This window comes from Micromonospora sp. NPDC049679 (assembly GCF_040659735.1).
Lineage (GTDB): Bacteria > Actinomycetota > Actinomycetes > Mycobacteriales > Micromonosporaceae > Micromonospora_I.
On the sequence record NZ_JBFANZ010000025.1, the window covers coordinates 1 to 56,187 of the forward strand.

Annotated in this window: 56 protein-coding genes and 1 pseudogene; 20 read left to right on the top strand and 37 right to left on the bottom strand. The window is 71.5% G+C overall.

The features are described 5' to 3' along the window. Window positions 1–688 (bottom strand): annotated as a pseudogene (locus tag AB0J06_RS17450) (zinc-binding alcohol dehydrogenase); the annotation flags it as partial. A 139-nt stretch (window positions 689–827) separates the two neighbouring features. Between AB0J06_RS17450 and AB0J06_RS17455 the strand changes: the two are divergent. Next, on the top strand, window positions 828–2,252 hold the full coding sequence (locus tag AB0J06_RS17455; RefSeq protein ID WP_357429616.1) for a lysine 2,3-aminomutase: 1,425 nt from the start codon (window positions 828–830) through the stop codon (window positions 2,250–2,252). A 68-nt stretch (window positions 2,253–2,320) separates the two neighbouring features. On the opposite strand, the gene AB0J06_RS17460 is transcribed toward AB0J06_RS17455, so the two are convergent. Further along, window positions 2,321–2,515, bottom strand: a complete 195-nt coding sequence (locus AB0J06_RS17460) for a CsbD family protein (protein ID WP_357429618.1) — start codon at window positions 2,513–2,515, stop codon at window positions 2,321–2,323. A 348-nt stretch (window positions 2,516–2,863) separates the two neighbouring features. Between AB0J06_RS17460 and AB0J06_RS17465 the strand changes: the two genes are divergently transcribed. Beyond that, the gene (locus AB0J06_RS17465; protein ID WP_357429620.1) at window positions 2,864–3,430 is read left to right on the top strand and encodes a histidine phosphatase family protein; all 567 of its coding nucleotides are present in this window, start codon (window positions 2,864–2,866) and stop codon (window positions 3,428–3,430) included. On the opposite strand, the gene AB0J06_RS17470 is transcribed toward AB0J06_RS17465, so the two are convergent. From AB0J06_RS17470 to AB0J06_RS17485, 4 genes are all read right to left on the bottom strand, one after another. After that, a complete protein-coding gene (locus tag AB0J06_RS17470; RefSeq protein WP_357429622.1) occupies window positions 3,405–3,866 on the bottom strand; it encodes an Lrp/AsnC family transcriptional regulator in 462 nt (153 codons plus the stop codon). The genes AB0J06_RS17465 and AB0J06_RS17470 overlap by 26 nt on opposite strands. Before the next feature lie 33 nt (window positions 3,867–3,899). After that, entirely contained in the window at window positions 3,900–5,042 is a 1,143-nt protein-coding gene (locus AB0J06_RS17475; RefSeq protein WP_357429624.1) for an acyl-CoA dehydrogenase family protein, read from the bottom strand. Further along, on the bottom strand, window positions 5,039–6,157 hold the full coding sequence (locus AB0J06_RS17480) for a Xaa-Pro peptidase family protein (RefSeq protein WP_357429626.1): 1,119 nt from the start codon (window positions 6,155–6,157) through the stop codon (window positions 5,039–5,041). The genes AB0J06_RS17475 and AB0J06_RS17480 overlap by 4 nt, the downstream gene beginning before the upstream one ends. Window positions 6,158–6,238: 81 nt before the next feature. Further along, a complete protein-coding gene (locus tag AB0J06_RS17485) occupies window positions 6,239–7,330 on the bottom strand; it encodes a DUF4037 domain-containing protein (RefSeq protein WP_357429628.1) in 1,092 nt (363 codons plus the stop codon). A 98-nt stretch (window positions 7,331–7,428) separates the two neighbouring features. On the opposite strand from AB0J06_RS17485, the gene AB0J06_RS17490 reads away from it, so the two are divergent. Then, window positions 7,429–8,352, top strand: a complete 924-nt coding sequence (locus AB0J06_RS17490; RefSeq protein ID WP_357429630.1) for a 5'-3' exonuclease — start codon at window positions 7,429–7,431, stop codon at window positions 8,350–8,352. 85 nt (window positions 8,353–8,437) lie between these two features. On the opposite strand, the gene AB0J06_RS17495 is transcribed toward AB0J06_RS17490, so the two are convergent. Continuing rightward, window positions 8,438–11,329 (bottom strand): DEAD/DEAH box helicase, encoded by a 2,892-nt coding sequence (locus tag AB0J06_RS17495; RefSeq protein ID WP_357429632.1) that lies wholly within the window; start codon window positions 11,327–11,329, stop codon window positions 8,438–8,440. Between the two features lie 110 nt (window positions 11,330–11,439). Between AB0J06_RS17495 and AB0J06_RS17500 the strand changes: the two genes are divergently transcribed. Together AB0J06_RS17500 and AB0J06_RS17505 are read left to right on the top strand one after the other, a co-directional pair. Continuing rightward, entirely contained in the window at window positions 11,440–12,192 is a 753-nt protein-coding gene (locus tag AB0J06_RS17500; protein WP_357429775.1) for an HAD-IA family hydrolase, read from the top strand. A gap of 13 nt (window positions 12,193–12,205) precedes the next feature. Continuing rightward, window positions 12,206–12,799: a pentapeptide repeat-containing protein gene (locus AB0J06_RS17505; protein WP_357429634.1), complete on the top strand. Its 594-nt coding sequence runs from the start codon at window positions 12,206–12,208 to the stop codon at window positions 12,797–12,799. A 9-nt stretch (window positions 12,800–12,808) separates the two neighbouring features. Here AB0J06_RS17505 and AB0J06_RS17510 read toward each other — a convergent pair whose 3' ends face one another. The 6 genes from AB0J06_RS17510 to AB0J06_RS17535 form a co-directional block, all read right to left on the bottom strand. Continuing rightward, window positions 12,809–13,693 carry a diacylglycerol kinase family protein gene (locus tag AB0J06_RS17510; protein ID WP_357429777.1) on the bottom strand — a complete coding sequence of 295 codons (885 nt, stop codon included), beginning with the start codon at window positions 13,691–13,693 and terminating at the stop codon, window positions 12,809–12,811. Window positions 13,694–13,818: 125 nt separating this feature from the next. Then, on the bottom strand, window positions 13,819–14,754 hold the full coding sequence (gene tatC, locus AB0J06_RS17515; protein ID WP_357429636.1) for a twin-arginine translocase subunit TatC: 936 nt from the start codon (window positions 14,752–14,754) through the stop codon (window positions 13,819–13,821). A gap of 18 nt (window positions 14,755–14,772) precedes the next feature. Further along, the gene (gene tatA, locus AB0J06_RS17520) at window positions 14,773–15,063 is read right to left on the bottom strand and encodes a Sec-independent protein translocase subunit TatA (RefSeq protein ID WP_357429639.1); all 291 of its coding nucleotides are present in this window, start codon (window positions 15,061–15,063) and stop codon (window positions 14,773–14,775) included. A gap of 178 nt (window positions 15,064–15,241) precedes the next feature. Then, window positions 15,242–15,487: a hypothetical protein gene (locus AB0J06_RS17525; RefSeq protein ID WP_357429779.1), complete on the bottom strand. Its 246-nt coding sequence runs from the start codon at window positions 15,485–15,487 to the stop codon at window positions 15,242–15,244. A gap of 13 nt (window positions 15,488–15,500) precedes the next feature. Further along, window positions 15,501–16,526, bottom strand: coding sequence for a YafY family protein (locus AB0J06_RS17530; RefSeq protein WP_357429641.1), 1,026 nt, complete (start codon window positions 16,524–16,526; stop codon window positions 15,501–15,503). Continuing rightward, entirely contained in the window at window positions 16,523–17,521 is a 999-nt protein-coding gene (locus AB0J06_RS17535) for a WYL domain-containing protein (protein ID WP_357429643.1), read from the bottom strand. The genes AB0J06_RS17530 and AB0J06_RS17535 overlap by 4 nt, the downstream gene beginning before the upstream one ends. Window positions 17,522–17,622: 101 nt before the next feature. Between AB0J06_RS17535 and AB0J06_RS17540 the strand changes: the two genes are divergently transcribed. Both AB0J06_RS17540 and AB0J06_RS17545 read left to right on the top strand, forming a co-directional pair. Further along, entirely contained in the window at window positions 17,623–18,576 is a 954-nt protein-coding gene (locus AB0J06_RS17540; RefSeq protein WP_357429645.1) for a cation diffusion facilitator family transporter, read from the top strand. Between the two features lie 52 nt (window positions 18,577–18,628). Then, the gene (locus AB0J06_RS17545; protein ID WP_357429647.1) at window positions 18,629–19,711 is read left to right on the top strand and encodes a DUF3866 family protein; all 1,083 of its coding nucleotides are present in this window, start codon (window positions 18,629–18,631) and stop codon (window positions 19,709–19,711) included. A gap of 44 nt (window positions 19,712–19,755) precedes the next feature. Here the strand turns inward: AB0J06_RS17545 and AB0J06_RS17550 are convergent, their stop codons facing one another. The 4 genes from AB0J06_RS17550 to rfbA form a co-directional block, all read right to left on the bottom strand. Beyond that, window positions 19,756–19,959 (bottom strand): hypothetical protein, encoded by a 204-nt coding sequence (locus AB0J06_RS17550; RefSeq protein WP_357429649.1) that lies wholly within the window; start codon window positions 19,957–19,959, stop codon window positions 19,756–19,758. 23 nt (window positions 19,960–19,982) lie between these two features. Next, window positions 19,983–21,341: a Pup--protein ligase gene (gene pafA, locus AB0J06_RS17555; RefSeq protein WP_357429651.1), complete on the bottom strand. Its 1,359-nt coding sequence runs from the start codon at window positions 21,339–21,341 to the stop codon at window positions 19,983–19,985. 68 nt (window positions 21,342–21,409) lie between these two features. Then, window positions 21,410–22,033, bottom strand: coding sequence for a dTDP-4-dehydrorhamnose 3,5-epimerase (rfbC, locus tag AB0J06_RS17560; RefSeq protein ID WP_357429653.1), 624 nt, complete (start codon window positions 22,031–22,033; stop codon window positions 21,410–21,412). Then, the gene (rfbA, locus tag AB0J06_RS17565) at window positions 22,030–22,926 is read right to left on the bottom strand and encodes a glucose-1-phosphate thymidylyltransferase RfbA (protein ID WP_357429655.1); all 897 of its coding nucleotides are present in this window, start codon (window positions 22,924–22,926) and stop codon (window positions 22,030–22,032) included. Before rfbA ends, rfbC begins: the two co-directional genes overlap by 4 nt. A gap of 89 nt (window positions 22,927–23,015) precedes the next feature. On the opposite strand from rfbA, the gene rfbB reads away from it, so the two are divergent. The 3 genes from rfbB to AB0J06_RS17580 are packed head-to-tail and all read left to right on the top strand — an operon-like array spanning window position 23,016 to window position 25,988. Next, window positions 23,016–24,032, top strand: coding sequence for a dTDP-glucose 4,6-dehydratase (gene rfbB, locus AB0J06_RS17570; RefSeq protein ID WP_357429657.1), 1,017 nt, complete (start codon window positions 23,016–23,018; stop codon window positions 24,030–24,032). Beyond that, window positions 24,029–24,907, top strand: coding sequence for a dTDP-4-dehydrorhamnose reductase (rfbD, locus tag AB0J06_RS17575; protein WP_357429660.1), 879 nt, complete (start codon window positions 24,029–24,031; stop codon window positions 24,905–24,907). Before rfbB ends, rfbD begins: the two co-directional genes overlap by 4 nt. Window positions 24,908–24,944: 37 nt before the next feature. Further along, entirely contained in the window at window positions 24,945–25,988 is a 1,044-nt protein-coding gene (locus AB0J06_RS17580) for a glycosyltransferase family 2 protein (RefSeq protein ID WP_357429662.1), read from the top strand. Between the two features lie 196 nt (window positions 25,989–26,184). Here AB0J06_RS17580 and prcA read toward each other — a convergent pair whose 3' ends face one another. The 8 genes from prcA to AB0J06_RS17620 form a co-directional block, all read right to left on the bottom strand. Then, entirely contained in the window at window positions 26,185–27,021 is an 837-nt protein-coding gene (prcA, locus tag AB0J06_RS17585) for a proteasome subunit alpha (RefSeq protein WP_357429664.1), read from the bottom strand. A 54-nt stretch (window positions 27,022–27,075) separates the two neighbouring features. Then, complete coding sequence (gene prcB, locus AB0J06_RS17590) at window positions 27,076–27,915, bottom strand: proteasome subunit beta (RefSeq protein WP_357429666.1); 840 nt, start codon at window positions 27,913–27,915, stop codon at window positions 27,076–27,078. A 163-nt stretch (window positions 27,916–28,078) separates the two neighbouring features. After that, window positions 28,079–28,294 carry a ubiquitin-like protein Pup gene (locus tag AB0J06_RS17595; protein ID WP_357429668.1) on the bottom strand — a complete coding sequence of 72 codons (216 nt, stop codon included), beginning with the start codon at window positions 28,292–28,294 and terminating at the stop codon, window positions 28,079–28,081. 159 nt (window positions 28,295–28,453) lie between these two features. Next, the gene (locus AB0J06_RS17600; RefSeq protein ID WP_357429670.1) at window positions 28,454–29,749 is read right to left on the bottom strand and encodes an acyltransferase; all 1,296 of its coding nucleotides are present in this window, start codon (window positions 29,747–29,749) and stop codon (window positions 28,454–28,456) included. Between the two features lie 40 nt (window positions 29,750–29,789). After that, complete coding sequence (dop, locus tag AB0J06_RS17605; RefSeq protein WP_357429672.1) at window positions 29,790–31,307, bottom strand: depupylase/deamidase Dop; 1,518 nt, start codon at window positions 31,305–31,307, stop codon at window positions 29,790–29,792. A gap of 97 nt (window positions 31,308–31,404) precedes the next feature. Further along, window positions 31,405–32,172, bottom strand: coding sequence for a glycosyltransferase family 2 protein (locus AB0J06_RS17610; RefSeq protein WP_357429674.1), 768 nt, complete (start codon window positions 32,170–32,172; stop codon window positions 31,405–31,407). Further along, window positions 32,169–32,516 (bottom strand): DUF2304 domain-containing protein, encoded by a 348-nt coding sequence (locus tag AB0J06_RS17615; protein ID WP_357429676.1) that lies wholly within the window; start codon window positions 32,514–32,516, stop codon window positions 32,169–32,171. The genes AB0J06_RS17610 and AB0J06_RS17615 overlap by 4 nt, the downstream gene beginning before the upstream one ends. Window positions 32,517–32,565: 49 nt before the next feature. Further along, entirely contained in the window at window positions 32,566–34,125 is a 1,560-nt protein-coding gene (locus AB0J06_RS17620; protein ID WP_357429678.1) for a DUF2142 domain-containing protein, read from the bottom strand. A gap of 85 nt (window positions 34,126–34,210) precedes the next feature. Here AB0J06_RS17620 and AB0J06_RS17625 point away from each other — a divergent pair, with 85 nt between their 5' ends. Next, on the top strand, window positions 34,211–34,678 hold the full coding sequence (locus AB0J06_RS17625) for a GtrA family protein (protein WP_357429680.1): 468 nt from the start codon (window positions 34,211–34,213) through the stop codon (window positions 34,676–34,678). 24 nt (window positions 34,679–34,702) lie between these two features. On the opposite strand, the gene AB0J06_RS17630 is transcribed toward AB0J06_RS17625, so the two are convergent. Both AB0J06_RS17630 and arc read right to left on the bottom strand, forming a co-directional pair. Beyond that, window positions 34,703–34,846, bottom strand: coding sequence for a hypothetical protein (locus AB0J06_RS17630; RefSeq protein ID WP_357429682.1), 144 nt, complete (start codon window positions 34,844–34,846; stop codon window positions 34,703–34,705). Window positions 34,847–34,892: 46 nt separating this feature from the next. Next, the gene (arc, locus tag AB0J06_RS17635; protein WP_357429684.1) at window positions 34,893–36,674 is read right to left on the bottom strand and encodes a proteasome ATPase; all 1,782 of its coding nucleotides are present in this window, start codon (window positions 36,672–36,674) and stop codon (window positions 34,893–34,895) included. A gap of 174 nt (window positions 36,675–36,848) precedes the next feature. Here arc and AB0J06_RS17640 point away from each other — a divergent pair, with 174 nt between their 5' ends. Then, window positions 36,849–37,142: a ferredoxin gene (locus AB0J06_RS17640; protein WP_357429686.1), complete on the top strand. Its 294-nt coding sequence runs from the start codon at window positions 36,849–36,851 to the stop codon at window positions 37,140–37,142. 6 nt (window positions 37,143–37,148) lie between these two features. Here AB0J06_RS17640 and AB0J06_RS17645 read toward each other — a convergent pair whose 3' ends face one another. From AB0J06_RS17645 to AB0J06_RS17655, 3 genes are read right to left on the bottom strand one after another with little or no spacing between them, the layout of a single operon-like run. Next, window positions 37,149–37,721, bottom strand: coding sequence for a hypothetical protein (locus tag AB0J06_RS17645; RefSeq protein ID WP_357429688.1), 573 nt, complete (start codon window positions 37,719–37,721; stop codon window positions 37,149–37,151). Window positions 37,722–37,743: 22 nt separating this feature from the next. Continuing rightward, the gene (locus AB0J06_RS17650; protein WP_357429690.1) at window positions 37,744–38,703 is read right to left on the bottom strand and encodes a tRNA (adenine-N1)-methyltransferase; all 960 of its coding nucleotides are present in this window, start codon (window positions 38,701–38,703) and stop codon (window positions 37,744–37,746) included. Beyond that, window positions 38,700–39,854 carry a site-2 protease family protein gene (locus AB0J06_RS17655; protein WP_357429692.1) on the bottom strand — a complete coding sequence of 385 codons (1,155 nt, stop codon included), beginning with the start codon at window positions 39,852–39,854 and terminating at the stop codon, window positions 38,700–38,702. Before AB0J06_RS17655 ends, AB0J06_RS17650 begins: the two co-directional genes overlap by 4 nt. 98 nt (window positions 39,855–39,952) lie before the next feature. On the opposite strand from AB0J06_RS17655, the gene AB0J06_RS17660 reads away from it, so the two are divergent. From AB0J06_RS17660 to AB0J06_RS17670, 3 genes are all read left to right on the top strand, one after another. Then, window positions 39,953–40,897: a PD-(D/E)XK nuclease family protein gene (locus AB0J06_RS17660; RefSeq protein ID WP_357429694.1), complete on the top strand. Its 945-nt coding sequence runs from the start codon at window positions 39,953–39,955 to the stop codon at window positions 40,895–40,897. 77 nt (window positions 40,898–40,974) lie between these two features. After that, entirely contained in the window at window positions 40,975–42,327 is a 1,353-nt protein-coding gene (locus AB0J06_RS17665) for a sensor histidine kinase (protein WP_357429696.1), read from the top strand. Continuing rightward, on the top strand, window positions 42,324–43,052 hold the full coding sequence (locus AB0J06_RS17670; RefSeq protein ID WP_357429698.1) for a response regulator transcription factor: 729 nt from the start codon (window positions 42,324–42,326) through the stop codon (window positions 43,050–43,052). Before AB0J06_RS17665 ends, AB0J06_RS17670 begins: the two co-directional genes overlap by 4 nt. A gap of 51 nt (window positions 43,053–43,103) precedes the next feature. On the opposite strand, the gene AB0J06_RS17675 is transcribed toward AB0J06_RS17670, so the two are convergent. Beyond that, window positions 43,104–44,144: an alpha/beta hydrolase gene (locus AB0J06_RS17675; RefSeq protein ID WP_357429700.1), complete on the bottom strand. Its 1,041-nt coding sequence runs from the start codon at window positions 44,142–44,144 to the stop codon at window positions 43,104–43,106. Between the two features lie 755 nt (window positions 44,145–44,899). Here AB0J06_RS17675 and AB0J06_RS17680 point away from each other — a divergent pair. Further along, window positions 44,900–45,667 carry an ABC transporter ATP-binding protein gene (locus AB0J06_RS17680; RefSeq protein ID WP_357429702.1) on the top strand — a complete coding sequence of 256 codons (768 nt, stop codon included), beginning with the start codon at window positions 44,900–44,902 and terminating at the stop codon, window positions 45,665–45,667. Then, a complete protein-coding gene (locus AB0J06_RS17685) occupies window positions 45,667–48,216 on the top strand; it encodes an FtsX-like permease family protein (protein WP_357429704.1) in 2,550 nt (849 codons plus the stop codon). Before AB0J06_RS17680 ends, AB0J06_RS17685 begins: the two co-directional genes overlap by 1 nt. A gap of 96 nt (window positions 48,217–48,312) precedes the next feature. On the opposite strand, the gene AB0J06_RS17690 is transcribed toward AB0J06_RS17685, so the two are convergent. From AB0J06_RS17690 to AB0J06_RS17705, 4 genes are all read right to left on the bottom strand, one after another. Further along, complete coding sequence (locus AB0J06_RS17690) at window positions 48,313–49,014, bottom strand: HAD family phosphatase (protein ID WP_357429706.1); 702 nt, start codon at window positions 49,012–49,014, stop codon at window positions 48,313–48,315. 166 nt (window positions 49,015–49,180) lie between these two features. Further along, on the bottom strand, window positions 49,181–49,960 hold the full coding sequence (locus AB0J06_RS17695) for a neutral zinc metallopeptidase (RefSeq protein ID WP_357429708.1): 780 nt from the start codon (window positions 49,958–49,960) through the stop codon (window positions 49,181–49,183). 82 nt (window positions 49,961–50,042) lie between these two features. After that, a complete protein-coding gene (locus tag AB0J06_RS17700) occupies window positions 50,043–50,171 on the bottom strand; it encodes a hypothetical protein (RefSeq protein WP_357429710.1) in 129 nt (42 codons plus the stop codon). A gap of 96 nt (window positions 50,172–50,267) precedes the next feature. Further along, complete coding sequence (locus tag AB0J06_RS17705) at window positions 50,268–50,675, bottom strand: DUF2267 domain-containing protein (RefSeq protein WP_357429712.1); 408 nt, start codon at window positions 50,673–50,675, stop codon at window positions 50,268–50,270. Between the two features lie 119 nt (window positions 50,676–50,794). Between AB0J06_RS17705 and AB0J06_RS17710 the strand changes: the two genes are divergently transcribed. Together AB0J06_RS17710 and AB0J06_RS17715 are read left to right on the top strand one after the other, a co-directional pair. Beyond that, entirely contained in the window at window positions 50,795–51,130 is a 336-nt protein-coding gene (locus tag AB0J06_RS17710) for a hypothetical protein (RefSeq protein WP_357429714.1), read from the top strand. A gap of 542 nt (window positions 51,131–51,672) precedes the next feature. Then, window positions 51,673–52,992 (top strand): GNAT family N-acetyltransferase, encoded by a 1,320-nt coding sequence (locus AB0J06_RS17715; RefSeq protein ID WP_357429717.1) that lies wholly within the window; start codon window positions 51,673–51,675, stop codon window positions 52,990–52,992. A 44-nt stretch (window positions 52,993–53,036) separates the two neighbouring features. On the opposite strand, the gene AB0J06_RS17720 is transcribed toward AB0J06_RS17715, so the two are convergent. Then, window positions 53,037–53,291 (bottom strand): hypothetical protein, encoded by a 255-nt coding sequence (locus tag AB0J06_RS17720; protein WP_357429719.1) that lies wholly within the window; start codon window positions 53,289–53,291, stop codon window positions 53,037–53,039. Between the two features lie 175 nt (window positions 53,292–53,466). On the opposite strand from AB0J06_RS17720, the gene AB0J06_RS17725 reads away from it, so the two are divergent. Next, complete coding sequence (locus AB0J06_RS17725) at window positions 53,467–53,868, top strand: DUF6401 family natural product biosynthesis protein (RefSeq protein ID WP_357429721.1); 402 nt, start codon at window positions 53,467–53,469, stop codon at window positions 53,866–53,868. A gap of 141 nt (window positions 53,869–54,009) precedes the next feature. Here AB0J06_RS17725 and pabB read toward each other — a convergent pair whose 3' ends face one another. Further along, window positions 54,010–56,145, bottom strand: coding sequence for an aminodeoxychorismate synthase component I (gene pabB, locus AB0J06_RS17730; RefSeq protein ID WP_357429723.1), 2,136 nt, complete (start codon window positions 56,143–56,145; stop codon window positions 54,010–54,012). Between the last annotated feature and the right edge of the window lie 42 nt (window positions 56,146–56,187).

Genomic DNA, 56,187 nt, shown 5'->3' on the forward strand with positions numbered 1-56,187 from the left:
CGGCCACCGCGAGGCGGTCGCGCACCGCCGGGGTCGGCACCACCCCGACCGTACGCACGGCGCCGGCCCGCCGCGCCGCGGCGAGCGACAGGGAACCGCTCTTGCCGGCGCCACCGATCACCGCCACGGTCACCGGCCGGCCGTAGCCCCGCACGACGCGCGCGGTCAGCGCCGGCGCCCCGCACACGTCGAGGACCGCGAGGGAGAGCTGCGGGTCCAGGTCGTCCGGGAGTACGGCGGCGATCGACCGGCCGAACAGGATCGCGTGCCCCGCGCACGGCACCTGCTCGCTGAGCCCGTCCCAGCCGGCCAGTCCGTCCGAGACTGCCAGCGGGGTCAGCGTCAGCGACACCAACGTCGCGACACGGTCCCCCGACTTCAGGCCCAGCGGGGACTCGGGACCGACCTCGTCAACGGTGCCGATCAGCATCCCGCCCGAGCCGGTCACCGGGTTGTGCATCTTGCCCCGGCTACGAATGATCTCCCGCACCTCGGCCCGGACCGCTGCGCCATCCCCGCCGTGCTTCTCCGCCAGCTGCCGGAAGCTCGCCGCGTCGAGGTTGAGCCGCTCGACGCGGATCCGCACCTCGTCGGGGCCGAGTTCGGGGCGGCTGTCCAGGCGCTGCGCGGCCTGCGGCAGCACGCCGGCCGGCTCGATGACGCGGTGCAGACCTACCGGCGATGTCATGCCCACCATCCCCTTCGCTTCCGGAGCCCGCCCGCGCCACACCTCGCGCGACGGGAAAACTTACGGCAGAGTAGTTTCTAGACGAAAGATTTTCCAGTAGCGTACCGATGATCGCTACCCGCCATACGCAGGAGACCTCGTGACGCAGACCGAGCCGGTTCCGGCCACCGCCGCGCCGCACCCCGCCCCCGCGTCGGCCGCGACCGCACGCTCCGCCGACCAGCCCTACGAATACCGCCGCCGCGAGCTCGTCGAGCCGGACTGGACGCGATTCCCCGGCTGGCGCGACGTGACCCGCGAGCAGTGGGAGTCCGCGCAGTGGCAGCGGGTCAACTGCGTGAAGAACCTCAAGCAGCTCCGCACCGTCCTCGGCGACCTCGTCGACGAGGTGTTCTACACCGACCTCGCCGCCGACCAGGCCGCGCTCGCCACCATGTCGATGCTGGTGCCGCCGCAGATGGTCAACACGATGGTGCCGTTCGCCCCGATGACCACCGAGGCGTTCTACGCCGACCCGGTCCGGCGCTACATGATCCCGGTCGCCTCCGACCGGCGCACCGACTGGCCCTCGCACCCGTACGCCACCCGCGACTCCCTGCACGAGCACGACATGTGGGTCGCCGAGGGGCTGACCCACCGCTACCCCACCAAGGTTCTCGCCGAGCTGCTCTCCACCTGCCCGCAGTACTGCGGGCACTGCACCCGCATGGACCTGGTCGGCAACTCCACCCCCGCGGTCGAGAAGCTCAAGCTCTCGCTCAAGCCGGTCGACCGCTACGACGCCCACATCACCTACCTGCGCGCCCACCCGGGCGTGCGCGACGTGGTCGTCTCCGGCGGAGACGTGGCCAACGTGCCGTGGCGCAACCTTGAGTCCTACCTGATGCGGCTGCTCGACATCGAGACGATCCGCGACATCCGGCTCGCCACGAAGGCGCTGATGGGCCTCCCCCAGCACTGGCTGCAGGGGGACGTCGTGGAAGGGCTCGAGCGGGTGGCGCGCACGGCGTCCCGCCGCGGCGTCAACCTCGCCATCCACACCCACGTCAACCACGCGCAGTCGCTGACGCCGCTGGTGGCGCGCGCGGCACAGACCGCGCTGGAGGTCGGCGTCCGGGACGTGCGCAACCAGGGCGTACTGATGCGCGGCGTCAACGCGACCGCGCCGGACCTGCTCGACCTCTGCTTCGCGCTGCAGGGCGAGGCCGGCATCCTGCCGTACTACTTCTACATGTGCGACATGATCCCCAACGCCGAGCACTGGCGGGTCCCGGTCTGGCACGCCCAGCAGTTGCAGCACGACATGATGGGCTACCTGCCCGGGTACGCGACCCCGCGGATCGTCTGTGACGTGCCGTTCGTCGGCAAGCGCTGGGTGCACATGCTCACCGAGTACGACCGGGAGCACGGCATCTCGTACTGGACCAAGAACTACCGCACCTCGATCGAGGCCGACGATGTCGAGGCGCTGGAGAGGCGCCACGCCTACTACGACCCGATCGACACGCTGCCGGAATCGGGACAGAAATGGTGGGCCAAGCAGGAGGCCGCCGACCTGGACTGACCAGTCACGAACGATTGAGGGCCCGCACCGAACTCGGTGCGGGCCCTCAATCGTTCGCTTTCGCGACGTCAGCCGGAGAAGGCGTCCTTGATGTCGCGCCCGGCGTCCTTGGCGTGCTCACCGGCCTGCTTGGCGCGCGCCTCGGCGGCCTCGACGGACCCTTCGGCCTGCAGTCGCTCGTTGTCGGTGGCGTCGCCGAGCTTCTCCTTGGCCTCGCCCTTGAGTTCCTCGGCCTTATTGGACAGCTTGTCGCTGAAGCTCATGAGCCAATCCTCCTGAACACGAATCGGATTTCGTCATCCCCAGTGGGGATTCCGTCTCGCCCGTAACACTTCCCACTCCCGCGGTCCCGAAACGTGCCCACCCCTGCCGGCTTCCGCTTCGTGTTCTCGCTGTCCGATGTGGTGCATGTGCGCCGTGGCGCACAATCCGTAGAGCATCCTAGGAAGGAAGAGTGGCTTCGGTCCTGCGCAGCTTGGGCGGGCGAGCCGCTGCGGGACAGGTTCGTCAACACCACTGCTCCGGTGACCGCAGTGCCGTGCGTCGTACAGCCTAGACCGTCCTAGGAGGCTAGCCCTGCTCGGACGGACACCGGATGGTTGACTGGACGAATGCCAGAAATCGTCCTGATCCGCCATGGGCAGACCGAGTGGAGCGCCACCGGGCGGCACACCTCGTACACCGACATCGACCTCACGTCGACCGGCGAACAGCAGGCACGGGAGGTGGGGAGCCGGCTCGCCGGACGAAGCTTCGCCGCCGTGCTCAGCAGCCCCCGGCGGCGGGCGCTGCGCACCGCCGAGCTCGCCGGCCTCCCGGTCACCGCGATCGACGACGACCTCGCGGAGTGGCACTACGGCGAGTACGAGGGGATCACCACGCCGCAGATCCGGGAGAACCGGCCGGACTGGGACCTGTGGCGCGACGGCTGTCCCGGCGGCGAGTCACCCGACCAGGTCGGTGACCGGCTCGACCGGGTGCTCGCCCGGGCGGTCGCGGACCTCCCCCGCGGCGACGTGGCGCTCGTCGCGCACGGTCACGCGCTGCGCGTCGCCGGCGCCCGGTGGATCGGGGAGCCGGCCGGGACGGGCGGACGGCTCCGCCTCGACACGGCGACCGTGTCCGTGCTCGGGTACGAGCACGCGCGCCCGGTCATCCTTCGGTGGAACTGCTGCTGACCTTCGGCGGTCGCCCCTCGTACGGCGTGGAGAGCACGACCGTGGTCCGGGTGGTGACGTTCGCGGCCGTACGGATCTCCTGCAGCAGCCGCTCCAGATCGGCCGGGCTCGCCACCCGGACCAGCAGCAGGTAGAAGTCCTCGCCGGCGACCGAATAGCACGAGTCGATCTCTGGTAGGTGCGCCAGCCGTTCGGGGGCGTCGTCGGGCTGCGACGGGTCGAACGGCCGGATCGCCACGAACGCGCTGAGCGGGAGGTCCAGCGCCTCATAGGCGACCCGCGCCGCGTACCCCTTGATCACCCCGCGCTGCTCGAGCCGGCGCACGCGCTGATGCACGGCGGAGACGGAGAGCCCGACCTTCTCGGCGAGGTCCGTGTAGGACAAACGCCCGTCGGCGGTGAGGGCGGCGATGATGGCGCGGTCGATCTCTTCCACGGCGTGAACCTACCCTCAGACGCGACGGCGTGGTCAGCCGCGTGCCAGGGAACGCGAGATGACCAGACGCTGGATCTGGTTGGTCCCCTCCACGATCTGCAGCACCTTCGCCTCGCGCATGTAGCGCTCCACCGGGTGGTCGGCGACGTAGCCGTATCCGCCGAGCACCTGCACCGCGTCGGTGGTCACCCGCATCGCCATGTCGGTGGCGAAGAGCTTCGCCTTCGCCGCCTCGATCGAGTAGGGGCGGCCGGCGTCGCGCAGCCGGGCCGCGGCGAGGGTCAGCGCCCGCGCCGCGGACACCTGCGTCGCCATGTCGGCGAGGAGGAAGCCCAGGCCCTGGAAGTCGACGATCGCGCGACGGAACTGCTCGCGCTCGCGGGCGTACGCCACCGCGTAGTCGAGCGCGGCCTGGGCGAGCCCGACCGCGCAGGCGGCGATGCCGAGGCGCCCGGAGTCCAGCGCGGACATCGCGATCCGGAACCCGATCCCCTCCTCCCCCACGATCCGCTCCGCCGGGACGCGGGCGTCGTCGAAGGCGATCTGCGCGACAGGCGAGGAGCGCAGCCCCATCGTCTTCTCCCGCGCCTGGGGGTTGATCCCCACCGTGGCGGAGTCGGCGAGCAGGCACGAGACGCCGGCCGGGCCGGATCCGCCGGTGCGGCAGAAGATGTTGTAGAAGTCGGCCTGGTGGGCGTGGGTGATCCAGGCCTTGGTGCCGTTGACCACATAGGAGTCGCCGTCGCGGACCGCCTTCGTGGTCAGCGCCGCCGCGTCCGAACCGCCCTGCGGCTCGGAGAGGCAGTAGGCGCCGAGCAGGTCGCCGCCGAGCATGTCCGGCAGCAGCTTGCGCAACTGCTCTGCGCCGTACGTGGCGACCGGGTAGCAGGCCAGGGTGTGCACGCTGACCGCCTCCGCCACGGCCAGCCACCGCGACGCGAGCACCTCGAGGACCTGCAGGTAGACCTCGTACGGCTGGGCGGAGCCGCCGACCTCCTCGGGGTAGGGCAGCCCGAGCAGCCCGGCGCGACCGAGCGTGCGCAGCACAGCGCGCGGAAATTCACCGCGCGCCTCGAAGCCCTCGACCTGCGGGGCGAGTTCCCGGTCGGCGAGCTCGGTGGCGAGTTCGAGGAGGTCGTACGCCTCGGCGGTGGGGAGAATGCGGTCGACGGTCATAGCGGGGCCAGCTCCGTGGGGGTGGTGTTGAGTCGTTCGACGCCGTCCGCGGTGCAGACGACGATGTCCTCGATGCGGGCGCCGTGCCGCCCGGCCAGGTAGATCCCGGGTTCGATCGAAAAGGCCATCCCGGGTTCGAGCGGCAGGGTGTTGCCGGTGACCACGTACGGCTCCTCGTGGGTGTCGAGCCCGATGCCGTGCCCGGTGCGGTGCAGGAACGCGGCACCGTACCCGGCGTCGGTGATCACATCGCGGGCGGCGGCGTCGACCGCTTCGGCGGTGACCCCGGGGCGCACCGCGGCGACCGCGGCCCGCTGGGCGGCGTGCAGGACCTCGTAGTAGGCGAGGAACTCCGGGTCCGGCGTGCCGCCGGCGACGTAGGTGCGTGTCGAGTCCGAGCAGTAGCCGGAGGGCATGGTGCCGCCGATGTCGACGACGACCGGGTCGCCGGCCTCGATGACGCGCCCGGAGGTCTCGTGATGCGGGCTCGCCGCGTTGGGGCCGGCGGCGACGATGACGAAGTCGACGACGGCGTGCCCGGTCTCCCGGATCGCGTTCGCGATGTCCGCGCCGACCTCGGCCTCGGTGCGCCCCGGGCGCAGCCACTGCGTCATCCGGGCGTGCACGGCGTCGATCGCGGCGCCGGCCTCGCGCAGCGCCGCCACCTCGGCCGGCGTCTTGCACATCCGCAGCTCGCGTAGCACGTCGCCGGCGAGGCGTTGGTTGACCTGGGGCAGCGTGGCCCGCAGCGCGAGGACCTGCTCGGCCCACATGTGGTTGTCGAGCCCGACCGCCACCACGGGCCCCTCAAGGGCCCGTAGCACGAGCGGGTACGGGTCGGTGCCGTCGGCGTGGTCGACGATGCGCAGCCCGGTGGCGGGCGCCGGTGACGCCTCCGCCGCGGCACGCTCCAGGGTCGGCACGATCAACGTGGGCGTGCCGTGCCGGGGCAGCACCAGACAGGTGAGGCGCTCCAGCGCGTGGGCGTGGTAGCCGGTCAGGTAGCGCAGGCCGGAGCCGGGGGTGATGAGCAGGGCGTCGAGGCCGGCGCGCGTCATGGCGCGCTGGGCCGCGGCGAGACGCTGCGGCGGGTAGAGCTCGGCGCGATCGGACACACCCCAAGCTTAACGTTCGTTTGGGTGGCGCGTCAGCCAGCTCGGCAGGCGCGGTCGTGAAGATCGACCACCTGCCGACCTTCAACCCGTAGCGGAGCCGGCGAGCGCGGCGGCCGCCACCGCCCGGGCCCGCGCCGTCCCGGTGAGCAGGTCGGTGCTGTCGACGTACTGGTCGACGGCACCGACCGGCGGGAGCTTGCGCAGCCACGGGTTGACGATCGCGGCGCGCAGGGCGGTGGCGAAGCGCGCCGCGTCGAGCACCATGAAGGGTCGCTTGTGGAAGGCACGCACGGTCGGGTCGACCGGGGCCGCCAGGCCCGTCTCATTGGTGCGGGTGGCCACCTCCTCGTAAGCCCGGCACAGCCGCTCTTCCCGCTGCCGCCAGTCGCTCGCGGCGAGCGCGCCGCGCAGGCTCCCCGCGACGGTGTCGATGCCCGGCAGCCGGGCGAACGCGCTGCCCAACCACTTGCTGTACGGCGGGTAGCGGCGTGCCAGCAGCAGACAGAGCCGCATCAGGTCCCGGCTGAGCCGGGCCGTTATCACCGCGCTGCCCAACTCGTCGCCGACCTCGCCGCACCGGCCCACGAAGTGCTCCTCCTGCGCGATCCGGGTCCACTGGCAGGCCAGCACGTACCGCCACACGTCGTCCGGGTACCACAGCAGCCGCTCCCGCGCCGCGGTCAACGTGCCGTCGAGCCCGTCGTGGAAGATCGCGCCCCCGGTGAACTCCGCCAGCCGCTGCGTCGGCGCGGAGAGCCAGTCGACGTCCGTGACCCGCCGCCGGGGATCGAAGCCCAGCGCGGACTCGAACCACGCACCGAGCTCGCTGACGGTGACGCCGTGCCGGTCGCCGGCCGCGGAGAGCACCCCCAGGCCGGTGGTGGCGTCCTCGGCGAACCGGGTCGGATGATCCAGGAACGTCGGCGGCAACTCCGCGGAGAACGCGCTCACGATCTGCGCGGCGAGCCCCGGCTCCGACCGGTCGAGGAAGAGCTGCACCCGTGGTCCCCAGTCGTGGTCGGTGGAGCGCGGCGTGTCGAAGCCGAGCAGTTCCGATCCGAAGTCGAGACGGGCGGCGGCGTACCGCAGCTGGGGGAAGCGGGCGGCGAGCAGCGGCGCGACGAGCTCGTCGTAGAAGCGACGGTTCAACTCCAGCCCCGGCACGAAACCCATGCCGGAAGCCTGCCGCACGCACGGCGATGATCACCACGGAAATCCGGGGGAACGCGCGGCGGATGGGCGGACGCGGCGCGCTGTGCGACGCTGTGTCCGTGACCGAACGACCCCCCCTGCTGCTGGTCGACGCGCCGAGCCTGTACTTCCGGGCCTTCTTCGGCATCCCGAAGGCAGCCGCCACCGCCCCCGACGGCAGCCCGGTGAACGCCGTGCGTGGCTTCCTCGACATGCTGGCCACCCTGATCCGCACCCGCCGCCCGGACCGGCTGGTCTGCGCGCTGGACTACGACTGGCGACCGCAGTGGCGGGTCGAGCTCCTCCCGTCCTACAAGGCGCACCGCCTCTCCCCGACCGGCGGCGAGGTCGTCCCCGACGAGCTGGTGCCGCAGGTTCCGCTCATCCTCGAGGTGCTCGACGCGCTCGGGATCACCGCCGTCGGCGCGGCGGGCTACGAAGCCGACGACGTCGTCGGCACGCTCGCCACGACGCAGCCGGGGCCGGTCGAGGTGGTCTCCGGCGACCGCGACCTCTTTCAGCTGGTCGACGACGCGAAGCCGGTACGGCTGCTCTACTGCGGCCGGGGTATAGCGAAGCTGCAGGACTGCGACGACGCGGCCGTGCAGGGCCTGTACGGGGTGCCGGCGGAGGCGTACGCCGACTTCGCGGCGCTGCGCGGCGACCCGAGCGACGGGCTCCCCGGTGTCGCGGGCGTCGGCGAGAAGACCGCCGCCCGGCTGATCGAGCGGTACGGCTCGCTGGCCGGCATCCTCGCGGCGCTCGACGAGCCGGGTTCGGGGTTCGCGCCCGGCCTGCGCGCCAAACTGCTCGCTGCCGGTGGCTACCTGGCGGTCGCACCGACCGTGGTGCGGGTCGCCCGTGACGTGCCGCTGGCCGAGCTGGACACCGCGCTCCCGCCGGCGCCGGCCGATCCGGACCGGCTGCTCGCGCTCGCGGAGAAGTGGAACCTGGCGGGCGCCACCCGACGGATCGTCGACGCGATGAGCGGCGTGCGGGGCTGACCCGGTGGATGATCCCCGTGAACGCCGGCCCGGTGGGTCGGCACGCCGCCGACCCGCCGGAGTCACCCCCTGATCACGCGGATCATCAGCCGGGGCGGACGGCCGCGCCGGGGCCGCTGACCGCGTTGTAGGCGAGCACACCGCGGTTGATCGTCGCCATCGCCTGCCGCGCCGTCGCCCGCAACTCGGTCGAGGCGCCGCCGGCGTCGGTCAGCTGCCCCAGCAGGTCCACCACCTGCCGCGCCCACCGGACGAAATCGCCCGCCGGCATGTCGCCGTCGAGGTTGTCGCCGCTGGCCAGCACCTTCGCCAACGACTCACCACGCGCCCATCGGTAGATCGGCCAGGCGAAGCCGAGATCCGGCTCGCGGGTGGACTCCAGACCCCGCGCCGCCTCGTCCGCCTCCAGCTCCGCCCAGGTTTTCAGCGTCGCGTCGACCGCGTCCGACACCCCGCCGCGCGGCAGCGAGGCCCGGTCATCGACGTCGCGCCGCGCCTCGTAGACCACCACCGACACCGCCGCGGCCAACTCGGCGGCGGAGAGCCCGTCCCACACCCCACGACGCACGCACTCGGCGACCAACAGGTCGGTCTCCGTCCAGATCCGGGAGAGCATCCGCCCCGCGTCGGTCACCTCACCCGCCGGGGAGAGATAGCCCCGCGCGGTGAGCAGGTCGCAGACCCGATCGAAGGTGCGGGCCAGCGACCCGGTCCGGCCGGCCACCCGTTCGCGCAGCTCATCGGTGTCGCGCTGCAGCCGCCAGCGCCGCTCGGCCCAGCGCGCGTGCTCCTCCCGGTCCGGGCAGGCATGGCAGGGGTGCCGGCGCAGCTCCGCCTTGAGCTGCGTGAGCCGGTCGTCCTCGCCGGTGCCCCGGGACCGCCCGCCCCGCCGGCCCTCATGCCGGTCGAGCCCCGTCCCGCTGACCGCCGCCGCCAGATCGCGACGGGCCGCCGGCGAGCGGTGGTTGAAGTGCTTCGGCACCCGCAGTCGGGCGAGCACTTCCGCCGGCGCCGTGAATTCGGCCGGGGTGATCCGGCCGGCCCAGCGATCCTGGGTGAGCACCAACGGCCGGGGTTCGCCGAAGCCGCCCGTACCGGGGTCGAGCACGACGGCGAGGCCGGCGCGGCGACCGGACGGGACGCGGATCACATCACCGACACGGAGCCGCTCGATCGAGGCGACCGCCGCGGCGCGCCGCTGACTCTGCCCCTGCCGGGCCAGCGCCCGTTCCCGGTCCGCGATCGCCACCCGCAACGCGAAGTACTCCTCGAAGTCGCCCAGATGGCACTCGGTCTCGGCGCCGTACGCCGCCATCGTCTCCTCGTTGCGCTGCACCTGCCGGGCCAGGCCGACCACCGACCGGTCGGCCTGGAACTGCGCGAACGACGACTCCAGCAGGGTCCGGGCGGCCGCCACGCCCACCGAGCCGGCCAGGTTCACCGCCATGTTGTACGACGGGCGGAAGCTGGAGCGCAGCGGATAGGTGCGGGTCGAGGCGAGGCCGGCGACGTGGCGTGGGTCGACCTCCGGCGACCAGACCACCACCGCGTGCCCCTCCACGTCGATACCCCGCCGGCCGGCACGCCCCGTGAGCTGGGTGTATTCGCCGGGCGTCAGGTCGACGTGCGCCTCGCCGTTGTATTTGACCAGCCGCTCCAGCACCACGCACCGGGCCGGCATGTTGATGCCGAGCGCCAGCGTCTCGGTGGCGAAGACCGCCTTGACCAGGCCGCGCACGAAGAGCTCCTCGACCACCTCCTTGAAGGCGGGGAGCATGCCGGCGTGATGGGCCGCGAGTCCGCGTTCGAGACCGTCGAGCCATTCGAAGTAGCCGAGCACCGACAGGTCCTCGCTGGGGATCGCGCTCATCCGCTCCTCGACGACACGGCGGATTTCGGCCCGCTCCTCCGGCCCGGTCAGCCGCAACCCGGCGGCCAGGCACTGCTGCACCGCGGCGGCGCAACCGGCCCGGCTGAAGATGAACAGGATCGCCGGGAGCAGCTGCTCCCGGTCGAGGCGCTCGACGATGTCGGCGCGGAGGGGCCCCCTCCAGCGCGGCCCCCGGCCACCGGCGCGCCCCCAGCCGGGGCCGTCGCCGCGGCCCCCGCTCATCTCGAGGCGGCGCAGCATCTCCCGGGTGTACCGCAGCAGTTCGGGGTGGACGTCGTGCTTGCGGGCGGCGTCCGCGTCGTGGAACAGGTCGAAGTTCCGCTTGCCGACCAGCATGTGCTGCCAGAGCGGCACCGGCCGGTGCTCGCTGACCACCACCTCCGTCTCGCCACGGACCGTGACCAGCCAGTCGGCGAACTCCTCGGCGTTCGAGACGGTCGCGGAGAGCGAGACCAGGGTGACCGAGGCGGGCAGGTGGATGATGACCTCCTCCCACACCGCGCCCCGGAACCGGTCGGCGAGATAGTGGACCTCGTCCATCACCACGTACGCCAGCCCGTCGAGGGTGGCCGAGCCCGCGTAGAGCATGTTGCGCAGCACCTCGGTGGTCATCACCACCACCCGGGCGTCGCCGTTGATCGCGTTGTCGCCGGTCAGCAGCCCGACCTGATCCGCGCCGTGCCGGGCGACGAGGTCGTGGTACTTCTGGTTCGACAGCGCCTTGATCGGCGTGGTGTAGAAGCACTTGCGGCGGCGGCCCCCGTCAGCGCTCGGACCCTCGGCGCCCGGAATTTCCGTGCTGGGAAATCCCGCCCCGGCCGTGGGACCCGGCCCACCGCCGACAAGACCCGGCCCGCCGGCACGCAGCGCCAGGTAGACCGCGAACTCGCCGACCACCGTCTTGCCGGCGCCGGTGGGCGCGCAGACCAGCACGCCGCTGCCGCGCTCCAACGCCTGGCACGCCTCACGTTGGAAGTCGTCGAGCTCGAACCCGAGGTCGAGGGCGAAGTCTTCAAGCGCGGGGAACGCGGTGGCCTGCGCCGCCCGGCGGCGCGCCGCGGCGTACCGCTCGGCAGGGCTCGACATAGCGCCAAGATTAGTCCGTACACCGGTCACGCACCCCCCGAGGCCGTTGACGACCCCCCGCCGGGAGGCTCGATAGGGTGCACGGCGTGCCGGAGCATGCCGAACCGCCCATCCCCCGTACGTCGCCCGGATCCGCGACCACCACCCGCCCGGCGCAGCCGCGCCGTCGGCTCGACGCGGTGCTCTTCGACTTTCACGGCACTCTGGCCCAGGTCGAGGAGCCGGTGACGTGGGTGCTCGCCGCGGCGGCCGAGTGCGGGGTGACGCTGGAGCGCCCCCGCGCGACCGTGCTCGCCGACCGGCTGCTCACCGCCGGCCGCGCGGGCGGGCCGCTCCCGGCGCGGGTGCCACCGCACCTGGCCGAGGTCTGGGCGGACCGCGACCTGTACGAACACGCCCACCGCGCGGCCTTCACGGGTCTCGCCGCGAGCGTCGACGCCGGCGTCGACGGGCTGGCCGACGCGCTCTACGAGCGGCTGCTGCGGCCGGAGGGCTGGCTGCCGTACACGGACACCGCCGCCACCCTGGAGTCGCTGCGCGCGGCCGGGCTGCGGGTGGCCGTGGTCAGCAACATCGGCTTCGACATCCGGCCGCTCTTCGCCGCGTGGGGGCTGACCGCGCTGGTCGACGCCTTCGTGCTCTCGTACGAGGTGGGGCGCTGCAAGCCCGACCCGGCGATCTTCCTGCGGGCGTGCGGGTTGCTCGGCGTGGACCCGGAGCGGGCGCTGATGGTCGGCGACACCCCGGCCGACGCGGGGGCGGTCCGGGCCGGGTGCGCGGCGCTGGTGTTGCCGGCCGCCGACGCCGGACGGGCCAACGGGCTCGCCGCCGTGCTCCACCTCGCCGGCGCCGACGAGGCGTGAGCGGCCGGAAACGATGACCGAGTTGATCGAGGACAGCTCCTTCCACAACGAGGACTGGTACGGCGAGGAGCTCATCGACCGCGCCTACACCCGGTGCAGCTTCCGCGACGTCGATCTGACCGAGGCGATCAGCCGGGGCACGGTGTTCACCGAGTGCACCTTCGGCAACGTCCGCCTCAACGCCTCCCGGCACGTCGACTCGGCGTTCCTGCGCTGCACCTTCACCCGCTGCAACCTCTTCGAGGCCGAGTTCACCGGCTGCAAGCTGACCGGCAGCACGTTCCACGAGTGCGCGCTCCGTCCCCTGCGCGTGATCGGCGGTGACTGGTCGTTCGTGGCGTTGTCCGGCGCGGATCTGCGGGGCGTCACCGTCCAGGGGGTCCGGATGCGGGAGGTGGACCTGACCGGCGCCAACCTGACGGAGGCGGTGGTCTCCGACGTGGACCTGTCCGGGGCGCAGTTGCACAGCGCGAGGTTCACCCGGTGCGACCTGCGCGGCAGCGACCTCACCGCGCTCGATCCGACCACGGTCGAGTTGACCGGGGCGGTCATCGCCGCCGCGCAGGCCGTCGTGATCGCGCAGGCGCTCGGCCTCGAGGTGCGCTGACCGACGCGCTCAGCCCAGCAGCCGCACCGCCCCCGGCACGGCGGTCACGGTCACCGGCAGCGACGTGGCCCGCTCCCCGTCGACGTACGCGGTGATCTCCCGGGCGTCCAACTCCACCGTCCGCGCCCGGAAGCTGCGCACCATCGGATGTTCGACGTGCGTGCCCTGGTAGACCTGCGGTTTTATCCGGGTCAGAGTGGCCCGGCTGACCGGCCCCGCGATCACGACGTCGAGCAGCCCGTCGGTCAGGTCGGCGGCGGGGCAGATGCGCATGCCGCCGCCGTAGCTGGCGCCGTTGCCGACGGCCACGAGCACCGCGTCGAGCTGGTGCTCCTCGCCGTCGAGACGCAGCGTGTAGCGGCGCGGCCGAAGCCGGGCCAGCTCGACCAGGATCGCGATGTCGTAGCGGCGCGGTCCGCGCGGCCAGCGCATCCGGTTGGCCCGCTCATTGACGATCGCGTCGAAGCCGGCGGCGAGCACCGCGCCGTACCAGCGTTGCGTGCCGTCCGCGCCGGTCATCCGGGCCAGATCGACGCGGCGGGTGCGGCCGGCGGCGAGGGCCGCCACGATCGCGTCGACCGCGGCGAGGGGTTCGGCGGGGAACCGGGTCTCGACGGCGAAGTCGTTGCCGGTGCCGGCCGGCACCGGGGCGAACGCCACGGGGGTGCCGGCGACGGCCTGCAGCGCCAGGTGGACGGTGCCGTCGCCGCCGACGGTCACGAGCGCGGCGGCGCCGTCGGCGACCGCGGCGTGGCAGGCGGCCTGAGCTTCGGCGGGGGTACGGGCGTCCAGCAACCGGACGGGACGGCCGGCGGTGCCGAGCCGCTCCAGGACGGTGGGGAGCAGCCCGCGGTGTCGTCCCCGACCGGCGGTCGGATTGGCGAGCACCACCACCGGCCCGTCGGGGAGCGTCCCGCCGAGGGCGGGTTGGCCGGCCGGGACGGGCCCGGCGTCGGAGAGATGATCGTGCACGGTCACGGCGAGCACCGTACCCCCTCGTCGCTCCGGCGCCGCGCCCGTCAGGTCATGTCGTCGTAGCTGCGTTCGATCGGCTTCGGCGGCGCCACCGGGGTGGCCGCCTCGATCCGCTCCCCCGTTTCGACCGGGTCCGGCGCGTAGTCGAGCTCCGACGCCTCGTCGTCGTCGATGCCGGCGTAGACCTCCTTGCCGCGCCCGCGCCGCCGGTCGTTGAGGAATGCGACCCCGACCGCGGCGAAGTAGAGCGCGCAGAGGCAGATCGCCAGCGCGGTCATGCCGAAGGGGTCGGGCGTCGGCGTGACGATCGCCGAGAAGGCGAAGAACACGAAGACCGCGACCCGCCACCAGCTGAGCAGCTTTTTCGCGCTCGCGATGCCGACGAAATTGAGCATCAGCACGACCAGCGGGAACTCGAACGCCACCCCGAAGAGCAGGATCAGGTTGGTGACGAACGAAATGTAGCGGGTGATTTCCAGCGTCGTGTTGATGTCACTGCCGGAGATCTGCAGCAGGAATTCCAGGCCCTTCTGCACCACGAAGAAGGCCAGGAAGGCGCCCATGGCGAACAGCGGAGCCGCGAGGGCGGTGAAGACATAGGCGTAGCGCCGCTCGTGCCGGTGCAGGCCGGGCGCGATGAACGCCCAGAGCTGATAGAGCCAGACCGGACCGGCGACGATGAGCCCCACCCACAGCGCGATCTTCAGATCGAGCAGGAACACGTCGGCGACACCGAGCTGAACGAAGTTGCACACGCCGGTCAACGGGTCCTTGGAGCCGGGCAGGTTGCAGTACGGCTGCTCCAGCAGGTTCCGTACGTCGTCCTTGAGCCAGAATCCGACGCCGAAGCCGACGAGAATGGCGAGGGAGGCGCGGAAGAGCCGGGTGCGCAGTTCACGGATGTGCTCGATCAGGGTCATCGAGCCGTCGGCGGCGCGCTCGAACTTGGTCGGACCGCGGCGGCCCAGTGCGAAGCCCACGGTGGTCGGGCCTCCGGATCAGTTGTCGCGCGTGCGCTGCACGGGGTCGGTCACCGGCGCCTGGTAACCCGGCTGGTGCACGCTGCTGGGCTGGATCACCGGGTCGGGCGTGTACGGCTCGCGACCGTGCTGCGCGTCCGCCTTCGCGGCCAGGTCCCTGTCGTCGTCGGCGAGGCTCTTCGTCTCCGCCTTGATGATCCGCAACGACCGGCCCAGCGAACGGGCCGCGTCGGGGAGCCGCTTCGCGCCGAAGAGCAGGATCAGCACGACCACGAGTACGGCGATGTGCCACGGCTTCAGGGCGCCCATGGGATGCTCCAGTTGATCGGTCGGTTCGGGGGGTGGTGACGTGCCCCATCGTACGTGCGTCGGCGGTCGACGCCACCTGCCAGGTCGACGTGCTTCTCACCCGGCGGGTGAAGTCTCGGCCACGAGCGGGTGACGCGTCAACGGACGTACGGCCTGATCTTCCGCCGGGCCGAGCGCGCTACTGCGCGCGTTTCGCCTTGATGCCGGCGATCCGCTCCTGTGCTGTCTCGGCGCGTTGCTGCAGCCCTTCCAGCCGCTCCTGGAGCTGGTCGGCGCGTTGCTGCAGCGCCTCGGCCTGCGTCTGGCGCTGCTGCAACGCCACGGCGGCCCGGTGCAGCAGGGGCAGGCGGGCGAGCACCGGCCGCGCCGCCAACGCCAGGATGATCAGCGCGAGCAGCACCACCGCGACCACGATCCACGTCATCACGGCGGTCAGCCTAACGGGTGGACGACGGTGTCGCCGGCTGCGGCACGGGTGGCACCGCGTACGCGTCGAGCGCTGCCGCCGCCTCGGCCCGGACGGCCTCGACAAGCTCGGCCGGGGACACGACGGTGACGTCGGGGCCGAGCCCGAGCGCGAAACGCCGCGCCCAGGCCAGGTCGGTGACGCGCATCGCGACGATCCACTCGTCGCCGGGGCCGGACCGCACGTCCTCGCACGGGTAGTACTCGGTGATCCACCGGCCGCCGCGCCCGACGCGCAGCGTCATCAGCGGGAGGTCGGGGGTGGGCTGGAAGACCCCGTCGCTGACGTCGTGCAGCTGCGCCTGGGGTGGGGCCACCGCGGGCTCGTCGAGTTCGGTGAGGGCGTCGATCCGGTCGGCCCGGAAGAGCCGCACCGCCTCGGCCCGCCGGCACCACGCCTCGAGGTAGGCCCGGCCCGCGACCATCAGCACCCGGAGCGGGTCGACGGTGCGCTCGGTGGTCTCGTCCCGGGCCGCCGTGTAGTAGGTGATGCGCAGGGCACGCCCCCGCTGCACGGCGCCGCGCAGCGTGTCGAGCCGGTCGCCGTCGCCGGGCATCCGCACGGCCACCGCCGCACCCACCAGGTCACCCGCCGCGCTCTCGATCTTGGCCAGCGCACGTTCGATCGCGTCCCGGTTGGCCATGCCCGGCGTCTCGGCCAGCATGCGCAACGCGACCACCAATGCCAGCGCCTCGTCGGGGGTGAGCCGCAGCGGCCGGTCGATCCCGGCGTCGTAGGTGATGGTGACGCGGTCGCCGTCGAAGGCCATGTCGATCAGGTCGCCGGGCCCGTAGCCGGGCAGCCCGCAGACCCAGAGCAGCTCCAGATCCTCGCGCAGCTGACGCTCGGTGACGCCGAGGTCGGCGGCAGCCTCGGCGACGTCGATGCCGGGACGCGCCAGCAGGTAGGGCACCAGGTTGAGCAGCCGACCGAGCCGGTCGGCGGAGGTGCGGGACGCGCCCGAGCGGGGCCCCGGGGTCCGGTCGGTGACGGTCATGTCAACACCTCCACGATCGCCGTCTCGTGCCCGGTGGCGATCTCCTTCAGCCGCTGGATCACGGCCTCGCGCACCTCGGGCGGGTCGAGCACGCGGATGTCCGCGCCGTAACCGACCAACGAGGCGGCCAGTCCGTCCGGATCGGCGTACCGCAGGATCAGCCGGTCGCCGTCCGGCTCTGAGCGGCACTCCTCGGCCCAGCGCCGCAGCCCGGCAGCGCGCCCGGGGCGGGCCAGCACGGTGGCGCGGCCGGTCCGTTCGACCGGCCCCGACCAGCGGGCGACGTGGCTGATCAGGTCGACCCCGGCGGGCGGTGGCGGGTAGGCGCCGGCACGCCCGGTGGCGCGAACGGCGCCGACGATGCGGGAGAGCCGGAAGCAGCGCACGGCCCCGCGGTCGAGGTCGTGGCCGACCACGTACCACCGGCCCCGCCAGCAGACCACTCCCCACGGCTGCAGCCGCCGGCTCGTCGGCGCGTCCCGCTCCGGAACGCGGTATTCGAAGGTGACGGTGCGTCGGTCGCGGGCGGCGGTGGTCAGCGGGGCGAAGGTCGGGTCGACGGTGACCACCGGCTCGACGCCCAGGGTGGCGTGCGGATCGACGTCGATGCCCGCGGCGCGCAGCTTGGCCAGCCCCGAGGAGGCGGCGGCGGCGAGCCCGGCGTGCCGCCAGAGCCGGGCCGCGATGCCGACGGCGGCGGCCTCGTCCGGTTCCAACGGGATGTCCGGCAACGCGTATTCGCGACGGGCGATCCGGTAGCCGGGCTCGGTGTCGAAGACGCTAGCGGTGCCGGTCTCCAGCGGCACGCCCAGCTCGCGCAGTTCGGCCTTGTCGCGCTCGAACTTGCGCTGGAATGCCTCGTGGTCGCGCGCGTCCTCCGGGTCGTGCTCGTAGCCGGGCACGGTCGCGGCGATCTGCGCGGCGGTCAGGAACCGCCGCGTCGACAACAGGCAGATCACCAGATTGACCAGGCGCTCCGTACGGGTCCGCGACACGCCTCGACGCTAGCAGTGTCGGCGGTCCAGCAACGTCCGCGGCACGGCCTGTGCACACCATCACGCCCGACCGCGCCGTCGCTATCCGGCAGAATCTGCCCGTGTCGGACAACGAACGCAACTCGGCCAGCGTCCGCACCGTCCTCGTCGCCGGCGGCGCCAATTTGGGCGTCGCGATCGCCAAGGCCGTCGCCGGCCTCGCCTCCGGCTCGGCCGCCATGCTCTCCGAGGCGGCGCACTCGGTCGCCGACACCACCACCGAGGTGCTGCTCTTCATCGCGCTACGGCGGGGCAGTCGGCCGGCCGATGACCGACACCCGTTCGGGTACGGCAAGGAAAGCTACGTCTGGGCGCTGATGGCGTCGGTCTTCCTGTTCGTGGGCGGGGCCGGCTTCTCGGTCGCGCGCGGAATCAGCACGATCCGGTCCGGTCAGCACACCGGGGACTACCTGGCGTCGTACCTCGTATTGGTGGCCGCCTTCGTGCTGGAGGGGACTTCGCTGATCCGCGCGGTCCGGCAGGTGCGGGGCGAGGCGCGGCGCTCGCGGACGACGCCGCGGCGTTTCCTGCGACTCACCGGCGACACGACCGTGCGGGCCGTGGTGATGGAGGACAGCGCGGCCCTCCCCGGCCTGCTGTTCGCCGCGGTGGGGCTCGCGCTCTCCCAGATCACCGGGAACGAACTCTGGGACGGGCTCGCCTCCATCACGATCGGCCTGCTGCTGCTCGTGGTCGCCACCCTGCTGGCCCGCACCAATATCTCGCTGCTGGTCGGGCGGGCGGTCCCGCGGCGGATCCACACGGAGATCCACGACGAGTTGGCCGGGGTGCCGACGGTCGAGCGCGTCGACACGCTGCTCACCATGCAACTCGGCCCGGACGACATCCTCGTCGCGGCCAAGCTCGACTTCGCGGACCACGCGAGCGCCGCGGAGGTGGAGGCCGCCGCCACCGAGGCGGAACGCCGGCTCACCGCCCGCTACCCCGCCATCCGGTACGTCTTCCTGGACCCCACGCGCGGCGGCGTACCGCCCCGGCGGGACAGCGCGCCGTGATCATGGCACCCGCGCTCCCGGGCCGGGACCGGTGAGCCGATAGCGTGCCGACATGGTGCGATGGCGAGCAGGCACGGTGACGGCGCTACGCCGGCGGTGGCACGGCGCGGTCGAGTTGGACGTGGCGGTCGACGACGGCGGGACGCTGCGCGCGCTGGCCTATCCGTCGCTGGTCGGCGAGCCCGAGCCGGGCGACCGGGTGCTGCTCAACGTCGGCGCGCTGGTGATGGGATTGGGCACGGGCGGCTACGCGCTGGTTGTCGCGCTGCCGGAGCGGTTGCCGGCCGATCCACCGGACGAGGGCACCACCCGCGACGCGGGCCACCTGGTGAAGGCCCGCTACACCCCGCTGCAGGCGATCCTGCTGGGCGCGGACGAGGAGGCGTCACCGCACCGGGCGGCGCTCGCCGACATGGACGACCTGGACGGCATGCCCGTGGTCACCGCCGACCTGCACTCGGCGCTGCCGGCCATCCTGGCCGGTGCCCTCGCCGACCGGCCGGGCGTACGGGTCGCCTATCTGATGACCGACGGCGGAGCGCTCCCCGCCTGGTTCTCCCGCACCCTGGCGGGCCTGCGCGACGTGCTCGCCGGCACCGTCACGGTGGGCCAGGCGTTCGGCGGCGACCTGGAGGCGACCAATATCCATAATGGACTACTGGCGGCCCGGCACGCGCTCGGCGCCGAACTCACGATCGTCGCGCAGGGGCCGGGCAACCTGGGCACCGGCACCCGGTGGGGGTTCTCCGGCATCAGCGTCGGCGAGGCGGTCAACGCGGCGGCGACGCTCGGCGGACGGCCCGTCGGCTCGCTGCGCATCTCCGGCGCCGACCCGCGCCCACGGCACCGCGGACTCTCCCATCACAGCGTCACGGCGTACGGGCGGGTCGCCCTGGCCGGCGCGGACCTGGTCGTGCCGGAGGGTCTCGACCCGACGCTCGCCGCGCAGGTGGACGACGCGCTAACGGCGTTCCCCGGACGGCACCGCCTGGTCCGCGTGGCCTGCGACGGGCTGGACGCGGCCCTGCGCGCCGCGCCCGTGCCGCTGTCGACGATGGGGCGCGGGCTGGACGCCGACTACGGATACTTCCTCGCCGCGGCCGCCGCCGGTCGGCACGCCGTCGCCCTGCTGTAGCGCCGATCCGACCGGGCAACACCCACCGGTGGACCGCCACGCGGTCAGCTCAGCACGATGAGCGCGATCCAGCCGCCCACCATGAGCGCCAGCGCCAGCGCGAGCACCCAGGTCGGGACGGTGTACTCGCCGCGTCGGTTACGCGCGATCTCGTTCGCGACCTTCTGCCGCCGGCGGTCGAGCCAGTTCGCGCGCGGCTGCGCGGGGTCGCTCTCGGCGCCGTCGCGGGAGGGTTCGGGATAGGCCATAACGCGATCGAGCGTACCCGCCGTCACATGCTCGCGATCAGCCGCTCCACCCGCTCGTCGTAGGCCCGGAACGGGTCCTTGCACAGCACGGTGCGCTGCGCCTGGTCGTTGAGCTTGAGATGCACCCAGTCGACGGTGAAGTCGCGCCGCTTCTCCTGGGCGTGCCGGATGAACTCGCCGCGCAGTCGCGCCCGGGTGGTCTGCGGCGGCGTCTCCTTCGCCTCGTAGATCTCCAGGTCGGTCGCGATGCGGTCGACCTGGCCGCGCCGCTCCAGCAGCGCGTAGAGGCCGCGGCCACGGCGCACGTCGTGATAGGCCAGATCCATCTGCGCCACCCGCGGGTGCGACAACGGGAGGTCGTGCTTGGCCTGGTACCGCTCGATGAGGCGCAGCTTGGTGACCCAGTCGATCTCGCGGGACACCGGCTCCAGATCACCGGTCTCCACCGCGCGCAGCACCCGTCCCCAGAGCTCCACCACCCGTTTCGCGGTCTGGTCGCCGCCGCGCCGTTCCACGAACTCGGCGGCCTTGCTCAGGTATTCCTGCTGGATCTCCAGCGCGCTCACCTCCTTGTTGGAGGCGAGCCGGATCTTGCGCCGTCCGGTGATGTCGTGCGAGACCTCGCGGATCGCCCGGATCGGGTTCTCCAGCGACAGGTCCCGCATCACCACGCCGGCCTCGATCATCCGCAGCACGAGGTCGGCGGTGCCGACCTTGAGCAGCGTGGTGACCTCGTTCATGTTCGAGTCACCGACGATGACGTGCAGGCGGCGGTAGCGCTCGGCGTCGGCATGCGGCTCGTCGCGGGTGTTGATGATCGGCCGGGACCGGGTGGTCGCCGACGACACCCCTTCCCAGATGTGTTCGGCCCGCTGCGACAGGCAGTACACCGCGCCCCGCGGTGTCTGCAGCACCTTGCCGGCGCCGCAGATCAACTGCCGGGTGACCAGGAACGGGATCAGCACATCGGCCAGGCGCCCGAACTCACCGTGCCGGGACACCAGGTAGTTCTCGTGGCAGCCGTAGGAGTTGCCGGCGGAATCGGTGTTGTTCTTGAACAGGTAGATCTCGCCCGCGATCCCCTCGTCGTGCAGCCGCTTCTCGGCGTCGACGAGCAACCCCTCCAGGATCCGCTCCCCGGCCCGGTCGTGGGCGACCAGGTCCGCGACGGAGTCACACTCGGGGGTCGCGTATTCGGGGTGGGAGCCCACGTCGAGGTAGAGCCGGGCGCCGTTGCGGAGGAACACGTTGCTGGAGCGTCCCCAGGACACGACGCGGCGGAACAGGTAGCGGGCCACCTCGTCCGGCGACAGCCGCCGCTGTCCGCGGTAGGTGCAGGTGACGCCGTACTCGGTCTCAAGCCCGAAGATTCGCCGTTCCATGAACAGACATTAGCCGCCCGAGGCCCCGGATGGTCACTGTCAGGCGAGGGCGTCGCGCCTGTCGGTGCCTAAATTCCCTCCGAGTACGGCATTCCGCCTGGCCGCAGGCCCTCCACAAACGACCGACACGTCTCGTACGACGGCAGCAGCCCCGCCTCGCGGGCCTGCGCGAGACTCGGCGCCGCGTCGTCGCGCGCGGAGAGCAACGGCGTCTCCACCGGCCATTCGATCGCCAGCTCGGGGTCGAGCGGATGCACCGCGTGCTCGCCCGCCGGGTTGTAGGTGGTCGAGCAGAGGTAGCTCAGCGTCGCGTCGTCGGTCAGCGCGCAGAAGCCGTGCCCGAGCCCTTCGCCGAGGTAGACGGCGCGGCGGTCCACGTCGTCGAGGCGCACCGCCTCCCACTGGCCGAAGGTCGGCGATCCGATCCGGATGTCGACGATCACGTCGACGACCGTGCCGCGCACGCAGGTGACGTACTTGGCCTGGCCGGGCGGCACGTCGGCGAAGTGGATGCCGCGCACGACCCCGCGCGCGGAGACCGAGAGGTTGCCCTGGGCGAGCCGCAGCGGATGTCCGACCGCGGCCGCGAGCCGGTCGAACCGGTACCACTCCATGAACAGCCCGCGCGGGTCACCGTGCTGCTGCGGGGTGATCTCCCACGCGCCCTCGATGCTGAGCGGTCGGATCTTCATCGCTGCACGCCCCCGTTCGGCGTCTCGTGCGCCTCGGTCAGCAGGCCGAGCAGATAGTCGCCGTATCCGCTCTTGGTCAGCGGCTCGGCCAACGCGCGCAGCTGGGCGTCGTCGATCAGCCCCGCCCGCCACGCCACCTCCTCGACGCAGCCGATCTTCATGCCCTGCCGCTCTTCGATGACCCGGACGAACTCGGCGGCCTGCATCATCGAGGTGAATGTGCCGGTGTCCAGCCAGGCGGTGCCGCGGTCGAGGACGGTGACGGTGAGCTGGTCCTTTTCCCGGTACGCCTCGTTGACCGCCGTGATCTCGAGCTCGCCGCGGGCGCTCGGGGTCAGGTTGCGGGCGATCTCCACGACGCGGTTGTCGTAGAAGTACAGGCCGGGGACCGCGTAGCGGGACTTCGGAGCGGCCGGCTTCTCCTCGATCGAGAGCACCCGCCCCTCGGCGTCGAAGTGGACCACGCCGTACTCCTGCGGGTTGGCGACCGGGTAGGCGAAGACCCGGCCACCGACCAGGTCTCCGTGGCTGGCCAACTGCCGGCCGAGGCCGACGCCGTGGAAGATGTTGTCGCCGAGAATGAGCGCGACGGACTCGTCACCGATGAAATCCGCACCCAGGACGAAGGCCTGGGCGATCCCCTCGGGCTTCGCCTGCGTCGTGTATTCCAGCCGCAGCCCGAACTGGCTGCCGTCGCCGAGCAGCCGCTGGAACTGGCTCTGATCCTCCGGGGTGGTGATCACCAGGATCTCCCGCACTCCCGACATGACGAGGGTGGAGAGCGGGTAGTAGACCATCGGCTTGTCGAAGACCGGCATAAGCTGCTTTGACACCGCATGGGTGATCGGCCACAGCCGGGATCCGGTGCCGCCGGCAAGAAGGATTCCACGCACGCCGGGAGCCTACCGGCAGGCATTCCAACGCGCTGTCGCCGACGCACCCTGCCGGTTGTCGTCCGTCCGTCGCGTAGACTCCCGGACCCGTGAGGATCCTCGTCACCGGCGGAGCCGGATTCATCGGGTCTGAGTACGTGCGCATGCTGCTCAGCGGGCCTTCTGGCGCGCCTGGCGGCGCCGGCTCGACCGCACCGCAGCTCGCGCCCAGTGCCGTCACGGTTTTGGACAAACTGACCTACTCCGGCAACCTGGAGAATCTCGCCGTCGTACGGGATGATCCGCGGCTGCGCTTTGTGCAGGGCGACATCTGTGACCCCGCCCTCGTCGACGAGATCGTCGCGGGTCACGACGTGATCGTGCATTTCGCCGCCGAGTCCCACGTCGACCGCTCGATCAACGGCGCCGCCCCGTTCGTCACGACCAACGTGCTCGGCACCCAGACGCTGCTCGACGCCGCGCTGCGGCACGGCACCGGCCGGTTCGTGCACGTCTCCACGGACGAGGTCTACGGCTCGATCGAGGAGGGCTCCTGGACCGAGGGCTGGCCGCTCTCGCCCAACTCGCCGTATTCGGCCTCCAAGGCCGGCTCCGACCTGCTCGCCCTCTCCTACCACCGCACGCACGGCATGGACGTCGTCCTGACCCGCTGCTCCAACAACTACGGGCCGTACCAGTTCCCGGAGAAGGTGATCCCGCTCTTCGTCACCAACCTGCTCGACGGCGGCACCGTGCCGCTCTACGGTGACGGTGGCAACATCCGCGACTGGCTGCACGTCCACGACCACTGCGTCGGGATCGCCCTGGTTCAGGAGAAGGGGCGGGCCGGCGAGGTCTACCACATCGGTGGCGGGACGGAGCTCACCAACAAGGAGCTGACCGGACGGCTGTTGGAGGCCTGCGGCGTGGGATGGGACCGGGTCGTGCCGGTCGCCGACCGCAAGGGGCACGACCGCCGCTACTCGCTGGACATCAGCAAGATCAGCGAAGAGCTGGGGTACGCGCCGAGCATCGACCTGGAGCGCGGCCTGACCGAGACCGTGCAGTGGTACCGGGACAACCGGGCCTGGTGGGAGCCGCTCAAGGCCCGCGCCGGCGTGGCATGAGCGGGCGCTGGCTCGTCACCGGGGCCGGGGGCATGTTGGGGCGGGATCTGCTCGCCGTGCTCGCCGCCCGTGACGACCTGACGGTAACCGCGGCGACCCGCGCCGACCTGGACATCACCGATCCGGACGCGGTCGCCGCGGCCGTCGCCGGCCACGACGTCGTCGTCAACGCGGCGGCCTGGACCGACGTCGACGGCGCGGAGACCGACGAGGCCGCGGCTACCGCGATCAACGGTGACGGGGTGGCACACCTCGCCACGGCCTGTGCCCGCGGTGGCGGTCGACTGATCCACGTGTCGACCGACTATGTCTTCCCCGGCGACGCCGCCGCCCCGTACCGGGAGGACGGCCCGACCTCGCCGGTCAACGCCTACGGCCGCAGCAAACTCGCCGGCGAGCGGGCCGTGGTCCGGCTGCTGCCGGAGAGCGGCTACGTCGTGCGCACGGCGTGGCTCTACGGCGCGCACGGCGCCAACTTCGTCGCCACCATGCTGCGCCTGGCCGTGGAGCGGGAGCAGCTCGACGTCGTCGACGACCAGCACGGCCAGCCGACGTGGTCGTTCGATCTGGCGCAGCGGCTCGTCGCGCTCGGCGACGCCGCCCGGGCCGGGCTCGCTCCGGCCGGCGTTTACCACGGCACCGCCTCCGGGCAGACCACGTGGTACGGCCTGGCTCGCGCCGCGTACGCGCTACGCGGCCTGGACCCCGACCGGATCCACCCGACGACCAGCGAGCGGTTCCGTCGCCCGGCGCCCCGGCCGGCGTACAGCGTGCTGGGGCACACACGGTGGCAGCTCGCCGGCCTGCCGCCCATGCGGGACTGGCACGACATGCTCGCCGACGCCTTGCGAGCCGGCGTGGCGCTCCCGGTATAGTGCACCCTCCCCCCACACGCACCAGGAGAACTCCGACATGTCCGACGGGACGGCCAGCGCGGACGCCAGCAATCTGCCGCAGGTCAGTGCGATCGTCCTCGCCTGGAAGGCCGAGCCGTTGTTGCGCCGGTCGGTCGAGACGCTGCTCGCCTCGGCCAAGGTGGACGTCGAGGTGATCCTCGTCGACAACGGCTGCACCACCGACGACGTCGAGGTGCTCGGCAAGCTCCCCGGCGTGGTGGTCGTGGGCGAGGGCGAGAACCTCGGCTTCTCCGCCGGCTGCAACCTCGGCGTCGCCGCGTCGCACGGCGAGTACGTGGCGCTGGTCAACGGCGACGCGATCGTCGAGCCGAACACGCTGTCCCGACTGGTCGAGGAGCTCGGCAAGCCGGATATCGGGATCGCGGCCGGCGCCGTCCGGCTGGCCGACGAGCCGGATCTGCTCAACTCCAATGGCAACGAGGTGCACGTGCTGGGAGTGAGCTGGATCGGCGGCTTCCGGCAGCGGGAGACGCGGGTGGAGCCGACCGAGACGGCCGGGGCGATGGGCGCCTGCCTGGTGACCACCCGGGCGCATTGGGACCGGCTCGGCGGCTTCGACCCCCACTACTTCGCGTACCACGAGGACGCGGACCTCTCGATCCGCACCTGGCGGGTCGGGCTGCGGGTGGTCAACGTGCCCGACGCGGTCGCCTTGCACCGCTACGAGTTCAGCCGGAACAGCTTCAAGTACTACCTGGTCGAGCGGAACCGCCTGATGTTCGTGGCGACTCTCTGGGGTCGGCGGTCGCTGCTGCTGCTCGCGCCGCCCCTGCTCGCGCTCGAAGCGGTCATGCTGCTGCTCGCGGTCAAGGAGGGCTGGATCCGCGACAAGCTGCGCGGGTACGGCTGGCTCTGGCGACACCGCCGGCATCTGCGTGAGCGTCGACGGATCGTGCAGGCCGAGCGCACCGTCCCGGACCGGGAGTGGATGCGGGTCCTCACCGACCGGTTCAACACTCCGCTGATCAACCCGCCGGGCGTGCGACTCCTCAACGCCTCCATGTCGGCGTACTGGAGCGCCGTGCGCCGCTGGATCTGACCACCCGCGGGTCGCTGTCGAGCTGAACCGTCTGTGCCATCAGCTCGACAGGCCTCGGCGCTCGACAGGTGTCGGTGCGCAGACCGCCGAGGGCGGCCGGCGCGCCGGGGCCGACACGACGCGGGGCCGACAGGCCTGGGCCACAATGCCGATGGCGCCCGCGAACCGCGGGCGCCATCGTTACCGCTCGGAGTCGTTACTCGTCGCGCGGGTTGTCGGCCTTGTCCTCGAGATCTGCCGAGGCGGCGGACGCGATCGGCTTCTGCGGCCCCGGCTCCGGGGTTTTCGGGGGCTCGTCGCGCGCCTCTCCCGGCTCGGCGACCTTGGCCGCCGCGTCGCCGTCGAGGAGCGCGGTCAACGCGGCGCCGGTGATGCGGCGGAAGGTACGACCCTTGCGCCGCCGGTCCAGGATCGCGACCTCCAGTTGGTTGGCCGCGATCGTGCGGGCTGCGCCCCCTTCACCGCCGACGCTGCTCAGCGCCTGCAGAGCGAGCTTCACCGCGTCGCTCAGCGGCATGTCCGCCCGGTGGCTGGAGCGCAGCACGCCGGAGATCGCGTCCGCCTGGCCGCCCATCGCCATGCAGCCGGGCTCGTCGTTGACCGACCCGTCGTACGTGAGGCGGTAGATCTCGTCGTCGTCGGGCGTCAGCCCCACCTCCGCCACGCAGATCTCCACCTCGAACGGCTTCGACTGCTCGGTGAAGATCGCGCCGAGCGTCTGCGCGTACGCGTTGGCGAGGGCGCGGCCGGTGACGTCGCGCCGGTCGTAGCTGAGCCCGTTGAGATCGGCCATCCGCACGCCGGCGCGGCGCAGGTTCTCGAACTCGTTGTAGCGCCCGACGGCGGCGAAGCCGATCCGGTCGTAGATCTCACTGACCTTGTGCAGGGCGCTGGACAGGTTCTCCGCCACGAAGAGCACGCCGCCCTCGTAGCTGAGCACCACGGCGCTCCGCCCACGGGCAATGCCCTTGCGGGCGAGCTCGGAGCGGTCCCGCATGATCTGCTCGGGCGAGGCGTAGAACTGCATTGCCACGGCGGCGGTTCTCCTTCGACCTGGTCTGACGGGGTGCGATGGTGGGCGGCGGGGTCAGCCCCCGGGGTTCTCCATACGGCCGGCGACCACCGCTTCGGCGACCGCGGCCATCTCGGTCTCGGTCAGCCGGTGGGTGCCCTCCGCGGTCGCGGTCATGACGACGGGGTAGATCTTTCGGGACAGGTCGGGGCCGCCGGTGGCGGTGTCGTCGTCGGCCGCGTCGTAGAGTGCCTCGACGGCGAGCCGTACGGCGTCCTCGGTGCTCAGCCCGGGGCGGAAGCGCTTCTTCAACGCGGACTTGGCGAAGAGCGAACCGGAGCCGATGGCGTCGTAGCCGGTCTCCTCGTAGGGGCCGCCCGTGACGTCGAAGCTGAAGATGCGGCCGGCGCGGGCCGGGTCGGTGGCGGCCAGGTCGAAGCCGGCGAAGAGCGGGATCACCGCCAGCCCCTGCATCGCGGCGCCGAGGTTTCCGCGGATCATCGAGGCGAGCCGGTTGGCCTTGCCGTCGAGGGAGAGCACCGCCCCCTCGATCTTCTCGTAGTGCTCGAGCTCCACCTGGAACAGCCGCATCAACTCGATGCCGATCCCCGCGGTGCCGGCGATGCCGATGAGCGAGTAGGCGTCGGCGGGGTGCACCTTCTCGATGTCGCGGCTGGCGATCAGGTTGCCCATCGTCGCCCGCCGGTCGCCGGCCATCACCACGCCACCGGCAGTGGCGATGGCGACGATCGTGGTGGCGTGCGGGGCGAGGTCGGCGGCGAGCCCCGGCGGCAACGGCCGGCGGCCGGGCAACATCTCGGGCGCCACCCTGCTCAGGAACTGGGTGAAGGAGGACGTCCCCGCGTTGGTGAAGACATCGGGAAGACGCCCGGATGGATCAAAACCCGCTGCCACGTGGTTCCCTTCAGGTACGTGATCGTCTTGGCCCGGTTGGTGCCGAGATGTCCCGGCCTGACCGAGCCCGCCGTTGCAGTTGAAGCAGAATATCCCCGCACCCGTCAGGTGCGATCATCACGGTCCGATGCGCGATGTCGACCGGAGATAACGGGCGTTCCTCTCACTCGCCCCCTTTTTGCACGTAACCCCGCACGAACTCCTCGGCGTTCTCCTCCAGTACGGAGTCGATTTCGTCGAGCAGATCGTCGACGTCCTCGGTGATCTCGGCGTGCCGCTCGGCGACCTCCGGGTTGGCCTCGGCGGTCGCCTCGTCGATCTCCTCGTCGCGACGCGCCTTGCCGGGCTGCGACTGACCGCCGGTGTCACGGGTAGCCATCTGGGTTCCTCCCTCAAGCCTCCGGCCTACGCCCTGCGGCCGGACAATATCGCTTGGGAAAAACCTACCCTGCCGCCGCGACGAAAAGGTCCGCCGCACGCGACGTTTCGCGTACGGCGGACCGATCTTCGCGCGGTGAACTCCCGACCCGCCCGGGCCCTACCTCCCCGTGGTGACGAGCGGCGTCGCAACCTGCGCGCCCGCCCCCGTCTCCGGCCGTTGCGTGTCGCCGTCGTCGGCGCCGCCGCGGCGCGGCAGCCGTGGCCGCCAGTCCTTCAAGCGCAGTGCCTGCTTCTCGACCAGATGCCAGGAGAGGAACGCCAACCCGAAGCTGACCGCGCCGGTCGACAGCGCGAATCCCCAGTAGCCCAACGCCTGCACGCCGAACCTCGCCATCGTCTGCTGCACGACGAACGAATAGATGTAGACGCCGTACGAATAATCGTTGACCTGCCCGACGCGGTGCAGCACCGCGGGCAGCCGCACCGCCAGATAGAGGATGACGTACTGGTAGGCCAACAGACCGGGACCGAACAACTCGCCGTTGAAGGCGTACCAGCAGATCACGGCCATGGCGGCGACCCCGAGCAGGTCGTTGATCGGGAGCCGGTGGCTGTAGAGCTCGGCGGCCGCCCCGGCGAGGAACATGAAGCCGTAGATGAGGAACCACCGCTTGCCGAGGGTGCCCAGCAGCGGCATCTCCCCCCACCAGACGGTGCCGTTCAACGGCACGGCCGGGTGGCCGAAGCGCAGCTGCGCGTAGTGGTTCCAGCAGAGCACACCGAAGACGAAGACCGTGAAGAGCAGAACGAGCCACCGCGCCCGGCGAAGGATCCCCACCACCGCGAGCACCGCGACGATCAGATAGCAGGTGATCTCGTACGCCAACGTCCAGAGGGAACCGTTGAGCAGGCTGCTCCGGATCTTCATGCCGTACGGCGTGTCCCGGAAAATGTCGCGGATCCCGCCCTGCCGGTGTCCGCCCCACCAGTTGGCCTGCAGGTAGTCGATGACCCCGCGCTTCGACCGCCACAACCCGTCGAGGGTGCCGTGCTTCAGGTGCCACAGCGCCGGCGCCACGACGAAACCGGTGAACAGCAGGCAGACCCACAGCCCGGGCCAGATCCGCAGGCCCCGGTGCCACAGGTAACGGGGCAGCGACGTGCGCCGCGCGCTGCGCGTGATGAGGAACCCGGAAATGCCGAAGAATCCGGCTACCGCGAGACCGGGAATATCGATCACGGTCGTCAGAGGACGGACGTACCCGAGGACGGCCGCGTGCGCGAGGACGACAGCGAAGGCGAAACAGAGCCGGAGAAATCCGAAGCTGTTGGCGCGGCCGGTATATGCCTGGGCCAACGGTACGGATTGCCCCGCGCGCTTGGCGACGCGCTGAGCAAGATGGAGCAAGGGGGACCGCCGGGGGGTTGGGACGCGATACGGACGGCTTAGCATGCCACAGAGCCCACGAACGCAGGCAAGAGCGGCGGGACCGTCACCTGGCGGTAATCGCCTCCAGCAGATCCTTCGCGCTCGCGCAGCGGTCGAACAGCGCGCCCACGTGCGCCTTCGTGCCCCGTTCCGGCTCCATCATCGGCACCCGGACCAGGGACTCCCGGCCCACGTCGAAGATCACCGAGTCCCAGCTCGCGGCGACCACCTCCGAGGCGTACTGCGCGAGGCAGCGGCCGCGGAAGTAGGCGCGGGTGTCCTCGGGGGGCTCGACCATCGCCGCCCTGGTCGCCTCGTCCGGAAGCAGCGTCTTCATCGCGCCCCGCGACACGAGCCGGTGGTAGAGGCCCTTCTCCGGACGCACGTCCGAATACTGCAGGTCCACCAGTTGCAGCTTGTGTGAGGCCCAGCCCAGGTTCTCCCGGTCACGGTAGCCCTCCAGCAGCCGCAGCTTGGCCACCCAGTCGAGCTCGTCGGCGCAGAGCATCGGGTCCCGACCCAGCCGGTGCAGCACGCTCTCCCACCGGTCGAGCACGTCGGCGGTCGCCCCGTCCACGTCGTCGCCGTACCGGTCCTCCACGAAGGAACGTGCCCGCTCGAGGTAGGCCCACTGTAGATCGAGCGCGGTCAACCGGCGCCCGTCGCGCATGCGCATGAGATGCGACAGGGACGGGTCGTGACTGACCGCCCGGAGCTCCGCGACCGGGTCGGCGATGCCGAGGTCGGCGGTGAGCGCCTTCTCCTCGATCATCGTCAGGATGAGCGCCGCCGTGCCGACCTTGAGATACGTCGACGTCTCGGCCAGATTCGCGTCGCCGATGATGACGTGCAGCCGACGGTACTTGTCCGCGTCGGAGTGCGGCTCGTCGCGAGTATTGATGATCGGCCGCTTGAGGGTGGTCTCCAACCCGACCTCGACCTCGAAGAAGTCGGCGCGCTGCGAGATCTGGAAGCCCGGCTGCGAGCCGTCCTGCCCGATGCCCACCCGCCCCGCGCCGCAGACGATCTGGCGGGTGACGAAGAACGGCGTCAGGTACGCCACGATGTCCGCGAACGGCGTCTGCCGCCGCATCAGGTAGTTCTCGTGCGCCCCGTAGCTCGCGCCCTTGTTGTCGGTGTTGTTCTTGTAGAGGTGGATCGGCTGGGTGCCCGGAATCGTGGCGGCGCGCCGGGCCGCCTCGGCCATCACCCGCTCCCCCGCCTTGTCCCACCGGACGATGTCCATCGGGTTGGTCACTTCGGGCGTCGAATACTCCGGGTGGGCGTGATCGACGTAGAGCCGGGCACCGTTGGTCAGTATCACGTTGGCGAGGCCGAGATCCTCGTCCGCGAGCGCCTCGGCGGGATCGTAGGCCGCGCCGGAGTAGGTGAAGCCGCGCGCGTCACGCAGCGGCGACTCCTCCTCGTAGTCCCAGCGCGCCCGACCGCCCCGCGTCAGCTCGGGCCGCGCCCCGTAGGCGTTGACCACCTGGGAGGAGGTCACCATCGGGTTGGCTCCCGGCTGGCCGGGCACGGAGATGCCGTACTCCACCTCGGTGCCCATGATCCGCCGTACGCTCATGTCGCCACCTCGTCGCTTCCCTCGCCCATGGCGTCGAGCGTAGTCCCACCCGGCGGGCGTGGCAGTGGCGTGTGTCGGCGCGGTGACGCGCTGACACTCACGGCGTGTGGCTGGCCGGCGTCTCGAGTGCGGTGGGAGCGGGGACGCCCCGCTCGGCCACGACCGTGTAGCGGCGGACCAGCGCCAGGCCGAGCACCATCATCGCGCGGGCGAGGTAGAACGTCGCCTTCCCCATCGACTGGCTCGGCGTCCCCGCCATGCGTGGGCGCATCGCGACGGGCAGCTGGACGACGCGCAGCCCGATCCGGGAGACGTGGACCAATGTCTCCACCGTGTCGCCGAGGTACTCAACGGGATAGGCGCGGGCGAAGTGCTCGATGACCCGGCGGTTGGCGGCCCGGAAACCCGAGGTCGTGTCCGTCAGCTTCGTGCCGGCGATGCGGCTGAGCACCGCGGCGAGCAACAGCATGGCGTAGCGCCGCGGGCCGCGCACGGTGTAGTCGCCGACGCCGGCGAAACGCGCGCCGATCACCAGGTCGGCGTGGTCCAGTTCGGCGACGAGCGCCGGCACGAACCGGGGGTCGTGCTGGCCGTCCGCGTCCACCTGCAACGCCACGTCGTAGCCGTGATCGCGGGCGTACCGGTAACCGAGACGCATCGCACCGCCGACGCCGAGGTTGTACGGCAACCGCAGCACCTGGGCACCGGCCGCGGTCGCGCGCCCGGCGGTCGCGTCGGTCGAGCCATCGTCGATGACGAGCACGTCGACCGGGAGTGCCGACCGCACCTCCTGCACGACGTCGGCGATCGACTCCGCCTCGTTCCACGCGGGAATGATGATCAGGACACGCTTACCGTCGATCACCGCTGTGCACCCTCTTTCCGCATCTCGGCACGGAGCAGCGCGACCTCTTCAGCCAGCACCCGGGTCTCCTCCTCCAGCCGGCTCAGCTCCCAGCTGTGGTGGATCGCGATGAGCAGCAGGAAGATGATGCCGCCGAACAGCACCAGGCTGACCCCGTTGACGACTCCGAGCTGGTGGGCGACCTCATCGGGCAGGCGGGGGAAGACCGCGAGCGGCAGGGCGAGCAGTGCCACCCCGATCCACAGGAACGCGTACTTCTCCCGTAGCTGGCGCCGACGCATCAGCTCGACGACCACCACCAGGAGAAGCAACCCGGTGATCCCGGTCAAGATAGTTAGTCGCATCTAAGGCGCCATTCCTCTCCAGGCCGCGTCCGACCGCGACACCAACGCTCTACGCACGGTCGCCGGAAACATCCGGTCGGCCGCCGTCGGGCGCCGACACACCGGCCCCGCCAGCGGTGACCCGCCAGTAGTACCCGATGAACAACACCATGGACGCGACAGCGAGCAGGATGGGCAGGGCCGAGCCGAGCGCCGGGTGCCACGAGCCGGCGAACGGGTTCAACGACGGCGTCGGCACCTGCGCGGGCAGGCCTGCCTGATAGCGAACCATGAGATAGTACAGCGTGCCGACGTGCGCCGGTAATAAGATGATCACGAATATCCGAGCCAGTCGCGGCGTCGGGTCGTACCCGCCACGCGTGATCGCGTAGGCGGCGAGGACGGGGACCCCGACCAGCATCGGCAGGTAGTACCGCCCCTGCGCGATGAAGCCGTATTCGTTGGCGTTGTTCGCCTCGATCATGCTCGGCACCAGCATGCCGAGGGCACCGAGCCCCACCACCCGCCAGCGGTCGACCGGTCGGCCGACGGCCAGGGCGAGCATGACCAGGGCGCCCAGCGAGAACCACCAGGCGATGTGCACGACCACCGGGAGCGGGGTGTCGAGCCAGCCGAGCACACCGACCATCTCGCCGACATGGCGCCGCCACTGGTCGAAGAACTCCACCTTCATGCCGTCGAACAGGCTGAGGTGGCGGGCCGGCGGTCGGTTCGGGGTGAGCTCGTTGGCCCGCTTCCAGACCGTCCAGCCCGCCGCGAACACGCCGACCAGGGCCAGGAATCCCGCGAGCAACCAGGTCCGCCGCGAGCGGAGCAGCTCGCGGTAGCGGTCGGCGGGGTGGGGCACGAACATCACCAGCGCGATGACCGCGAACCATGCCGGGCCGGCGGGACGGACCAGCAACAGCACCGCGCCGCTCACGGCGGCGAGCCACCAGGCGGAGCGGACCCGGTCCGACACCCCCGGCTCGAACAGGATCGCGATGAGCGCCATGACGAGCGCGGCACCGGCGGCGATCTCCACGCCGTTGGGGTTGATGGCGCCGGCCAGGTGCGCGGTCATCGGCGTCACGGCGACCAGCAGGCCGGCGAGCAGCCCGCGCCGCCCCATCGACAGCGCGACCGCGGTCGCCGCGGCGAGCAGGCCGGCGACAAGGGCCGCGCTGATGAGCCGGGCGACCAGCACTCCAGCCATCGTCGGCGAGAGCACCATCGGCCAGCCGACCGCAAGGTAGTACGCCGGGTTGTAGCGGCCCGCCGGCGTGAGCACGCGCGTCTTCGCATCGTCGCCACCCGGCGGCTTGGCGCAGCTCGCGGAGCGGTCGGCGTGGAACGCGAAGCAGTTGGTGCTCAGCAGACTGCGCGGCACGTCGTGGTAGGCGCCGCCGACCTTCCCCTCCTTGGCGGGGGCGGGGGCGATATCCCCGGAGGCGACGCCGTAGGCGTGGATGATGTGCCGCATCTCGTCCGGGGTGCCGTCGTACGGCGTGGCGAACGCCCACGCCGCGAAGAGCAAGAGGTAGCCGACGAACGGCAGCAGCCACCGGAAAGCTGGCCGCATTCCGGCCGACCTGGGGGCCAGCCCGGGTTCGGCTGTAGTCGCGGTCACGGGTCGAGAGGCTACCGCAGTGTTTCTCGCATTCCGCGCAGGGGCACGACCCACCCCGCCCCGCGGGTCACTATGCTGACCGCTCATGACACCGCCAGCCGAACAGACGGCGACAGCGCGCGACGGGGCACCGGCGGGGAGATCCGGCCTCCCGGGCACGCTCCGGCGGATCGTCCGTATCGGCTTCGTGCGCTTCCTCGTCGTCGGCGGGGTGAGCGCGGGCATCGACGCCGGCCTGCTCTGGCTGCTGCACGGGGTGGCCGGAGTGCAGCTCGAGGTCGCCACGCTGATCGCGGTGGTCAGCGCATTCGTGGTGAACTTCCTGTTGAACCGGGGCTGGGTCTTCGGCGCCACCGGAACGCCCCACGGCCAGTTCGCGCGCTACCTGACACTCGCCGCCCTCAACTGGATCCTTACCGTCGTGTCGGTGAGCGGGTTGGTCGCGCTCGGCGTGCACTACCTGGTGGCGCGCATGGCCGTGCTGGCGGTGCTGACCGTGGTCAACTTCCTCGCCTACCGGTCCTGGGTGTTTCCCGCCGCGCCGCGACGGTGACGCCACGGCGGCGGACGCCGCCGCTCAGCGCCGGGCGAGCACGCCGTCCGCGACGGTGGCCGCCTTGCCGCAGACCGGCGGAGATCGACGGTTCATCCGATCGAGGTAACGCGCCGGGTTGGCACGGTCCGGTGGAACGCGGCGCTCCCGCCAACGCAGCGAGGGCACGGCCGTACGGGGGCCGCTCTCGCGCGGCCCCCGTACGCGTCCGCACTTACAGGTATTGACCGGTGTTGCTGGCCGTCTCGATGGAGCGGCCGGCCTCCGCGCCCTTGCCGCCGGAGACGAGCGTGCGGATGTAGACGATCCGCTCACCCTTCTTGCCGGAGATGCGGGCCCAGTCGTCGGGGTTGGTGGTGTTGGGGAGATCCTCGTTTTCCCGGAACTCGTCGACACAGGCGTCCAGCAGGTGCTGCAACCGCAGCCCCTTCCGCCCCGACGAGAGAAACTCCTTGATCGCCATCTTCTTGCCGCGGTCGACGATGTTCTGGATCATCGCGCCGGAGTTGAAGTCCTTGAAGTAGAGGACCTCCTTGTCACCGTTGGCGTAGGTGACCTCGAGGAAACGGTTCTCCTCGCTCTCCGAGTACATCCGCAGCACCACGGCTTCGATCATCGCCGCCACCGTCGCCTGCGGGTCCTGGCCGTGCTCCGCGAGGTCGTCGGGGTGCAACGGCAGGCCGGTGAGGATGTACTTGGAGAAGATGTCCCGGGCCGCCTCGGCGTCCGGCCGCTCGATCTTGATTTTCACATCGAGCCGGCCCGGCCGCAGGATCGCCGGGTCGATCATGTCTTCCCGGTTGGAGGCGCCGATGACGATGACGTTCTCCAGCCCCTCCACACCGTCGATCTCGCTGAGCAACTGCGGAACGATGGTGTTCTCCACATCGGAGGAGACACCGGAGCCGCGGGTGCGGAACACCGAATCCATCTCGTCGAAGAACACGATGACCGGGGTGCCCTCCCCCGCCTTCTCCCGCGCGCGCTGGAAGACCAGCCGGATGTGCCGCTCGGTCTCGCCGACGTACTTGTTGAGCAGCTCCGGGCCCTTGATGTTGAGGAAGAAGCTGGTGTGCTTCTCCTCGCCGCGCCGCTCGGCGATCTTCTTCGCCAGCGAGTTGGCGACCGCCTTGGCGATCAGCGTCTTGCCGCAGCCGGGCGGGCCGTAGAGGAGGATCCCCTTCGGCGGACGCAGCTGGTGCTCGCGGAAGAGCTCGGCGTGCAGGAACGGCAGCTCCACCGCATCGCGGATCTGCTCGATCTGCGCGTGCAGACCACCGATGTCGGTGTAGTCGACGTCCGGCACCTCTTCGAGGACCAGCTCCTCGACCTCGCTCTTCGGAATCCGCTCGTACGCGTACGAGGAGCGCGGCTCGATCATCAGCGAGTCACCGGCACGCAACGGCGCGCCGATCAGCGTCTCCGCGAGATGGACGATCCGCTCCTCGTCGGCGTGGGAGATCACCAGGGCGCGGTCACCCGCACCGCCCGTGGGATTCTCCAGCACCTCCTTGAGCATCACGACCTCACCGACGCGCTCGTAGCCGAGCGCGTCGACGATATTGAGCGCGTCGTTGAGCAGGACCTCCTGCCCGCGGCGCAACTCCCCGACCTCGAGGGAGGGAGAGACGGCGACCCGGAGCTTGCGGCCACCGGTGAAGACGTCCACAGTGCCGTCGTCGTGCCGGGCCAGGAAGACGCCGTATCCGCTCGGCGGCTGCGCCAGCCGATCGACTTCTTCCTTCAAGGTGACAATCTGGGTCCGCGCCTCCTTGAGGGTGGCGACGAGCCGGTCGTTGTTTTCGGTCAGTCGGGCCAGCTGCGCCTGCGTTGCCGCTAGCCGCTCCTCGAGCTGCCGGACGTGTCGGGGGCTTTCGGTCAACTTGCGCCGCACCAGAGCGAGTTCCTCTTGAAGGAACGCGACCTGGGTGGAGAGATCGTGGGCCTCCTTCTCCCACCGTGCGGCGCGCGAGTCCGCGTCGTCGCTGCGTGCCACGTCCCACCTCCCCGGGGGGCTAAAACGTTCTGCCATAACACTAACCGCTTTGGCCGCGATCCGAACCCACGCGACGCGCTGTGCTTCAACCTTGATCGTCGGACCCTCGCGACGGGTCCGGATCCAACCGTCGGGTAGCGTCGACGTTGGCACCACGACATGGGGAGGTACGCCGTGACGACGCAGGTTGAGACCGACGAGCTGCGGGTCTGGGTGGACCAGGACCTGTGCACCGGCGATGGGCTCTGCGTGCAGTACGCCCCGGAGGTCTTCGAGTTCGACGTCGACGGCCTGGCCTACGTCAAGGACCGCGACGGCGAGCTGCTGCTCGCGCCGGGGAGCCGGGTCGACGTCCCCGCACACCTGCGCCTCGACGTGATCGACGCGGCCAAGGAGTGCCCGGGCGAGTGCATCCATGTGCTGCGCAGCGCCGACGAGGTCGAGGTCGCCGGCCCCGACGCCGGCTAGCGGCCGTCACAGCGTCGGGCGACCCACCACCGACGCGACGAGCCGGGCAAACTCCTCAAGCCGCGCAATCTGCCCGGCTCCCCCGTCATCCAGCGTCTTACCGAACCGCAGCGCGTCGTGCCGCGGTTCCGCCTGATCATCGCTCGGCGTCGCCTCGTCCAGCGAGCTGAGGAGCAGGTAGACGTCGATGCTGTCGACCCGGGCCGGCCCGTTGGGCGTGCGGGTCAGCCGACGCCGACATCCCACCTCGGTGATCGTGGAGAGCGGCACCACCCGCAGCGACGAGGTCATCGAGCCCACCGGCCCGTCACCGGGGGGCACGTCCTCACCGTGCCACAGGATCAGCCGGCTGCCGTCGCAGACGACGACCTCCTGCCAGACCCCGTTGACCTCGTTGACGAAGCGCTCCAGGGTGAAGCCGAGGACGGCCGCGCCGCGCAGCACCCCACCGAGCGCCTCCAGCGCCACATCGGGGTCGCGCAGGTACGCGCGGGCCGCCGAATCGAGATCCTGGTAGGGCGACCAGTCCGGGAAGACGGCGGGCACCTCGCCACCACCACCGAACCCCGCCATACTCATCTGCTCCACCCGACGCGCTCCGTCACCGGACGTCCTCCTCCCCCGCCCCAGCCCCCGCCACCGCGTCCGCGGCGGGCGCCGGCCGCGCCGCGCGCCGCAACGCGTACGCCTCGGCGCCCTTGCTCGGCTTGCGCCGCCGGGGCGGCGCGGTGACCCCGGGCGCCAGCCGCCGCGACGACACCAGGAACGCGGTGTGCGCGATCATCCGGTGGTCGGGTCGGACCGCGAGGCCGTCGACGTGCCAGTCGCGTACGAGCGACTCCCAGGACCGCGGCTCGGTGAAGCCGCCGCGCTCGCGCAGCGCCTCCACCAGCTCGGACAGCTGCGGCGTGGTGGCGACGTAGCCGATGAACACGCCGCCCGGCACGAGCGCCCGCTCCACCATGTCGAGCGTCTCCCAGGGCGTCAGCATGTCGAGGATGATCCGGTCGAAGCCGGTCTCGTCGCAGGACGCCACGTCGCCGACCCGCAACGTCCACGCGGGATGCGGGCCACCGAAGAAGGCCTCGACGTTCTTGCGCGCGATCGCCGCGAAGTCCTCCCGCATCTCGTACGAGTGCACCTCCCCGTCCGCGCCCACCGCCCGCAGCAGCGAGCAGGTCAGCGCCCCCGACCCGGCCCCCGCCTCGAGGACCCTGGCCCCGGGAAAGATGTCGCCCATGGCCACGATCTGGGCCGCGTCCTTCGGGTAGATCACCTGCGCGCCGCGCGGCATGGAGAGCACGTAGTCGGAGAGCAGCGGCCGCAGCGCGAGATACGCGGTGTTGCCGGTCGAGGTCACCACGCTGCCGTCGGGCAGGCCGATCAACGGGTCGTGCTCCACGGCCCCCCGGTGCGTGTGGAACGACTTCCCCGGCTCCAGAACGATCGTGTGCATCCGGCCCTTCGGGTCGGTGAGCTGCACCCGGTCGCCGGGGCGGAACGCGCCGCGGTGCGCGGGCACCGACGGCGCGGCGGGAACGGGCGTGGACGGTGCGGTCACTTGTTCAACTTTCGGTTCGGCTCGAGGAGCTGCGCCAGATCGGCGACGTGCAGTACGCCGATGACATCTTCGCCTGCCGTCACCAGATACTGCGCGCCCGGGTACGTCTGCACGACCCGGATCACCTGTTCACCCGTGAGACCGACCGGGATGGTATGCACGCCCTCGACGCCGCGGGCCACCGTGTCCACCGTGACCCACGGGCGCCGGTCCGGCGGCACCGCGTCGGCCGCCACCCGGTCCACCAGGGCGACCAGCCGACCGGCCGCGTCCGCGACGCCGAGCACGTCCTGGTCCCGCCCGGCCTCGACGCCGCGCCGCTGCGCCTCCGCGAGCGGGGTGCCGGTCGGCACCGAGTAGACCGGCCGGGCCAGCGCGTCCAGGTCGATCAGCGGGAAGCGCCGGCTGACCCGCGCCACCCGGATCGACTGGCCGGCGCCCTGCCAGAGGGTGAAGGCGACCAGCAGCATGAAGACCAGGCCGATCGGCGAGGTGATCTCCAGCCAGGTCAGGAGCGCGACGACCGCGGCGGTGCCGAGGGCGACGACCCGTCCCACCCACGCGGCGACCTCCGTGCCGAGGTGCCGGTCGCGGCTGAGTGCCCAGACTGCCGCGCGCAGCGCCCGGCCACCGTCCAGGGGCAGGCCGGGCAGGGAGTTGAAGACGGCGACCACGACGTTGCTGAACGCGAGCTGAAACGCGAACTGGTCGAGCAGGGTGCGGTCGGGCAGCACCACGGTGGCCACGACAGCGACCAGACCGAGCAGCAGGGAGACCGCCGGCCCGGCCAACGACACCAGGAGGTCGACCTTGGGCGTGGGGGCGTCGCGGTCCATCTCCGTGTAGCCGCCGAGCAGCTCCAACGTGATGCCGCGTACCCCGATGCCGTAGCGGCGCGCGGTCAGCGCGTGCCCGAGCTCATGCAGCAGCACCGAGGCGAGCAGGCAGACCACGAACCCGAAGCCCACGACGTAGCCGGCGACCGGCGAAAGCTCCAGCTGGCGACGGACGAACGAGCCATAGAGCCAGGTCACGAGGACGGCCAGCAACAACATCGAGGCGTTGAGGTACACCGGCACACCGAAGACCCGACCGACCGAAAGACCGGGACGCCGTTCCGGCGGGCCGTGCCGCTGGCTTCTCTCGTCCATCGGGTTGATGCTACGGAATGGGGCGGCCGGACCGGAGTGTGGTTCGCCGCCGCACGGCGCGCGCCGTTTCGTCACACCCGTCGCATAACCTTCGTGCCATGACGGCGGAGACGGTGGCTGCGGAAACGGGTGGTTCGGCGGCGGCGGCACGACAGGAGCCGGCGGTGCGCCAGGGTCCCGCGCCGCTGGAACGTCCGGCTTATCCCTCCCTCTCCCCGTCCCGTGCCGCCGACTTCAAGACCTGCCCGCTGCTCTACCGGTTCCGCACGATCGACCGGCTGCCCGAGAAGCCGTCCGCGGACCAGGCCCGCGGCACGCTGGTCCACGCCGTCCTCGAACGGCTCTTCGACCTGCCGTCGTCCGAGCGCACCCCGACGGCGGCGGCGGAGCTGGTCGCGCCGCAGTGGGACCGCCTCCTCGCCGATCAGCCCGAGTTCGCCGGGATCTTCGCCGAGGATCCGGCCGCCGCCGCGGAGTTCCTGGTCGCCGCCCGGACGCTGCTGGACGGCTACTTCGCGGTGGAGGACCCGCGCCGCCTGCAGCCCGCCGAACGGGAGAGCCTGGTCTCCGCCGTCGTCGACGAGCAACTCCTCATCCGCGGCTACATCGACCGGCTCGACATCTCACCCGACGGCGACCTGCGGGTGGTCGACTACAAGACCGGTGGAGCGCCGCGCGAGGCGTTCGAGGGACGGGCGCTGTTCCAGCTGAAGTTCTACGCCCTGGTGTTGTGGCGCACCCGCGGGGTGGTGCCGCGGGTGCTGCGGCTGCTCTATCTGAAAGACGCGGAGATCTGCGACTACACGCCCGACCCGGATGAGCTGGTGCGCTTCGAGCGCACGCTGATCGCGCTCTGGCGGGCGATCGAACAGGCGACGCAGCGTCGGGACTTCCGTCCCAAGCCGAGCCGCCTCTGCGACTGGTGCAGCCACCAGGCGCACTGTCCCACCTTCGGCGGGACCCCTCCGCCCTTCCCCGAGCTGCCGGTGGTGACCGCCGTGCCGCGCGCGGCGGCGCCGGTCGTGCCCGGCGCGGACGAGTGAGCCTCATCCCTCGGGATGAGGTCGGGTTCATGTCGCGCGACGATCGATTCGGGTGCGCGGCGACTAGCGTCGCCAACATGGCAGACCCGGACGCCCCGACCGCGGGCAGCGCGTCCGGGAGCAGCGCGTCCGGGAGCAGCGCGCCTGAGAGCAGCGGGCTGGAGCAGGGTCGCGTGCGCCGCTACCCGGCGGAATCCCGCCGCGCGCCGCTGACCGCCTTGCCGCGCCGTTTCGGCGTGCCGGCGCAGGCCCGGCGGCTACTCGGCGAGGACGCACTGATCGCCGCTGCCGCAGTCACGGTAGAGATCGCGCTGGTGGCGACCGGTCCGCCCGAGCTGAGGACCGCGGGCTGGCCGAGCGTGCTGGGTTGGAGCCTGGTCTCCGCGGCGCCGATCGCGCTGCGCCGACTCAACCCGTGGCTCGCGGTCGCCCTGGCGTCGGTCAGCCTCGCGGTGCCCGTCTTCGCGCACCACCAGGCGGTGACCATGGTGGTGTCGTTGGTGCTGCTGACCTACTCGACCGCGGCCCACTTCACGCTGCGCCGGGCGGCGCTGGCCGCCACGGTCGTCTGGCTCCCCCTGCTGTTCACCGCGGCACTGCGGCCATGGAAGAGCGACACGAGCGGGATCTCCCCGGCCTACATGATCTTCACGAATGTGCTGCTCGCGCTGGTCTGCTTCTTCATCGGCCGCACCGTGCACGCCCGGCGGACCTCGATCCGCGCGCTCGAGGAACGGGCCCGTGCCGCCGAGGAGAACCAGCGTTCCCTGGCGGAGCAGGCGGTCGCGGACGAGCGGCGGCGCATCGCCCGCGAGCTGCACGACGTGGTCGCCCATCACGTCAGCGTGATGGGCGTGCTCGCCACCGGGGCGCGGCGCGTGCTGAGCCGGGAGCCGCACGTCGCCGACGACACCCTCCGCACGATCGAAGAGACCAGCCGCACCACGCTGCGCGAGATGCGTCGCCTGCTCGACGTGCTCCGCACCGACGCCGAACCCGCCGCCGACCTGGCGCCCCAGCCCGGGCTGGCCGGCATCGAACTCCTCGTGGAGCAGGTGCGCGAGGCCGGGCTGCCCGTGACGTTGCGCGTCGACGGCGCACCCGCGCCGCTCGACCCCGGCGTGGCGCTGACCATCTACCGGATCGTGCAGGAGGCGCTGACCAATACGCTCAAGCACGCCGGGGCGGCCACCGCGCAGGTGCGGCTCAGCTTCGGGGTCTACTGGCTCATCCTGGAGATCTTCGATACCGGCCGAGGCCCGATGCCGGAGTCGACCCGGGTCGGGCACGGGCTGGTGGGCATGCGGGAGCGCGTCGCCCTCTACGGCGGCACCCTGCGCACCGGCCCCCGCCCCGGCGGTGGTTTCCGGATCTACGCGAAACTGCCGATGGAACAGCTGGGCGCATCGGCGATCGAGGGGGCGGCATGACCGGAGGCAGCACGCTCGGGGAGAGCGGCGCGGCGGGAAATACGATCGCGCGTTCCGCCGGCCTACCGGTGCGGATCCTGCTCGCCGACGACCAGCCGCTGCTCCGTACGGGCTTCCGGATGGTGCTCGGCGCCGAGGCCGACCTCGACATCGTCGGAGAGGCCGGAGACGGCGCGGAAGCGGTCGACCTGGCCCGCCGGCTCCTGCCCGACGTCGTACTGATGGACATCCGGATGCCCCGGCTCGACGGCGTCGCCGCCACCCGGGCCATCGTCGACGCGCGACTGCCGGTGCGGGTGCTGATCCTCACCACGTTCGATCTCGATGAGTACGTGGTCGGGGCGCTGCGCGCCGGAGCCAGCGGCTTCCTGGCGAAGGACGTGCCCGCCGATGACCTGGTCACGGCCATCCGCACGGTCGCCGCCGGCGAGGCCGTGGTGGCGCCGCGGATCCTCAAGCGGCTGCTCGACCGGTTCGCCGATTCGCTCCCCGACCCGTCGGCAGCCCCGCCGAAGGCGCTCAACGTGCTCACCGAGCGGGAACGCGAAGTGCTCATGCAGGTCGCGCGCGGGCTGTCCAACGCGGAGATCGCACGTGCGCTGTCGGTGAGCGAGACCACGATCAAGACCCATGTCGGACACGTGCTGACCAAACTCGGGCTGCGCGACCGGGTCCAGGCGGTCGTGCTCGCGTACGAGTCCGGGCTGGTGCGACCCAAGGCCTGAACGGGCTGGTCGGAGACGGGGCGTGCCGTACCGCGTCGACCGACCGAACGTTCAGGCGTGCAATGCGTTGCGCAGCGTCATCGCCACCTGCCCCGTGGCGGCTCGGGCCGCGCTGCTGTCGGCCAGCGCGTCGAGCATGACGAGATCATGAATGGCGCCCTGGTAGCGGACCTGGGTCACGGGCACACCGGCCTGCCGGAGTTTGGCCGCGTACGCCTCGCCCTCGTCGCGCAGCACATCGGCCTCGTTGGTGGTGATCAGCGTCGGCGGCAGCGCTCGGAGCCCGTCGATGCTGGCCCGCAGTGGCGACGCCATCGGGTCCGAGCGCTGAGCCTCGTCGGGCAGATACTGGTCCCAGAACCAGATCATGAGGTCGCGGCCCAGGTAGTAGCCCTGGGCGAACTCGCGGTAGGAGCCGGTGTCGAAGGTGGCGTCGGTGACCGGGTAGAGCAGCACCTGTTGTCTGAACCGCGGGCCGCCCCGGTCTTTGGCCATCATCGCGACGGCGGTCGCCAGGGCGCCGCCGACCGAATCGCCGGCCACCGCCATCCGCGACGCGTCCAGTCCGAAATCGGCGCCGTGCCCCGCGATCCACTCTGCGACCGCGTAGCACTCGTTCAGGGCGGTCGGATAGCGCGCCTCGGGCGCGAGGCTGTAGACGGGAAACACGATGGCGGTGCCGGACTGCGCCACGAGCTCGCGGATGAGCCGGTCATGGGTGGTCGTGCCGCCGAACACCCATCCCGCGCCGTGAAGGTAGAGGGTCACCGGAAGCGTGTTCACGATCCGCCCCGGGCGGGCGGCGTCCTGCGCCATCTGCCGGACGTGTTCACGCAGTTTCCCGTCCCGCGGACCGTCCTGCCGTCCGGACGGGCGGACAATGCGGACCGGCACCGGGCCCGATGGACCGCCCACCATGATGTCCTGGATGTCGGCGTCCGGTTTGGCGACCGTGCCGGTGGACTGCAGTTCGTCGAGCTTCGCCCGGCCCTGGTCCGGCGGGAGTTGAAAGAGGAACGGCGGATTGGCGGTCATCTCGACGACTCGTCGCGCAGCCGGTTCCAACACCACGGTGGTGACGGCTTGAGCCACGGCGGCTCCTCCTCTCCCTGCGCGGTGACGCTGACCTCGCCCAGCGAGTCCCCGGATTTCCGCGGGCCTAACCCGAGAAGCAGACGGGCGCGCGAATTCCGACACGGTGCCTGTGCACGGCGAGGAGAACGTGCGGCCGGGACGCGTCGGTCCCGGGGGCGCGCGGTTCATCGACCGGCCGGTCCACACGCGACGGACGTGGGGGACCCGGTGCGAGGACCGGGCCTCGGGAAGGACCCCACCCCCAGGGTTCTCCTTCTCAGGTCCGAGGAGACGCCCGGCGGGTCGTACCCCGGAGACCCTCCACGCGCACGACGGCGGGCGTGCGCCGGTCCCCTACCGTGAGTGAAGACGGCGATCGCCGTCTCGGCCAACGGCACGGGGGCGCTGGGCGCCGCCTCAGCCCGTGTCGGTGACGGAAACGGGGGGCGGGAGTGTCCGCGGCGACACGGAGACCGGCACAGCCCTGCCGGCCCGGGCCGATCAGCTCCCGCGGCGTCAGCGAGCGGGGGCGGCATGAGCGGGAGCGCTCCCGCTCGGGCCGCACCGAAAACGGTGTTTCAGGCGAAAAGCGGGCCACTCTGCCGCAGGATTCAGGGGTAACCCTGATCCGGCATGGGGGCTCACCCGCAGCGGGAAATCCGCGTCCGGCTCACTCCTCCGGCGGAGGAAGGACGACTCTCCGTCGCCGAGGATGAACATGCCGGCCACGCCGTGGCGCGTGGCCGGTCCACAAGCTTTCTTCAGGAGGACCAGTGACAGCGACGGCAGCCCGCGACAATCAGGTGGCGGCCCGCGCGAGCGACGTGTGGAAGGTGTACGGCACCGGCGAGGCCCAGGTGATGGCGCTGCGCGGGGTGAGCGTGGAGTTCGAACGGGGCCGGTACACCGCGATCATGGGCCCGTCCGGGTCCGGTAAGTCGACCCTGATGCACTGCCTCGCCGGGCTGGACTCGGTGACCCGCGGTCAGATCGCCATCGGTGACACGACCGTCACCGGGCTCGGCGACGCCGGCCTGACCCGGCTGCGCCGCGACAAGGTCGGTTTCATCTTCCAGCAGTTCAATCTGCTCCCCACCCTGTCGGCGCGGGAGAACATCGTGCTCCCCCTCGCCATCGCCGGCCGCAAGCCCGACCCGCAATGGTTCGACACCGTCATCGACACCGTCGGGCTCCGTGACCGCCTCAATCACCGTCCCGCCCAACTCTCCGGCGGGCAGCAGCAACGCGTCGCCTGCGCCCGCGCCCTCGTCGCCCGGCCGGACGTCATCTTCGCCGACGAGCCCACCGGCAACCTCGACTCCCGTGCCGGCGCCGAGGTGCTCAACTTCCTGCGCAACTCGGTGAAGGAGTACGGGCAGACGATCGTCATGGTCACCCACGACCCCGGCGCCGCCGCCTACGCCGACCGTGTCGTCTTCCTCGCCGACGGTCAGGTCGTGACCGAGCTGACCGGCCCGACCCCGGAGAGCGTCCTGGACACGATGAAGCGGCTCGACGTACTGGCCGAGGCGGACGCCTGATGCTGCGCGCCACTCTCAAGAGCCTGCTGGCCCGCAAACTGCGGCTGATCCTCTCCGGCCTGGCCGTCGTGCTGGGCGTCATGTTCGTCTCCGGCGCGTTCGTGCTCACCGACACGCTCGGTCGCTCATTCGACTCCGTCTTCAGCAGCGCCTATTCCCAGATCGACGTGGCGGTGAGCGCCAAGCCGAAGATCGCGGTGAGCGAGCTCGAGGGCGAGCAGATCGCGGCGAACTTCCCGACGTCCACAGTCGACAAGGTGAAGGCGGTGCCGGGCGTGGCGAAGGCCACCGGTGTCGTCGCCGCCGACGGCGCCCGGGTGATCGGCAAGAACGGGAAGGTGGTCACCTCGTTCGGTCCGCCGCAGCTCGGCGGCAACTGGATCGGCGAGGACGAACTCGTGCAACTGCGCGAGGGGCGTGGCCCGACCAGTGACAACGAGATCGTCGTCAACGTCACGGTCGCCGAGGCGGCGAAGATCAAGGTCGGGGACCGGGTCGGCGTGCTGACGCTGGCACCCAAACGCGAGTTCACCCTGGTCGGCGTCTTCGGCTACAGCGGCGGACGCGACAGCCTCGGCGGTGTTCAGGAGGTCATGTTCACCGAGCCGATCGCCCAGCAGCTCATGCTCGGCGAGCGCGGCGTCTACAACAACGTCTCGGTGGAAGCCGCGAACGGCGTCCGCGCGACGGCGCTGCGCGACGACATCGGTCGCGTCCTCGGTGACCAGTACGTGGTCAAGACCGGCAAGCAACTCTCCGACGAGGCGTCGGCCAGCCTCAAGGAAGGCCTGGCCTTCTTCAACAACATCCTGCTGGGCTTCGCCGGCGTCGCCCTCTTCGTCGGCATCTTCCTGATCCTGAACACGTTCTCGATCATCGTGGCGCAGCGGACCCGCGAACTGGCGCTGATGCGGGCGATCGGCGGCAGCCGCCGCCAGATGATCGGCGCGGTGCTCGTCGAGGCGGTCGTGATCGGCCTGATCGCCGCGGTGCTCGGTCTGGCCGCCGGGGTCGGCGTCGGCGCGCTGCTGGCGTACGTCTTCGGGCAGTTCGGCGGCGGGCTGGAGCTCGCGCCGATCGGCGTGCCGCCCGCCGCGGTGATCAGCGCGTTCGTCGTCGGCCTGCTCGTGACGGTGGTCGCCGCGGTGCTGCCGGCGCTGCGCGCCTCGCGGATTCCACCGATCGCGGCGATGCAGGACGTCGCCACCCCGGACCGTCCGCTGACCCGGATCACGGTCGCCGGCGCGGCGGTCGCCGCGGTGGGCGGAGCGCTGCTCGCCCTGGGCCTCACCGGCAACGCCGGTGACAACACGCTCTGGACCATTCTCGGCGGCGTGCTGGTGTCGTTCATCGGGGTGGCGCTGCTGACCCCGTTGATCAGCAAGCCGGTGGTGTCGTTGCTCGGCCGGATCTTCTCCTGGTCGGTTCCGGGCAAGCTCGGGCGGCTCAACTCCGGCCGCAACCCGCGCCGTACCGCGATCACCGCCGCCGCGCTGATGGTGGGCATCGCCCTGGTCACCGGCGTGACCGTCATCCTCGACTCGGCCAAGAGCAGTCTGACCGCGCTGGCCGAGGACACGATCCAGGCGGAGCTGGTGATCTCCGGGGCGCAGACCGGGCCGCGGCCGCCGAGCTTCGACGCGGCGGTGCTGGACAAGGCCGCCGCCCTGCCCGACGTCAAGGCCGTCGCCGGCATGTACGGCGACATGGCGATGGTGGGAACCGAGCGCACGTACGTGACGGCGACCAGCAACGTGTCGGCGCTACGCGACATCTACAAGGCGACGCCCACCGCCGGCACGATCGACGCCCTCGGCCCCAACCAACTCTTCGTCGACGCGAAGACCGCCCGGGAACGGGGACTCGCCGTGGGCGCGACGATGCCCGTGCAGCTGAGTCGGGGCGAGCAGCAGACCTACACGCTGACCGGGATCTACGCCGAGTCCGAGCTGTTCGGCGGGTTCGTGCTGCCGGTCGCGGCGGCGACGAACTTCACCGTCCCGCAGCCGATCCAGGCCTACCTGCAGCTGGCGCCGGGCGCCTCCGTCGACCAGGTCCTGCCCCAGGTCGAGTCGCTGCTCAAGGACAGCCCCGAGGTGTCCGTGGCCGACCGCGCCTCCTTCATCGAGCAGCAGACCAGCCAGTTCGACCAGCTGCTGCTGATGATCCAGGTGCTGCTCGCGCTGGCGATCCTGATCGCCGTGCTCGGCATCGTCAACACCCTGGCCCTGTCGGTGCTGGAGCGGACCCGCGAGCTGGGGCTGCTGCGGGCCATCGGCCTGGGTCGGGCGGCGACGATGCGCATGGTCACGGTGGAGGCCGTGGTCATCTCGGTCTTCGGCGCGCTGCTCGGCGTGGTGGTCGGCGCGGGGCTCGGCGCGGCCGTGGTGCGCGCGCTGCGTGACGACGGCATCAAGAACCTGGTGCTGCCCTGGTCGCAGATGGCGGTCTTCATCGGGCTGGCGGCGCTGGTCGGGGTCATCGCGGCGGTGCTGCCGGCGATCCGCGCGGCGCGGCTCAACGTGCTCGGGGCCATCGCGCACGAGTAACCGGGGGAACGGGGGGTGCGGCGGGGTGGGTGCCGGGGGCGCCCACCCCGCCCGCGTCTGTGGAGCGTCCGGCGAGAGCTCGACGGACGCCCGGCGTCAGGATTCGGTGATCACGCCGATCGTGGCGGGCTCGTCGCGCGATACCAGCAGGCCGGCGAGGAACTCCACGTCCACGGTCGCCAGCGTTTCCAGCAGGTGCAGGCCCTCGGCCTCGTCGAGCGGGACCTCACTCGGCACGGCGAGCACCGCCGCGCCGGACGCGAGCGCACTCGCCACCCCGGTCGGCGAGTCCTCGATCGCGACGCACCGCTCGATCGGCACCTGCAGCAGCCCGGCCGCGGTCAGGTACGGAGCCGGGTGCGGCTTTGTGGCGCTCACCTCGTCGCCGCAGACCACCACGTCGAAGCTGTCCCGGCCGAGCGTTTCGAGCGCGACCTCGACCAGCGCCCGCGCGGTGGAGGTGACGAGTGCGGTGGGGATGGCGGCGGCGCGTACCGCCCGGAGCAGCGCCAGCGCCCCCGGCCGCCATTCGAGGCCGGTCACGAAGAGCTCGGCGACGCGCCGCTCGAGGAACGCGATGCCGGCGGCGGGGTCGCGCCACGGCTGGTCGAGGTCGGTGTGCAGGAGCTGCATCGAGGTCGCCATGCTGGATCCCACCATCGCGCGGCGGGTGGCTTCCGACAGCCGGCCGCCGTACGTGGCCGCGAGTTCGTGCAGGGCCACGTCCCAGAGCCGCTCGCTGTCGACCAGGGTGCCGTCCATGTCGAACAGGACTGCGGCCACCGGGTGGGTGGTCAACGGCGGATCTCCCTCCGGGGGTGGCGGATCTATCGCCGACCAGTGTCGCCCGGATGTCGGTCGGGACGCCTTGGTAGGGACCGGTTCGTGGCGACGATCACCCCGAACGCGACCGGTGAGGCGAGGTCGACCGGGACCGAAGCCCGACGGTGAGCGGGCTCGACGGTCATTCGAGATCACAGGCGGCCAGCGAGTTGTCGTAGCCGGCGAAGAACGCGTCGGTGCGCTGTTCGGCGGTGCCGTGGGCGTCCTCGGCGAACCACGGTTGCCCCGGATCGTCTCCGACGGCCAGCAGTCCGGCGCGGAACTCGGCGAGGTCACCCTTGTCGAGGGTCAGCGTCTTCGCCCGCACCGAGTCGCCGATATAGGCGCCGGCCAGGCAGTCGGCCTGCAACTCCTGCTGGATGGTGAAGCGGTGTTGGAGGCCGAGCCGGACCTGGACGCCGTGCGCGTACTCGTGGCCGAGCAGATAGAACAGGAACGCGTCCCCCACCCGGCGGAACGCGCTCGCCGCCCACCGCGCGTCGTAGGCGATCATGTCGCGGGGTGCGCAGTACGCGGCGTTGTTGCGGGTCAGGCGCACAGTGCCGCAGGTGACCTCGCCGTCCCGGGTGTACGCGACGACCTCTGCGACCGGCTCGAACCGCCGGCCGAGCGACGGGAACCGCTCACCCCAGTACCGTTCGGCGAGCCCGACCGCGCCGGTGACGTCCCGCTGGAACTCCTCCACGCTGGTCGTGCCGTCCGCGGGTCGCGCGGTGGTCGCCGTCGGGGCGGAGCGCGCCGGCTCACCGGACTGCGCGCTGGCCGGTCGCCGCCCGGCGGGTTGTCCGCCGAGCGGAACGCCGGCGCCGCAGGCCAGCGCGACGAGAAGGGTGGCCACCAGGCCGGCGAGGGGCGTCGCGCGCCGGAACCGGTGGCGGGCGGCGACTGTCTGCGATCCCACACCAGACAGTACGGAGCGCGGCGTCGCGACGATCACCGCTGGCGATGATCGTTTCGTCGGCGCGGTCAACCGCCCATCCGCGCTAGTCGCGGCGCCGCGTCACGCTCGCCTTCTTCTGGGCGCGCCGCCGCTGCCGGGGCGTCAACTCCTTGCGGCCGGTCTGCTTGACGTAGTTGGCGACCCGCAGGTCCTCGCTGATCGGCATCGTCATCGCACCTTCCTGAATGTCCTCAGCCCTACCCGTCCATCGTCCGCGCGGCGGGGTGAAGCCACCCTCACCCGGATCGGACGAGCACGTCGGGTCCGGCTAGCGAACCCCGCGCCGGACGCCGAACTGCGCCCCCACCGGCTCGATGACCTCCCAGTACTCCTTCGGCAACTGCGAGACCACGTCCTCGAACTCGCGTGTGGCGACCGCTTCGCGGACGGTCGCGAGCACGGCGCGCACGCCTGCGCTGCCCTGCGCCGTATTGACTCCGGCGCGGTCACTCACCCGGCGGATGAACTGACCCAGCCCGAAGGGCTCCGGGAACTCCTGTTCCTTGTGCAGGTATTCGCGCAGTTCCGGCGCCAATTGCGCGCCCACGTCCCGGGTCTCCCCGCCGCTGATCCGCTCCGCCAATGTCTGGAGGGTGGCGCGGGTCAGGTCGTGTGCCTGTTCGCGTGAGACTCCGCCGCGCCGCGCAACCGCGTCAACGAACTCGGAACAGTTCACCTCGGGTCCCCCTCTCGGCCGGTCCGGGCCGACTACCCGCGGCCTGCTCCGACAAACGGTGACGGGCCGCGGCGAGGGGCGGGTGGCAGCGCTACGGGAGGACCCCCGGGGCCGGCTCGGTGAAGGTCGCGGAGGGCAGCGGCAGTCCGGTCGGCGGCACCGGGTGTGCGGGGGCGGACGGGCTGGCCGGTACCGGGGTGGGGCTGCTCGGCGCGGGCGTCTGGACCGGAACGGCGGGTGAGGCGGAGATCGGGGCCGGGGTACGCACGGGTTTCGCGGGCTTCGCCGGGGTGGCGGTCGGCGCGGCGGGTCCCGGCGTCCTGGTCCCGCTCGGACGCGGCGGAGTGCTCGTCCTGGCCGCCCCGTTCGCGCCCGAGCCGGCGCGGCTGGTCGCCATGGGACTCGCCGGTCCGGCCATGCCCGGCGTCCGCGGCGTTGTCCCGCTGCCGCCGTAGGCGGGAGTGGCGCCAGCGGACGGCGACGGCAGCGCCGTCATCTCGGCGGCGGCGGGACTGGCCGACATGGGGAGCGATGGCGCCGGAGCGCGATCGAGGCCGCGGCTGGCGCGGTCGCCGGCGCGCGCGGTCGCCGCGACGTCGGTCTCGGTGCTCTTCTTGCCCATCAGGGCGAGTCCGGCGCCGGCGCCGCTCACGAAGACCGCGCCGAGCACGACGGCGGTGACACGGTGCGCGAGAGGACGGGGGGCGCGGTGAGCGGCGGGCACGAGGAACTCCCTGGGCTGACGAGGTGATACGTGGGGGACGCACCGGTTCCCGACCCTGCCCGCCCCAGATCATCGGGGCAATCCCGGCGATCAAGAGGTGGTTCGTATCACGTCCAATCGGTGATATTCAGTCGATACAAGCATCAGACGGATAAGCCGGAATCCGTGAACTGGCGGATCGCCTGTCCACTTCCGTTCGGCGCTTCGGTACGGACCCGGTGAGGCGGTGGCGGCGCACCGATCCTCCGTGGTCGTCTGCTACATATGTAAGTTGTGATTACCGACACCACTCGTTACCGGATCCGCTCCGGAGCCCCGGCGGACATCGAGGAGCTCGCGGAGATCAACGCCGCGGTGCACCTCCAGGCGATGACCGGGGGCAACCCCCATCCCGGCATCGGCGCCTGGACGCGCGATCTCTTCGACGGGCATCCCACCGTCTCCCCCGCCGACTTCCTGGTCGCCGAGGAGGTCGCCACCGGCCGGCCGGTGGCGAGTCTGGTCGCGCTCGCGCAGGAGTGGCGGCACGGCGAGGTGCGGCTCCCCGTCGTACAGGTCGAACTGGTCGGCACCCACCCCGCGCACCGCGGGCAACGCCTCACCGACCGGCTCTTCGCCGCCCTGCACGAACGCGGCGACCGCGACGGCGTCGTGCTGCACGTGATCGAGGGCATCCCGTTCTTCTACCGCCGCTTCGACTACGAGTACGCGCTGAGCAACGGAGCTCCGCTCGTCGTACCCGCCGGCGCGCTGCCGGCGCGGCGTCCGGAGGCCGCGCTGCGCGCCCGGCCGGCGACGCCCGCCGACGCGGATCAACTCGCCGCGGTCGACCGGGCGCTCGCCGTTCAGGGTGGTCTGCACTGCCCGAGGGACGCCGGCCGGTGGCGGTACGAGCTCGCCGGGCGGCGCCCCGACGATTTCGTGCGGCGCGAGGTGACCGCGCTGACCACCGCCGACGACGTGGTCGTCGGGTACGCCGCGCACGCCCCTCGCCCGAACGCGGCCGGCGAACTGGCGGTCTTCGCCGCGGCGTGCGCGCGGCGCGAGGACTGGCCGGCGGCCGCGCCGGTACTTCTGGCGCAGCTCGCCGAAGTCGGGCGGGAGACCGGACAGGCCGCGGATCGGCCCTTCACCGGGCTACGCCCGCTGTTCGACGCCGAACATCCGCTCAGCCGCTTCGCCGGGCCCGGCGTGCCGCGCCGCCCGTATGCCTGGTACGTGCGCACCGGCGACCCGGTCGCCCTGCTGGACCGGTGGCGGCCCGCGCTCGCGGAGCGCTGGCGCGCGGCCGGGCTGCGCTGGCCGCACGAGAGCCTGCGGATCGACACCTACGGGCGCGCGATGCAGCTCGACTTCCGTGACGGTGAGCTGGTGGCCGTCGTACCGGGTCCCCGCAGCACCGCCCCCGTCGACGATCCGGCCGTGCACGCCGCGATCCCCCTCGGCGCGCTGCTGCAACTCGTGCTCGGCTACCGCACGCTCCCGGAGGTGCTGCATGCCTGGCCGGACTGCGCGCTGCGCGACCGGACGACCGAGCTGTTCCTCGAGGCCGCGTTCCCGCGGGTCGCCCAGATGGTCTGGTCCGCGCTCTGACTTCGATGATCGGGACGGTCGTGAGTGCTCGGTGCGCGGGCCGGTCAGCGGCCGGCGCGGGCACGGGTGGCACGCCACGCGCGCACCCCCAGCAGGCCGACGGCCGTGCCGATCGCCAGCGACGCGGCGATCAGCAGCGCGTGCACCCACAGAAAACCGGTCGGCGCGCCCTCGCCGACCGTCCCGGCGGACCAGGCGCGGGGATCGTTCCAGATCGCCACGGCGAACCGGGGCCAGATGACCCAGGTCCAGACGCCCACTCCGGCGAGAAAGATCGCCCATCCGCGTGACAACACCATGGCTGGCGAGTATGCCAGCCATGGTGTCTGCGGCTGCGATCAGCACATCAGCCGTGCCACACAAGGCCCGCTTTGTCCGATCTCGTGCTACCGGTGGTAGCCACCCGATGAGGCGTCGGCTGCAATCCGGTTGCTGATCAAGTAGTGGGGAAGGCGGATCCCTAGCGTCCAACGCATGACCAACCACTTCCCCTCCGCAGCCCCCACCAGGACAACCACCGACGCCGCGCGGGTGCTCGACGACGTCATGGCCCGCGTCGGCGTCGACGGCCTCACCACGGCGCTCATCCACCCCGTCCTCATGGCGCTCGTCGACCAGCACGCCGCCGAGGTCCGCGAGTCGCTCCGCTGCGCCGACCGCCCGGTCGACCACGTCGGGCTCGCCGCGTACGCGCGGTCCATCATGGCCGCGGCGGAACGGATGGGACGCCACCTCCCCGAGCCCGGCGAGGCCGACCTGTCCTGTCTCGACTGGCTGCGCGCGCCGTGGCCGCTGCTGCGCCTGGTGGGGATCTGCGCCCTCGTCGACGACACCACGCTCGGCGCCGCGCCGACCGGGCTCGGCGCCACCGCCTGATCAACCACAGTGGGCCCCACTGCGCGGCCGGACCTGACCCCTGCTGGATCGGGACCGGGACACCGACTCGGTGGACCTGAGGTCACCGGGCGTCGGCCCCGCCGACCACGACGCAGCGCTCCCGATGAGGTACCCCCGGACTCATGCCTGCGGCCCGACCGGTTCCACGGCCGTCGCCATGACCGCGGTCATCACGGCACGGGACTTCACGACCGTCTCCGCGAACTCCTCCTCCCGGTCAGAGAGGGCCACGACGGCCCCGCCGACCCCGAAGCTGACCTGTCCGTCCGCGGCGACCAGGGTACGGATGACCATGCTGAGATCGGTCGCGCCGCTGAGCGAGAACCAGCCCAACGCACCTGAGTAGACGCCGCGCGGCCCCTCCTCCAACCGGTCGATGATCTCCATTGTGCGGACCTTCGGAGCTCCGGTCATCGAACCACCGGGAAAGGAGGCGCGGACGCACCCGACGACAGACTGGTCGGGGCGGAGCGTGCCGCGGACGGTCGAGACGAGCTGGTGCACCGGCGCGTACGTCTCGACGTCGAACAGCCGCGAAACGTGCACGGAGCCGATTTCGGAAACCATGTTGAGGTCGTTGCGGATCAGGTCGACGATCATCAGGTTCTCGGCCCGGTCCTTCTCGTTGCCGAGCAGATCACGCCGGAGCGCCTCATCCTCGACCGGCGTCGCGCCCCGCGGCCGGGTCCCCTTGATCGGCTTGGATTCGGCGACCCGGTCCACGCCGACCGAGAGGAATCGTTCGGGAGAGGCGCTGAGCACGGCCAGATCGGGGAAGCGCAGCAGCGCCGCGTACGGGACGGGGCTGATCCTGCGCAGGTGCGTGTACGTCCGCAGCGGATCGATCACGGTCCGCACGGTCACCATGTTGGTGAGGCACACCTCGTACGACTCGCCGTGGTGGATCTCCTCCAGGCACTGGTCGATGCGCTTGAGGTAGCCCTCCCGGTCGTGCCGCGGCTCCACGAGATGACCTACCGCCTCGTCGGTCATCACGGTGCCGGCGAGCAGTGCCGTCGCCGCGGCCGCGTCGTCGCCGGGCGGGGTCGCCCGGAGCCGGACCGCCGTGCGGTCGAGCCAGGCGATGGCGGCCACGTCGTCGTCGCCGGCGCTGAGCGCCAGGAGATAGCAGGTCTGCTCGACGTGGTCCAGCGCCAGCATGCGGTCGACGAAGAGCAGCGCCGCGTCGGGGGTGTCCGCCTCGTGGGCCAACTCCCCGCCGGTCTCCGCCTTCAGTTCGTAGCCGAGGTAGCCGACGTACCCCAGGTTGAAGTCGAACGGCACACCCGGCGGTGTCGGCATCGCCCGCGCGCGTAGCTGGTCGTCGAGGTATTCGAAGAACGGCTGCACCACCCGCTCGGTGTTGCCGTCGGAGCGCCGCACGGTGACGGTGCGCTCGGCGGCGCGGTAGGTGACGTATTCGGCGAGCGGCCCCGCGCCGTGGCCCATGAAGGAGTACCGCGACAGCCCGTCGATCACGGCGCTGCTGTCCAGCCAGAAGCTGACGCCGGCATCCGCGAAGAGTTCACGGTACGCGGTCTCCGGGTCGGGCATGATCGGCAGCGCGCGCACATGCACCCGGTACCGGGTGGCGCCGGTCGCCGCCGGGCGGGCGGAGGTAGCGGCCGGGCGAGCCGGGGTGGTCGCGGCGCTGCCGGCCGCGGCGGCGCCGCCCGGGGGGCGCTGCGCCATCGCCAGGTCGCGGAAGTTCGCGAGCAGCTCGCGGCCGTACTCGCTGCTGATCGACTCGGGGTGGAACTGCACGCCCCAGATCGGTCGCGTACGGTGCCGCACGCCCATGAGGGTTCCGTCCTCGCTCCAGGCGATCGGCTCCAGTTCGTCCGGGACCGCGGTCACGGCCAACGAGTGGTAGCGAACGACCGAGAACGGCGAGGGCAACCCGGCGAAGATGTCGACACCGGTGTGGTGCACGCCGGAGATCCGGCCGTGCACCGGCTCCGGGGCAGGCCCCACGGTCCCGCCGAGGAGGTCACAGATGCCCTGGTGGCCGAGGCAGACGCCGAGCACCGGCAGTCCGCTGTCCCGGATCGCCCGGGTGCTCACGCCGAAGTCGCGGACACGCTCGGGACGACCCGGCCCCGGAGAGATCACGACCGCGTCGAACTCCGCGATCGGCACCTGCGCCCAGTCGGTGTCGTTGCGCAGCACGACCGGGGGCTCCCCGTTGACCTCGCCGAGGAGTTGGTAAAGGTTGTATGTGAACGAGTCGTAGTTGTCTATCAGAAGCGTTCGCATGCCGAGCTGCCTCTTCCCCGTGGCTCGTAGCGGACGACCGCT

Bases quoted from the DNA above. Each gene is read 5' to 3' on its own strand.
- AB0J06_RS17550 (WP_357429649.1), bottom strand. From the start codon at position 19,959: ATGGCCTATCCCGAACCCTCCCGCGACGGCGCCGAGAGCGACCCCGCG.
- AB0J06_RS17660 (WP_357429694.1), top strand. From the start codon at position 39,953: ATGACGGCGGAGACGGTGGCTGCGGAAACGGGTGGTTCGGCGGCGGCG.
- AB0J06_RS17530 (WP_357429641.1), bottom strand. From the start codon at position 16,526: ATGACCGTCACCGACCGGACCCCGGGGCCCCGCTCGGGCGCGTCCCGC.
- AB0J06_RS17720 (WP_357429719.1), bottom strand. From the start codon at position 53,291: ATGGTGTTGTCACGCGGATGGGCGATCTTTCTCGCCGGAGTGGGCGTC.
- rfbD (WP_357429660.1), top strand. From the start codon at position 24,029: ATGAGCGGGCGCTGGCTCGTCACCGGGGCCGGGGGCATGTTGGGGCGG.
- AB0J06_RS17595 (WP_357429668.1), bottom strand. From the start codon at position 28,294: ATGGCTACCCGTGACACCGGCGGTCAGTCGCAGCCCGGCAAGGCGCGT.
- AB0J06_RS17670 (WP_357429698.1), top strand. From the start codon at position 42,324: ATGACCGGAGGCAGCACGCTCGGGGAGAGCGGCGCGGCGGGAAATACG.
- AB0J06_RS17645 (WP_357429688.1), bottom strand. From the start codon at position 37,721: ATGAGTATGGCGGGGTTCGGTGGTGGTGGCGAGGTGCCCGCCGTCTTC.
- AB0J06_RS17665 (WP_357429696.1), top strand. From the start codon at position 40,975: ATGGCAGACCCGGACGCCCCGACCGCGGGCAGCGCGTCCGGGAGCAGC.
- dop (WP_357429672.1), bottom strand. From the start codon at position 31,307: ATGAGCGTACGGCGGATCATGGGCACCGAGGTGGAGTACGGCATCTCC.
- AB0J06_RS17505 (WP_357429634.1), top strand. From the start codon at position 12,206: ATGACCGAGTTGATCGAGGACAGCTCCTTCCACAACGAGGACTGGTAC.
- AB0J06_RS17465 (WP_357429620.1), top strand. From the start codon at position 2,864: ATGCCAGAAATCGTCCTGATCCGCCATGGGCAGACCGAGTGGAGCGCC.
- AB0J06_RS17525 (WP_357429779.1), bottom strand. From the start codon at position 15,487: ATGACGTGGATCGTGGTCGCGGTGGTGCTGCTCGCGCTGATCATCCTG.
- tatA (WP_357429639.1), bottom strand. From the start codon at position 15,063: ATGGGCGCCCTGAAGCCGTGGCACATCGCCGTACTCGTGGTCGTGCTG.
- AB0J06_RS17615 (WP_357429676.1), bottom strand. From the start codon at position 32,516: ATGCGACTAACTATCTTGACCGGGATCACCGGGTTGCTTCTCCTGGTG.
- pabB (WP_357429723.1), bottom strand. From the start codon at position 56,145: ATGCGAACGCTTCTGATAGACAACTACGACTCGTTCACATACAACCTT.
- AB0J06_RS17655 (WP_357429692.1), bottom strand. From the start codon at position 39,854: ATGGACGAGAGAAGCCAGCGGCACGGCCCGCCGGAACGGCGTCCCGGT.
- AB0J06_RS17580 (WP_357429662.1), top strand. From the start codon at position 24,945: ATGTCCGACGGGACGGCCAGCGCGGACGCCAGCAATCTGCCGCAGGTC.
- AB0J06_RS17475 (WP_357429624.1), bottom strand. From the start codon at position 5,042: ATGACCGTCGACCGCATTCTCCCCACCGCCGAGGCGTACGACCTCCTC.
- AB0J06_RS17725 (WP_357429721.1), top strand. From the start codon at position 53,467: ATGACCAACCACTTCCCCTCCGCAGCCCCCACCAGGACAACCACCGAC.
- AB0J06_RS17545 (WP_357429647.1), top strand. From the start codon at position 18,629: ATGGTGCGATGGCGAGCAGGCACGGTGACGGCGCTACGCCGGCGGTGG.
- AB0J06_RS17700 (WP_357429710.1), bottom strand. From the start codon at position 50,171: ATGACGATGCCGATCAGCGAGGACCTGCGGGTCGCCAACTACGTCAAG.
- AB0J06_RS17460 (WP_357429618.1), bottom strand. From the start codon at position 2,515: ATGAGCTTCAGCGACAAGCTGTCCAATAAGGCCGAGGAACTCAAGGGC.
- pafA (WP_357429651.1), bottom strand. From the start codon at position 21,341: ATGGAACGGCGAATCTTCGGGCTTGAGACCGAGTACGGCGTCACCTGC.
- AB0J06_RS17600 (WP_357429670.1), bottom strand. From the start codon at position 29,749: ATGCTAAGCCGTCCGTATCGCGTCCCAACCCCCCGGCGGTCCCCCTTG.
- AB0J06_RS17495 (WP_357429632.1), bottom strand. From the start codon at position 11,329: ATGTCGAGCCCTGCCGAGCGGTACGCCGCGGCGCGCCGCCGGGCGGCG.
- AB0J06_RS17625 (WP_357429680.1), top strand. From the start codon at position 34,211: ATGACACCGCCAGCCGAACAGACGGCGACAGCGCGCGACGGGGCACCG.
- rfbC (WP_357429653.1), bottom strand. From the start codon at position 22,033: ATGAAGATCCGACCGCTCAGCATCGAGGGCGCGTGGGAGATCACCCCG.
- AB0J06_RS17685 (WP_357429704.1), top strand. From the start codon at position 45,667: ATGCTGCGCGCCACTCTCAAGAGCCTGCTGGCCCGCAAACTGCGGCTG.
- AB0J06_RS17485 (WP_357429628.1), bottom strand. From the start codon at position 7,330: ATGGGTTTCGTGCCGGGGCTGGAGTTGAACCGTCGCTTCTACGACGAG.